Here is a 57,671-nt window from a genome sequence, read left to right on the forward strand (position 1 = left end):
TTCCAAGCGGTGATCCATACTTACAATGCCATGGTTGCATTCCATAAAAGGCACAAAAGAGTAGGGTCCCATAATGCCCGGCGAATACCACCTGTTGGGCCAGGAAACTGTATTTTCAAATTGTAGTGTTCCGTAATAATCGTCGAGTGCAAGATTTATGCTATTGCCTGTAAATTTACTCCCGCCAACATTGACATTAAACGCTCCGGCGACAACTGAAAACGCTTCGGCCGGATATGTAATGTATTCCGCCGTTTGCGCCTTACCATCGAGCACCTGAATAAAAGCGTGCTGTTTGCCCTGCTCATCCATGGCAATTCCGGGGATAAAGGCAAAAGCCTCTTGCTCGCCTGCCGAAACAACCTTATAGTACCATCCTTCAAAATAGCGTTTGCTACGCCCCCAACCCTGGTAGCGCTCGGGGTGAAACAATGCCTGTATTTGTTTGATCATGCGCATGGTGTTTAAAGGTAGTAAGAAAATCCTGTCGTCCTGTTTTCTGTTGAAAATTGAATTCCGGGGAGGTCACGCTTCGATGAATTTGCTCTGGGGTAAGCGCACCAAATAACAATCCCGCCTTTTGCAATTAAACGAGCTATTGAACGATTTGGGATTATGTCTGAATTGTTTTTATCGATGATGCTTTATTACCTTTTCTTTCTTCTAAAACCCGGGTTTTGATTTCCCCGCTTTTTGTTACGGTTTTCAAAAAATTTCTGGCGTTCACGACGTTTTTCTGCATCCACCTCTTTCTTCTCCTTTTGGCTCATCGGCTTGTCGGTCTGCGGAAAAGGATTATTGTCGGAAACGTTAATTTTTAGTTTTATCAATTTTTCAATGTCTTTCACATAAGCGTTTTCTTCCGGTTCACAAATAGATATTGCTACACCTTCTTCACCCGCCCGGCCACATCGGCCAATACGGTGTACATAAGTTTCGGACTCGTTGGGTATGTCGTAGTTGATGACATAGCGGAGTTTGTCAATATCAATTCCCCTTGCTGCAATATCGGTTGCTACCAATACACGTATTTGTCCCTTTTTAAATTGTTCTAAGGCCTTTTGTCGTTGATTCTGACTTTTTTCACCATGAATAGCTGCACTTTCAATTTTATTGTGCCGCAGGTTGCGTACAATACGATCGGCACCGTGCTTGGTTCTCGAAAACAGAAGTACCTGTTCTATATCTTTATTCTTAAGTATGTGTAACAGTAAGTTCTTTTTACTGCTTTTATTGGTGAAATATATTTGTTGCTGTATGGTTTCGGCAGTAGAGGAAACCGGATTAACCGCCACTTTTTTGGGGTTGATTAATATTTCTTGCGAAAGCTTCACAATTTTGGTTGGCATAGTGGCCGAAAAAAACAGCGACTGCCGTTCTTTGGGTAATATCCGTAGCAGTTTTTTTATGTCGTGTATAAAACCCATGTCGAGCATTCGGTCTGCCTCGTCTAGCACAAAATACTTCACATCACGCAGCGAAATATGATTCTGATTGATTAAATCGAGTAATCGCCCGGGTGTGGCAATCAGTATATCTATGCCTTTTTGCAGTTGTCGAACTTGCGGATTTTGTGGTACACCGCCAAAAATAACAGTGTTTTGCAAGTTGCTGTATTTGCCATAAGCATTAAAACTTTCGCCTATTTGTATGGCTAACTCGCGGGTAGGAGTAACTATCAGCGATTTAATCTGTCGTCTACCCTTTTCGTGCTGATTATTATTTATTAAATGTTGAATTATTGGAATGGCAAAAGCTGCGGTTTTCCCGGTGCCGGTTTGTGCACTGCCCAACACATCTTTTTTTTCTAATACCAGAGGAATAGCCTGTGCCTGAATGGAAGTCGGTTCCGTATAGTTTTCGTCTTTTAATGCTTTTAGTATTGCGGGATGTATCTTTAAATCTTCAAATTTCATTATTAATTTTCTATGGTTAACAAGGGCTCACAAGATAATAGTGGTGAATAAAGAGCACATTGCTACCAAAGCGCTCCCCCTCTCTTTTATTTATAAATCGCGACAAAGATACTACAATTAATTACGCATTTTGTTAAAGAAATACTGTTTAGAAAAGCCTTAACACTTTTTGCCGAAGGTGGACCTGAGGGGAATTCTTGTGCTGACGCGCCACCACAAATTTTTTGGATCTTCAGTTGGGCTAATCGCTTCAACCATTTTCACCTGCTTAACTGCCCAATAAAAACGCCCTTTTACTTATGAGCAGATTAACAAGCAAATTGGCATTAAAAACTTGTGATTTATTCCTCCAAAAACTGAATTGTATCGATTTCGATGCTAAAGGCCTCTTCCTTTTTGTTGCCAATCAGTAGGGCAAATTCTTCTATTTCTCCTTCAGCAAAATTGGGCAGATCGAGCTTACGACCCCGAAATGAAGGGTACATCTCTTTTAACGGAACTTTGATATCCTGCCATTCTCCCGTGGTGGTAAAATAGGCAATGTAAGAATAGTTGTCGCCCGCCCGGTCTTTAATGCGTACCTGGTAACGTTTCCCATCTCCTTTAACACGTAATGCCAGAAATTGATAGCCCGTGATTTCAACGGAAGGAAACCGGTAATGTACCGATGAAAATCCTCCGTTGTTTTCCAACGAAACCTGCCCGGTAAAAAGGGCGTTGCCTTGTTGGTTGAGCTCAAAAGAACAGGTAGAACGACCCCCCATTACATCGTCGTTAACGGTATACCAGCCATCGAGTGTGGCGGTTTTTGTAAAATCATATAATACCATGGTGTTCATTTGTAAAAAAGCGATTAATACTAAAAGTAACATTTTGCCGGAATTTCGTTTTTATGGAGCATCGGCCTGGTGTATGTGCCAATCAGCCATTTGTTTTCCTTACTAAGGTAGTGAAGAAAATGGGAAGATGAAAGGTTAGGAACGGGATAGCTATATTAAAAACATGCGGCCCAAAGAGCGATGCCAGCGGCATCAAATGTGTATAGAAATGTCGTGTTTAAGATCCTATTCGACTCCGGACGGAGTCGCACCATCTATTCTCAAATCGTGATTTTTAAACACATTCAAATCCTCCGGATTTTTGTTGAGAATTGCGTATATTTAATTAGCAACTAAAACATACAATTATGGCCGATACCTATTCTCAAATCTATATCCAGGTGGTATTTGCAGTACAAAATAGAAAAGCTCTTATTCAACCTCATTGGGAAGAAGAATTAAACAAATATATAACGGGAATTGTGCATAACAAGGGGCAAAAAATGTTAGCTATCAACGGCACCTCCAATCATATTCATTTTTTAATTGGACTGAAACCTTCCTGTTATCTTTCTGACTTGGTTAGGGAAATAAAATAATCATCCGATTAATATATTAAAGAGAAACAATTTTCGAAATTTCAATTTCGCTGACAACAAGGATTTGGAGCATTCTCATTCGGCCAATCTCAATTGAACGATTTCATTCGATACATAGAAAATCAGAAAGAACACCATCGAAAGAGATCTTTTCAAGAAGAATATCGAGCCTTTTTGAAAGCCTTCGACATTGAATTTAAAAATGAATATTTATTCGAATGGCTGGATGATTGATGTCGGCGACATCAAACGTATAAAGAAAATACCCCGGTGAAGAAATACGACTCCGGCTGGAGTCGTACCTTCATTCCATCCTTATTTTCTATAAACGTATAAATCCTCTGGATTTTATTTTGCGGTTATGAACCTATATTTCCTTCAACTGTACACAAACCAGCTTTTCGTTGTCGCGGGCCAGAAGCTTGCCATTGGCATAGGCCATTGGTGACCAGGCCTGTGCGTTTTTCATCGTAAAAAACGATGCTTTGCCCACTTCGTTATAACTGTCGGGGTTGGAATTAATCAGGTGTAAATCGCCGTTTTTACCATTTTGGTTAATAATCATTCCGTCGATCATAATAATGGAACCCAGTTCGAAACCCGGTGCTGATTTTTCGGGCCAGCAGCGTTCGCCCTGCCAGTTTAAACACACCATTTCGTTTACCCGGCGGTTGTTGTTTAGGTAAATATGCTGGTTGAGCACTACCGGAGGATGCATTTTACACCCCGCTTCTTCGTTTCTGAAAAGCTCGTTAAAATCGAATGTTTCACCATCGGTATTCACTTCCAGAAGAATGGTAACCGGCTCGTACTTGTCTTTATAAGCGCATGAGGTTAACAGCAAATGCGTATCATCAACCGCCACGGGAGGCGCAATACAGGCAAAAGAATCAAAGCCCTCGTACCGCCATAGCTCTTTTCCGGTTTTTACTTCAAAAGCTACAACTTCGTCGGTAGTAAATCCATCGCCTTTTACACACGAGCTGGTCATTATCACCTGCTCAATACCGCCGTAATTGCCCAAAACCGGCGACACATGAAAACGATAACCTGTTAAACGGCGGCTTTCCCACACGACTTCGCCACTGAGTTTGTTGTAAGCTACCACTCCGGCTTTTTCGCCCTGAGGAGCTACAATTACCAAATCGCCGGTAACGATTGGCGACACCGAAAATCCCCAGGTATCCAGTTCGCCGCCATAATCGGTTAGCAGGTTATGCGACCAAACAGCTTGTTGCGTTTTTTTATCGATACAATGAAAATGACCGTGCGGCCCCACACACCAAACGTAGTTTTCGTCAACCACCGGCACGGCTCTCGATCCAGGATACGGCAATTCTCCTTCAGCCTTGTAGCTGTAGTTCCATTTTTCGGCTCCTGTTTCCAGATCGATGCAGCGTAACACATCGCTTTCTCCCTGAATACGGTCGAGGACAAACACCTCTCCGTTGTACACTGCTGCTCCGCCAAAGCCACGTCCCAGCGGGAACTCCCAGGCTTTTTCGGGGCCGGTTTCAGGCCACTCACGCAGTATTCCGGCATCACTTATTGAGGCATTTCTGTCGGGACCAAGGTATTGCGGCCAATTGGTACTTTTTTGCTGCGAACAGCTCACTAAAATGAATGTAAATACGGCTAGAATAAGTCGATTTTTCATGTTGAGATCTTAATATGGTTTTTTTCAAAAATAGCAAAAAAGTGATTGGTGAAAATGGGTATGAGGTTAATGGGTTGTTAAGTATTCACTGCTCAAGGGTTGTAAAGAGAGAAGATGATAAAGATTGCTTCGGTCGTTTCACTCCATCGCAATGTCTGGGTTTATGGTTGAAGAAAGCAGCAGACAAGTAACTTGTACATCCCCGCACAGCTCTCTCCTGTCCGCTGCCCCTCTTCTGAGGGAAAATTTTCGCGCTAATTAGTTGTAAGCACTACCTCACTAAAAAACGCCACAATATCGTCCTTAACTTCTTCCGGGTGTTTATGCCCAACGCCTTCGTATTGCCGGATGTCAGCATTTACTTTTAAATCTTCATACAGTTGTTTGCAATTGTTCCACCGATCGGGCTGCATTTGTTCTCCCAGAAGCTTAAAAATCTGCTCTCTTTCTGCTTGCGAAAAAGCGTCGTCGTAGGGAACGGCATCGTTCTCATCGAGCTGTCCCATAAAATAAAACTGAGGTGTTTTTAAAAATCTGTCTTTTTGAAAAGCCATGCCGGTTAACTCTTCCATATCTTTTATTCCAATCGGATAATTTAGTATTTCCCGACTCAACGAATCTTCAGGAAGCATTAATAAGCCATTGAGTCCTCCGGCTGCAACAGCACGAACACGGTCGGGGTGAAGCAAAGTAAAACGGTTGGCAAAAGTTCCTGAGGCAGAAAAACCGGTTAGCAGAAACTGATTGTGCGACGGAATATCTTTATCGTTGAGTACGGTTTGTGCGTGCTTAAACATTTCGATAAGCTGTAAATCGATTCGTTTTAAAGGTTGTTCGCCTTGCAACATCACATCGCGGTCGAGGGCATGTGTATACATCTTCCAGTTTGTTTTCGAGCGTGGAAACACCGGAACCAAGAGCGGGCAATTAAGTTTTCTGGCCACATAATTACCCAAATAGTAATCGATTGTAGCGGTTCGTTCAGCTTTTTCAATATGTTTTTGCAAATCGTCGTCGGCAAACCCGGAGTTGTTGGGTTCGATAAGTACAAACGTTTTCCCATTGGTGGGCACATCATCCGGGATAAATAAAAAATAGGGGAATTGGAAGGCATCTGTTTCTTTGGGTTCGATAAATATCAATTCCCCGCCGGGATTAGAACATCCGGCAATAAGAGCAAACAGAACAAAATAGATAAAGTGTTTCATCATGGTCTATATTTTAGGTCGTAGCAGTCTCTCAAAATTTTGTACAAACATTACACAACTTATTCGTTTTACGAAAAGATTTCGATAACAACAGTTATTAAAACGATAAACGCCTAAATACAAGGGGTTGCGGATTAAGGGTAAAGGATAAATGCATTTACGGCAGAAATTTTACAGGAGAAAGTATACCGCTAACGCCATTTAATAACCAATTGCAGCCGATTTCGTAAAGAAAAGAGTAAATCAAAAAATTAACCAAATGAAAACAACAGGAATTATTATTTGTCTATTCCTTTTTATGGGAATTGTTTCGCTTCAAACGCAAGCACAGGAAGCTCCTGCTATGCCACAAACTTTTTTTGTAATGGAAGAATTTGTTGAGCCAGTCAATCTTCAGGAGTTTAACAAAGTACAACAAGAGGCGGTTGACCTCTGGAAAGAACTGGAATTTGATGTACCTATTTACACTTACCGTACCGATATGAGTTCTTTTTACTGGGTAGTACCGATTGAAAACTTTGGCGGTATGGACAAGATGTTCGGAAAAGTGAACGAACTAAGTGCCCAAATGAAAGAAAAGGGTTATGATGCTAACAAAAAATTTCGGGATCTTTCAACCACCCGTGAAACAGTTATCCACTGGGAGATAGACCTCTCGTATCACCCAAATGAAGAGATGGGACAATCTGTTGACAAACCCTATTGCGAATGGACCTTTTTCTATTTAAAATCCGGCCATGAAAAAGAGCTGGCAGAGGCTGTAAAAAAATACATTGAATTCAGCAAGAGCATTGAAGAAGACTGGAGTTGGGATTTATATAGCGTATATATGGGTTACGACTCGCCCTGCTGGATCGTCATGGACCGGGCAGAAAATCCGCTGTCGATGCGTAAATTAGAAGCGTCCCTTCAGGAAAAACATTCGGAGAAATTGGGCGAGTTATGGAAAAACATGCAACCCCACCTACGAAAAATGGAAACCACAACAGGTTGGTTTTTGCCTAAGTGGTCGTTGAATTACGAGCAATAGACCAGCCGTCAGTCCTTTCTGGAAAAGGAAATTACTCGCTTCTTTTCGAAGAGTCACAAAGTTGGAGGGATGGTTGATTTAAAACAATATCAATGAAACCAACCACCCCACCAACCGTACTATAATTAACATCAATCACACACATTTTAATACTGGCTTTCGAATAAAACAGGTTGGTAATCAACTATTTTGACTTTCCACTTGTTCTATAAACAAGGCAGGTAAAAAGGCTTGGAATTATGTTGTTAATAATGCACCAAGCCAAATAACAAATAGTTAGCATTTAAAAATAAAACAGATGAAGAAAAATATGGGAATAGTTGACAGGGTTTTAAGAACAATTGTGGCTGCCGTACTTATTTTTCTATATGTTACGGGCACTGTAACCGGAACACTAGGGATTGTTGCGCTTTTGGTAGCTTTCATTTTTTTACTGACCAGTATCTTTAGTACCTGTCCGGCTTATTTTCCACTAGGATTAAAAACCAATAAGGATAAATAACAGCGTATTTGACTATTTTTTATTCACATAAAAGATATATTCATCTTCTTGTCTATTATAAATTAAAATAGAAGCCTATGAAAACAAATTTTACTCTACACGGAAAACTTCGCGGTTTATTATTAGCTCTCTTGCTGATTTATGCCGCAGGAACAAATGCACAAACAACACATGAGGTGCAAGTAACAAACAATGTTTTTACTCCCAGTGAGCTGACGATAGCTGTTGGCGATATAGTTGAATGGAAAAATATTGAAGGCACGCACAACGTAAATGGTAACACATCTACTTATCCTGACAATCCTGAATCGTTTGGAAACGAAGTAGGAAGCGGGTGGACCTATTCGTTTACTTTTAATACCGCAGGAACGTACAATTACCAGTGCGATCCGCATGTAGGATCGGGAATGATAGGTAAAGTTGAGGTAGTGTCCGATAACGACGACAATAAAAATATGCTAACTATTCAGTTTACCGGCATGAATCCTCATGTAGGGCAAATGCTTTACTTATCGGTAGTTGACAAAAGTTCGGGGATGGAAGTTGCACGAACCATGGTGAGCGTAAATGCTGAATTTCAGGTACAGGTTTCAGGTTTAGAGACTGACCATTCATACTATGTAAATTTCTTTGCCGACCACAACGGAAACGGAATGTACGATGCTCCGCCAACCGACCACGCCTGGCAAATGGAAGTGGACAATGTCTCCGATGACGTCAATCTGAACTTTGCTCACAATATCAATTTTATCGACATTATGTGGCAAAACAAACTAACGGTTCAGTTCTCCGGCATGAATCCGCACGACGGACAAATGCTTAGTCTGGCTGTCGTTGATAAAAGCTCAGGAATGGAGATTGCACGAACCATGGTAGAAGCAAGTCCCGAATTTGAAGTACAAGTTTTGGGGATAGAGATTGACCATTCGTACTACGTAAATTTCTTTGCCGACCATAACGGAAACGGAATGTACGATGCTCCGCCAACAGATCACGCCTGGCAAATGGAACTAGATAACGTAATGGGCGACACCACGCTAATGTTTGCGCACAATACGGATTTTACCGATATTATGTGGCAAAATAAGCTTACGGTTCAGTTCTCGGGTATGAATCCGCATGTTGGTCAGAGCTTTTATCTTTGGGTGATTGATCAGAGTGACGGAACCGAAGTTTACACAACGGAACTTACGGTTGCAACGGAATTTGAGGTGGTCGCTTATGGTATTGAAACAGGCAAGTCGTATGCTATTGATTTTTATTCCGATCATAACGGTAGTGGTAGCTACGATGCTCCACCAACTGATCACGCGTGGCGAATGGAACTTAACAATGTAGTCGGCGACACTGTGCTGAATTTTAGCCACAACATCAATTTCACCGATATTTTCAATATTACCAGTGTTTCCACAACTGAGCTTATGCCATTTACGATGTATCCGAACCCGGCAACCAACAAGGTTACGCTGGAATATGATGGTTTTAACAAAAACGCTTCGATTCGTATATTAGACCTTGCCGGAAAAGCACATGCCGTTCGTTCAACAAATTCGGGCAATAAGATTGAGCTTGATCTTTCGAATATTCCGCAAGGACTGTACTTAATCCAACTACAGGATGGTGATTTGTTACAAACTCAAAAATTACTTAAACGATAGACGAGCAGTATGAAAAAGGTAATGTGTTTTTTACTGTTCCAGATGTTTCTGATTAATACACTCCTGGGACAGGATGAGGATAATATAGTTGAAAATGCTTTTCAGGGAACCCGCGTTGTTAACGGTCAATCGGCCAACCTGGCCGACGATGGTGATTTACTGCTGCTTATACAACATCGTTTTGGAGATATAAGTGGCGGGCTTTATGAGCTTTTTGGGCTTGATGTGGCTTCCATGCGACTTGGATTTGAATATGGTTTGGGTAATAACCTTAACCTGGGAGTGGGCCGCAGCACCTGGTTAAAAACCTACGATGCTTTTGCCAAATATCGCCTTGTTCAGCAAAAAAGCGATTTTCCCCTTTCTGCCGTTTTAAGCGTTGGGGGTTCAGTACCAACCATACGAGACTATTTCCCCGAAGCTTCCGACAATTTCTCGGATAAGCTGTCGTGGAATGCGCAACTTCACCTGTCGAAAACCATGGGTAATTTTGCACTGCATCTTTCGCCCGGCTTTTTAGAAACCGGGTACATCTATGGTTTGGGTGAAAACCTCTCGGTATTTACCCTCGGAACTGCTGCTGCTGTACGTATCTCTAAAAAAGTTTCGGCAAACCTGGAATATTTGGTTCCGTTTAGCTCAGAAATTTCAGGAGATAACGCCCTTTCTTTAGGCGTAGACATCGATACTGGTGGCCATCTTTTCCAATTGGTTTTATCGAATAACAACCGAATGTATCACCAGGCTGTGTATACAAACAGTACGGGTAGCTGGGCCGACGGGAACCTGTATTTTGGTTTTAACCTGATTCGGGAATTCAATCTAAAATACGATCCATTGTGGACAGAATAAGTTCTAAAAAAATGACGCCTGAAGAGATCTTTTCTTCAGGCGTCATTTTTTATACTCAAGCATTATCCTTTAATCATCATGGTGATCGTCGTCGTGGTGTTTATGTTTGTAATGCGTGCGTTGGTCGTGCTCCAGATTATTTACAATAATTTGGTGGATCTCGGTGTTCTTATCCGCAGAAATAAGTAGTACACCATCGCTGAGTTCCGCTGCATCAAGGTCGGCTATATCAACATCGGCCATCAGCTCATCCAAATACAGTTGAATAACCAACATAAAATCGATTTCCTCTTCCGTAACCTCCACATTTTCTTTTTCGGTTTTAAAATATACATCGTCATTTACCATTACCACAATTGGTGTGCTTCCATTGTTGTTTGTATAAATTCCTTCCAGATAGAACACCGGATCGTTGCCCGCGTCTTCCTGCTCTCCGCTTACCTTTAGCTCAATCTCGTCGTAATAACCCGGTTGAAGAATAAAGTTTCCCATAGTCAGTTCGTTATTCAAAAGATCGACCATTTCGGGGCCAAACCATTTATACTCCATCTCAATCGAGTCCTCTCCCGTAACCAGGCTTTTTAGTTCCGCCTCAAACTTAATCTCAGAGACGACCAGGTGAGCCGAGTCCCATACAATGGATTCGGAATCTACCGCAACTGACTTTATTCCAGCCTGAACCGGTAAATTAAAATCGGTATTTAATGCCTCAATACGCACGCCTAAAACCGATTCACCGCTGGTGTTTAAATCCTCATCATCGTTGCAGGCAACAAAAATTCCTGCCATAAAGGCTAATGCAAAAAATAATTTTCTTCCTGTTTTCATTATTTCTAATTTTAGTTTGACTGTTGTGTAAAGACAAAACGAAAACGATCTTATTATATTTTAAGATCTCTAAGTTTTTTATTCCGAATGTCAGTAATTTTTTCAAGACAACTTCCTTTAATCGCTTAAAGTAAAACGTAATCCAGCCAGGAAATACTCAGCATCATAGAAGACTCCAGGTTTTCATCCACTACAAATGCGAAGAGATTAAAACCCATTTATTTTGCTGTGTACTGAAATAAAATTCAGCCAGCTATTCAGGATAAAATATCTTGGCATCAGCAATACTTTTTCTGATGAATAATTTAAGGAATTATTAAGGGTGTGAAAAACGGAGAGCATCGTTCCGGGTTGAAGTCATTTTTAGAATAGCAACAAACGAACGTTACTTCCTTTGTCGCCAGATAGTTTGAGCTGATTCACGGAAAAATTTCCTCTAGCACCTGTTTTCGGTACTCAAAAATTTCTTCCAGCTTCTTACGGATAACAAGCGTATTTGCCAACTGCCCCAGTGGCCCCATTGGCGGACTATAACTTACAATATCTTTCATCAACACCCCGTTTTCCACTGCTTCAATGCGGTGTTCATGATGCCAGAGCTTATAAGGTCCTACCCGCTGCTCATCAACAAAATATTTTTGTGGTACTACATGTGTAATTTCGGTTACCCAGGTTGTGGGGATAGCTAAAAGCGGACGTACGGTATAGGCAATAATCATCCCTTCATAAACACTATCCGGTAAATCGGGCGTGCGGATATCAAAACCCATGTAAGACGGGGTAATCCGTTTTAGGTTTTGTGGTGTGGAGATAAAAGCCCAAACTTCACTTATGCTACTTTTAATGTATTGCTCGCGCCGAAATTGATAAAATGCCATATTCGTTTTTTTATGCTTTATTTTCGCTTCTATTTAGTAAACGTCTGATATTGTTACGGTGTCTCAGCAAAATGAGGAAGAGACACAGCAGCAAAAAATAAAAGGTGTATGAAATTCCATTTTGAATATATTCCACTACAGGCATAATGGTGCCAAGCATCATCGATCCTAACGATACATATTTAAATACTTTTTTTATCACAAAGAACATCGCCACAGCACAAAACACCGCTACCGGCGCCAGTAAAACTGCTGCTCCAAGTGTTGTATTTACTCCTTTGCCTCCATTAAATTTCAGAAAGATGCTGAAATTATGTCCCAGAATAGCTGCCAAACCAAACAGGTACACGTACATACCTGTCCTGGGATGTTGCTGCCCGGAAAACACCAAAAAAAGGGCAACCGGAAGCAGTCCTTTCAGCATATCAAGCAACTGGGTGAACAACGACCATTTTTTCCCGACAATACGCCCCACATTGGTAGAACCGATATTTCCGCTACCGTGCTCCAGAATATTTTTTCCGGCAATCCTATAAACCACCAGATACCCCACCGGAATACTTCCCCAGAGGTAGGTAAAAAACAAAAGTACTATTAGCACGACATTGTTCATGGTATCGTTTTACTCCATCGGTATATAAAAGTTACTTCTTCGGAAACCACGGTATAAATGAACTTGTCTTCCGAATGTAATCGCGGTACTGAGGTTTGGTTTCAGTTAATGTTTTTTCGAGCAGCGCCACTCCCGATACTTTTAAAAGCAGCAGCGTCATTAGCACCGACCCGATGATTTGCCAATATCCGCCCGCAGCTATGCTAAACAAACCATAGGCCCACCAAACAGCAGCATCGCCAAAATAATTGGGATGACGGGTGTACTTCCAGAAACCGGTATTTAATACTTTTCCCTTGTTAGCCGGATTGCGTTTAAAGCGCAACAACTGATAGTCGCCACCAGCTTCAAAGAGAAAACCAATCAGCCAGAAAAAAATACCGAGGTAATCGGCCCAATTCAGATGCGGATTTTGGGTTTTGTAATGTGCTGCCAGCAAGGGTAGAGAAATCAGCAATACCAGCACTCCCTGTAACAAAAAGGTTTGAAAATAACTGATCCACCAGTAACGTTTTTCGCCATACTTTTTCCTGAATTCCCGGTAACGAAAGTCTTCTTCTTGTCCCCAGTTTCGCTGTGCAAGGTAGAATGTAAGCCGCAACCCCCAAGCTGTTACCAATACAAACAACAGCATATTGCGTGTGTGCCATTCTTCCAAACTAAAAAAATAAAAAGCATTTACCACCACATAGGCAAAACCCCAAAAAATATCGACAATACTTACGTTAGTGATAACCACACTGACTATCCACAACAAGGTAACTGCCATTAATATAATAAGCGAAGCCTGTAAAAATACGGTTAGCATGGTTTTGTATTATGCGTTATAAAGTATTGAAATTGCCACTGATCCAATTCCGGCATTCATACCAATAACCGGAGATATATTCACTGTTGAAACCGGATCTTTTCCGGTAATATCGCGCATTTCGTTTTCCACTTTTGCAGCCAGTTCTGGGTTGTGTGCATGCAAAATAATGTAATTCCACACCTTTTTGTTAGCGCTTATTTTTTTGATGTGCTTAAAAATTTTATTTAAGCTGGCCCGCTGACTAAATGTTTTTCCGAACAAAAGCGATTTCCCGTTTTCATCCATCGAGATAACCGGATTTAAGCCCAATGCCTTGGCCATAAAACCTTTTGGTTTCGATACGCGTCCTCCTCTAATCATATATTTCAGATTTTTAACGCTGACAAAAATCTTCGCCCGGTCAATTTCGTTCTGAATAATTTGAACTATGTCGGAGGCCTCTTTTTCTTCTTCGATAAGCCCGGCAGCTCTTAGCACCAGTAAACCTAATGCTCCCGAAAGGTTTTTGGAATCGATTACATAAACCGGTTTCCCAAATTCGTTGCTGATACGCTGGCCCGCTTTTTTGCTGCTTTCGAAAGTACCGCTAAACTGACTGGTAAGATGAATGGCAATAATAGCATCGTAATGCGAAGCCAAATGCGAATAGAGATTGGTAAATGTTTGTTCGTTTACCTGTGCTGTTTTCGGAAAATGCTCGCTGGTCTCCAGCAAATCGTAAAACTGTTTGGGTTGAATGGTTACCTTATCGAGGTAGTGGTTCTCGCCAAAATTAAGGTTCAACGGCACCAAATTCACCTGGTAGCTATCAATCAACTCTTGCGAAAGGTCGCAGGTAGAATCGCTAACCAGCGCAATATTCCATTTTCGTTTGGTAATTGTTTCCTGTTGGCGTACCATATCATCCACTTTCTGATAACTAATTGTGCCATATTCTTTTAACTGATAAAACAATTCGGCTGGATTTTCGGTGTGAACATGTATTCGGCACATCTTTTCCGAACCGGCTACAACCACCGAATCGCCATTGGATGAAAGCACTTTTTGTAAGTTGTTTTTTGAGGTATTCAGGTTTTTAATAATCGCTTCGGTACAATAGCGAAAAGTAATGTGCTCGTGGTCGAGCTCTTCAGAATGGATAAGCGAAACGGGTTCGTAATTTTCTACCAGCATACGAATGTTACGGTGTTGCAGAAAGTGAATTATTCCCTGCAGAAACAATACAAAACCTTTTGCTCCGGCATCAACAAATCCGGTTTTATTCAGCACTTTAAGCTTTTGGGTAGTTTCTGCCAGCGACCGCTCCAAAACCTCTTTTGATTCGACAAGTACTTTAGTAAATTTGTGAATGGCATGTTTGCGTTGGTACAAAAACTCCGACCACTCGCGAATCACAGTCAACATGGTACCTTCAACAGGATTGGCAATGGCTTCATAAATATAAGGAACAGATTTATTTACACTCTCGGCAAACTCGGTAAGCGTTAATTTCGGCTGATTTATTGTTTCAATGTTCAGTCCGTGCAGAAACTGCGCAAAAATAACTCCCGAATTACCACGGGCACCTCTTAATGCCTCTTCGGCAATACTATTTACTGTTGTTTTATAAGATTTGTGCGGCTTTATGTTGTCCATTACCCACCTAACCGTTGATGCCAGGTTGGTACCCGTATCTTTATCGTTTACCGGAAAAATATTGATCCTGTTAATTTCCGCCTGATGCTGTAATATACGGTTCCCGCCAGCCAAAAATGCGTAATAAAGCATCTTGCCGTTTACCACGGGCACTTCACTGTTTATTGTATTGCTGTTTTTTAACTGATCCATTTTGTAAGTTGAAATCCGGAATAAGCAACGGTTGCCGAAAGAATGGTTCCCCAGGCGATGTCGATTATTACAATTGGTAAAGGCCAGCCTTTTAATGTGGCCAGGTTGGTGAGGTCGTAGGTAGCATAAGTAAAAAAGCCAAACAAAGCACCCATTAACAAAGCATGCTGAACAGACTGTTTGTTAATAGCGGGGTACACGGCAAAAATTAATATACCTGCAACAAAAAGCAGGTAAAAAACAAATGCCGCTGTCCAGTTAATTTTATCACTTAAAAAACCGCCCAAATACCTGGAATATAAATTTTTGGCAACCACTCCTAACCAAAGCATATCAACTGCCAGAAACACGATAAAGGTTAAAAGATAACTAATTAGCACTGTTTTTATACTCATAATTTTATACTTTTTGCTTCACTTTTATCAATTCCGAAGTATCGTAACCACGATTGGCAATGCGTTGCAGCAAATCGTTGTATACATCGGGGTTCATTTGTGGTGTTCGGCTCAATATCCAAAGGTATTTGTCGGAGCTGCTGCCAATAACTGCCCACTGGTAATCCTCATCCAGTTCCATCACGTAATAATCGCCATAAAAAAACCAGAAAAAGGAGACCTTTAATTTTGCCGGTTCATTCACAGGATCTGGTATTTTGGCTTTTCCTACGGATTCAGTGTACTCGCCATCGAGTGTGTTTTTATAACCGCTGTTCACCACTTTAATTTTACCATCGGGGCGCATCGAATAGTTAGCAGTAACTCCCACGAGTCCTCGTTCAAAACGATGATCGTAACGGGCAATTTCGTACCAGGTTCCCAGGTATCTTTGAAGGTTTAGTTCTTCAACTACACTATTGTCAATTGTTTGTTTTTGTCCCGCACAACTGGAAAATAAACCGCTTGATATCAAACTGATCAAAACGATAACATGATGCCAGCTTCCCTGAAATATTGTCTTTTTTCTTATACCAATTTGTTTAATCATACAACTATAAACACTAAACAAAGTATTTGGTTCAGTTTAAAGTTAATAGATCTAAGAAGATGGTAAAGCTATTTTACGTAACCACTTTTTCTTCTCCTCATCCGGAAGAAAACTGGCTTTAAACGAATTGGAAACCAATGTTACAATATCTTCGTTCGTAAGCTTAAGCGCTTCGGCAACGGCGTGGAAATTAGCATTCATATACCCGCCAAAATAGGCCGGATCGTCGGAATTAACAGTAGCAAGAATATTGTGGTTAAGTAACTTTTTTAGCGGGTGATCGCGCATATCATCCACCACTTTCAGCTTAAGGTTCGACAACGGGCAAACGGTTAGTGGCATTTGCAAACGCGCCAGCTCCTTTAATAACTCAGGATCATCCATTGATCGTACACCGTGATCGATACGCGAAACCTTAAGCATCTCAATGGCGTCCCAAACATTTTGTGCGGGTCCTTCCTCGCCGGCGTGTGCTATTGTTAAAAACCCCTCGGCACGCACCATTTCAAACACGTTTTTAAACTTTAGCGGCGGATGTCCTTTTTCGCTGGAGTCGAGCCCATAAGCAGTAAACAATTCGGCAAATCGTAATGATTCCTGGAAAGATTTAATGGCATCCTCCTCGCTCAGGTGACGCAAAAAATTTGGAATTAAGCGGTAAGTTATGCCCCATTCGTTTTGGGCATCAATACAGGCCTGTAAAATTCCGTTAATCACATTCTCAAACGGAACGCCGCGCTGTGTGTGTGTTTGCGGATCGAAAAATATTTCGGTGTGCACCACCTTATCTTCCCGGCACTTTTTCAGGTAGGCCATTGTGAGGTCGTAGAAATCCTGCTCGTACAGCAAAACATAAGCTCCGGCGTAATACAGATCCAGAAACTCCTGCAGATTATTGAATTGATAGGCAGAATGCAAATCATCAACCGATTTATATTTTAATCGGATGTCGTTACGATCGGCAATGGCAAACATCAACTCGGGTTCAAAAGTTCCTTCTATATGAACATGTAATTCGGCCTTGGGAATAGCATTTATCAACTCTCTTTGTTTTCTTGATGTCATTCTCTTTTCTTTATTTCAAAGATAAGGATACACAATGCTATTTTACAAACGTAAAATGAATAGTTTGTCTAAAGAGACAATTGAACTCTGTGGTATAGAAATTGAATGTTGGGAAAGGCACTAAATTTGGATAAAAAAAAGCAGACCCGAAATGAGCCTGCTTTCTACAACTATTTGGTATTTGTCTTTCTAAACGTTTGGTAATTCCCATGGTGCGCGGTAGCTTGGCACCAAAAGTTCGTTAGCTGCATCGTTACCGATGAACTTACTGTTATCTGCATCCCAGTACAAACGCTGGCCGGTTTTTAAAGCCATATTACCCAGGTGAGCTACACGCGCTGTGTTGGCGGCAATACCGACATTACAGTTCGTATTCTGATCGTCTTTTTTAATACACTCAATAAAATTAGCCATATGGTTGTTCAAGCCCTGACCGTCGCCTTTTTTCAATTCAACGCGGTCCATTTTTGGGTTGTTTCCTCCTTCAGGAATTACTTCCCAGCCATTACGGTCAACCACCAAAGTTCCATTTTCACCAACAAAACCTACACCGTGGCTGCGGCCATAGTAACCACCGTCAATTCCCAGGCCATGGTCCCACAACAAAGTATAATCGTCGAATTCATATAAAGCCTGCATGGTGTCAGGCGTTTCACCGGCATCATTAGGATAGGCAAATTTACCGCCCATCGCCATAATCGATTTTGGAGCTTTGGCTTTCATACCGAATAAACCATAATCGATAATGTGTACTCCCCAATCGGTCATTAAACCACCGGCATAATCCCAAAACCAGCGGAAGTTAAAGTGAAAACGGTTCGGGTTAAACGGACGAGCCGTTGCAGGTCCTAACCACATGTCGTAATCCACACCTTCAGGAACAGGTCCGTCGGGCATAACAGGAATAGATTTCATCCAACCCTGGTACGACCAGCAACGTACGGTACGAATTTTACCGAGAGCTCCTGTGTATACAAAGTCTACAGCATCTTTCCAGTGCTCGTCGCTACGCTGCCACTGCCCTACCTGGGCAATTGTGCCATAACGATCCCAGGCACGCTCCATAATATTAATCTCTTCGATATAGTTACCCAGCGGTTTTTCACAATAAATATGTTTCCCTTCCTGTGCTGCATAAACAAAAGGCAAACAGTGCCAGTGGTCGGGCGTACCAATAATGATTACATCAATACCGGGTTCTTCCAGCAATTTTCTGAAATCTTTAAACCCTTTTGGTTTGGTTCCCTGAATTTTTTCAACGTCGGCAATCCGTTTGTTCAAAATGCCTTGGTCCACATCGCAGATAGCTGCACATTCCGTGTTCTTCTGCTTTAAAAAGGCCTGCAAGTCGCTAAAACCCATCCCTTTTGCCCCAATCAAACCACAAACTAATTTATCGTTTGCTCCCGAGCACGATTCCATCGCTAATGGCATACCTGAAGCCAGCCCCACACCAGCTGTTGCCATTGCCGATGTTTTAATAAAATTTCTCCTGTTAGTCATTTTTATTTAGTTGGTATTAGAAAATAAATCTTAATTCATTGTAGTAAGCTCAAGAAGATCTTCTTTTGAGAAACTGACATCAAATTTGTAGAATAATTTTGAGTTTTCCATTTTTAACGCCTACTTTTTACCCCTTGGTAATCACTTATTAACGCACTCTGATTACAATATGTAAAACAAAAATGCAACTATTTTCCAAACTCAAAATATTATTCAAAAGTAACTTTGTCTTTTTTCCGGTAAACAGTTCCTTTAAAATGAGCTATGTATTCGTTCTCCTCATTGGTAATCTCAACGAGGTAGGTTCCCAGTTTTTCGTTTAAAGAAATTTCTTTAGCTGTAGCAGTTAATGTTCCGTTTGTTAATGCTTTAAAAAACGAAATCTCGGCATCAATAGCCAGTGCCACTCTGCCATGCGAATTTGATGCCACTGCAAAAGTAAAATCGGCTAATGTAAATAATGCTCCGCCGTGCACAATTCCTACCGAATTGTAATGTGTCGGCTGAATTTCCATACTGGCTTTGGCATAACCTGGTGCAGCTTCCACAAGTTTTATCCCGTTATTGCTTGCAAACACATCTTTCTCAAATTCCTTATGATATTTTGCTGCTGTCATTTTTCTTTTCTGAGTTTAATTTTAGCGAAACTACGGAAAAAATAAAGCCGGAAACTTTTGCTTCCGGCTTGACAATTCTTCTTTTTATTCTTTTTGCATTGCATCGTCAAAAGCGACATCTGACGGTGCAAAGTCGACCTTTTTAACAAACTCACAGGCTTCTGTGGCACCTGCCTCGCGGTCCATTCCGCTGTCTTCCCATTCTACTGAAAGCGGCCCGTTATAAGCGATATCATTCAGTGCCCGAATAATATTTTCGAACTGAATTTTACCACGCCCCAAACTGCGGAAATTCCAATATCTGCGGTTATCGCCAAATTCCATGTGCCCGCCAAAAACACCTACTCCAGTTGGCACATCGCTCCAGTATACATCTTTCATGTGCACACGGAAAATACGATCGGCAAATTCATAAATAAAACGTACATAATCAACATGCTGGTAACCAAAATGACTGGGATCGTAGTTATAACCAAACGCCGGATGATAATCCAAAGCTTTTAGTGCCAAATGTGCAGTGTGAATATCAAAAGCAATTTCTGTTGGATGCGCCTCCAGCGCGAATTTTATGCCCAAACTTTGGTACTCATCCAAAATAGGTTTCCACCGACATGCAAATTCAGCATAACCTTCTTCAATCATTTCCGACGAAACTGGCGGAAAGGAATACAACATGTGCCAAACGGGGCTTCCGGTAAAGCCTGCTACCGTATCGATACCCAGACGTTTGGCCACTTCTGCTGTTTTTACCATTTCTTCTGCTGCCCGCTGACGCACACCCTCCGGGTCGCCATCGCCCCAAACATGCGGGCTTGCAATGTTTTTGTGCCGTGCATCAATTGGATCGCATACACACTGACCATCCAGGTGTGTAGAAATGGTAAACAGTTGTAAATCGTATTTATTCAATAATTCTCTTCTGTTATCGCAATAAGCCTGGTCGGCTTTTGCAATTTCCATGTGATCGCCCCAGGTACAGAGTTCCAGCCCGTCGTAGCCAAATTGTTTTGCTTTCTCACACATGGTTTCAAAGGGAAGATCGGCCCATTGTCCGCTGAAAAGTGTTACTGGTCTTGCCATTATTGTTGTTGTTTAAAGTTCAGTTTTTTTAATGAATTTAATCGATCGTTTCGCCAAATTTAACCCATTTCACATCGTCGTTGTATCCTGCGCTCACAACGGTATCAATGAATTGCATTCCGCGAATACCATCTTCTACTCCAGGGAAATCAAGCATTTCGGGTGTTGGCTGTTCGCCATTGGCTTTGGCGCGTACGGTAAGCGCAAAATTGCGGTAGATATTGGCAAAAGCTTCCAGATACCCTTCCGGATGGCCGCCCGGAGTTCGTGTATTGTGCAAGGCTCCCGGAGCATCGAGGTTCGTACCGGTTCTTAATAGCTGTGCCGGCTGATCGCTCCATTTTAAAAGCAAAGTATTGGGCTCGTGCTGGTTCCATTCCAGACCACCTTTTTCGCCGTAAACCCTTATTTTAATAGCATTTTCCTCGCCGGCAGCAATTTGTGTTGCCGTTAACACTCCTTTTGCTCCATTGTTAAAACGCAGAAATGCAGATCCATCGTCGTCGAGCAAACGATTGGGAACAAAAACATTTAGGTCGGCACAAATTTCAGTTACTCGCAATCCGGAGATGTATTCAGTAAGCTGATGTGCATGTGTTCCAATATCGCCCATACAACCTGCTTTTCCGGAGCGTTTTGGATCGGTACGCCAACTGGCCTGTGCATTTCCTGCATCTTCTACTTTTGATGAAAGCCAACCTTGCGGATACTCAACAAGTATTTTTCGGATTTGTCCTAATCGGCCTTCGCTAACCATATGTTTGGCTTGTTTTACAGCCGGATAACCCGAATAAGTGTGCGTTAGCGCAAAAGTTAAACCCGTTTCATCAAGTTTTTCTTTGAGCTTCAGCGCTTCATCAAGTGTAAAAGTTATGGGTTTATCGAGTACCACATGAAATCCGTTATCGAGTGCCATCATAGCCGGAGCAAAATGCACAAAATTAGGTGTTACAATCGACACAAAATCCATTCGTTCGCCTTCGGGAAGTTTCGCTTCTTTCTCAAACATTTCCTGGTAAGTGTCGTAAACCCGGTGTTCCGGAAGATAATAAAGTTGCCCCGATTCTTTTGAAATTTCAGGATTCACACTAAAGCAGCCGCACACCAGTTCAATTTGGTTATCCATAAAAGCAGCCAGACGGTGAATTGCCCCAATAAATGCATCGGTGCCCCCACCAACCATTCCCATGCGTAGTTTTCTATTCATCATGATTTATTTAGTTTATGTTGATTCAGTATTATTTCATAAAATTAAGAACTCTTTTTAAGGAAACAAAAGCAACCAGCACTTCTTTCTGTTCTATTCTGTTTTATACCGTTTTTTAACCGATTTCACTCCATGTAAGCAAAAGCTGCCCTGAGGGAATTTTTATTGTTACACTCTTCTTATTATAAGGATTAATAAAAACGGTTTTATACCTATCGGTGTTGATTTATTTTACCCCTAGCAAGCGGTTTTCTGATTTAAAATTCAATAATGATTCCGATGGTAGGCAAAACAGTTCCCGATTTGCTTTCGATTTCGTTTAAGACATAACGTGTACCGTTTTCTTGCAGGAGAAAATTCCCGTTGGCATCTTCGGCACGAACGATAATATCGTTTTGCTGTGCCTGAAAATTATAAAGGTTCTGAATATCGATGTAAAATTTAGCAGTAAGTTTATCGAAATAATAGGATTTATCTACACGAAGATCAAGCTGATGAAATGGATCGAAGCGTTTAGCATTTAGCTGGTTATAATCGTAGTACGGACCGCCTTGTAAATTCCAGGCTTCTACCAGCGACGATTTTTCTATATCCCAGGGGTATAAGGTAAACCGCCAACAAACCGCCAGCGTGCTCCAACGCGCCAATTACGTTTCAGATCTTTTGTAGTGGTGACTGTGATTAGGTGTTTCGAGTCCCAACTTGACGGGATATAGGCGCCTTCTCCATCTTTAAATTCGCTGCGTACCAAGGTGTACGACAGGTTAAAGTTAAATCCATCCGTTGAATTAATGCGCGCTTGAAACTCTGCTCCATAAGCTCTTCCCTCGGATGTTGAAAACACTTCTTCATCACCAACAACACCAAAATCGGCTCCAAGATTTGCCAGGCTAATCTGATCTTTCACCGAAAACGGATAGTCGGAGTAACCTTTCCAAAATGCCTCGGCCGATAACTGTACCGTTGATTTTGGACGAAATTCCAAACCTCCAATTAAATGATCTACCGCAATGTATTTCAGGTTGTTTGCTTTGTTCACCAAAACACCATTCTCCTTGTAACCCAAAGAAGTGTAGGTCGGCAACTGGTAGTAACGTCCGGTGTTAAAATTTAGGCTCCATTTATCGGTTAAACTGTACGATGCCGAAAAACGCGGCGAAAACTGATCCAGCAAATTCTTCATGCTCGACGAGTAATTATTAGCATCGGTTCGAACACCAAGCGACAAGGCCAAACGTTCATTAAAAACCGATTTGCTTAACTGTGCAAACAAACCATATTTTACAAGGTTTAAATCGGTGTTGTAACTAATATCAACCGGCTGACCATTATAAAAACGACGAAACTGCGAGTTGTTTTTGTAAGTCACAAAATCGAGGTTAGCGCCAAAATTTAGCTTAAAACCATTCATTCGCGAAGTGTTCTCAAAACGAAACTTGTTTTCCGCCTCCTGCGAATCGTAATCCAGAATTTTATTCTCTTCTGAACTTTCGTCATTATCCAGGTATTTATAAGCATTATTGTTTAAATGGCTGCGGCTTGCCACAAAAGTTTGATAGCTGTTTTCCCGGTAGTGTTTATAAACGGCACCTACCGTGTATGACCATTGTTTATTCACCGGAATTTCGCTGAGGATATACTTTTGTTCTTCGTCAGGATCTTCAATATCTTCATTCAACTCAAAAAGATCGTTGGCTCCCAGGCCAATAAGCGTTAACTCATTCTTTTTATCAAAACGGGTACGCATCTTAAACTGCATATCAGTAAATGTGGGTAAAAAAGGAAGTTCCAAAGCGCTAAACAAAAACTGTAAATACGACTGACGAACGGAAACAACAAAGTTTGTCTTTTCGCCTATCGGGCCATCCAGGGTAGCTGCTATTTCGGATGCACCCAGCGTTCCGTGAAAGTTCAGTTTTTCCTCGTTTCCATCAATCTGGTAAAATTCCAATACTCCGCTTAATGCATTTCCCCGGTTGGCCGGAAAAGCACCTGAGTAATAATTAACTTCACGAATAAAATCGGCGTTTAAAATACCAACCGGCCCACCGGAAGCACCCTGCGTTGCAAAGTGATTAATAAATGGCACTTCTACTCCATCGAGGTAAAAACGACTCTCTGACGGGCCACCACCACGAATAATAATATCGTTGCGATAAGCCGGTGTTGACTGCACACCGGGAAACGACTGAATAACTTTTGAAATATCGCGGTTGGCACCCGGGCTTTTCTCAATTTCGCCAATACCAATACTGCGAAGGGAAAGTGGGCTCTCTACCGTTTTTCGGAACGGAGAAGCCGTAACAGTAACTTCCTCCAATTCTGAAACCGATTTTTCGAGCAATATTTCAACAAAACGAGTACCGGAGTTATTCACCTCCACCTCCGACGAAATGGCTTTTTTATACCCCACAAAACTGGCTTCAATTCGAATAAAACCCGGAGTCAGGTTTCTAAACTCAAAATGTCCTTCTTCATCTGTTATTGTTCCATTTGAGGTGCCCGAAACCAGCACATTAACAAATGGAAGTGGCTCGTTGCTAACTGCATCAACAATTTTTCCGGTTAATGCAGCATTTTGTGCAAAAATAAAAATTGGCAATCCAAATAAAACCAAAAGTAATACGACTCTTCTCATTGACTTTGTTTAATATTTCTATTAAAAATCCCAAACAAAACTAAGTAGTAAAAGTTGAGAAAGGTATATTGTTTTTATAAATTAGTCCTCGAAAAATTAAAAAGAAAATGCGTGTTGTTATTCAAAAAGTAAAGGAAGCCTCGGTTACGGTTGAAGGCGAAAAAATATCAGCCATACAAAACGGACTGCTAATCTTGATCGGAATTGAAAACGAAGATTCGCAGGAAGACATTGATTACTTGGTAAAAAAGTCGACGCAACTTAGGATTTTCGATGATGAGAATGGCGTGATGAACCGCTCGGTAAAAGATGTTGACGGCGATATTATTGTGGTAAGCCAGTTTACCCTGCAAGCCAACACAAAGAAAGGCAACCGCCCGTCGTATATCCGCGCTGCCAAACCCGACATCTCTATTCTTATGTACGAAAAATTTGTAGCAGCAATGGAAGTAGCTCTGGGCAAAAAAGTAGGAACCGGAAAATTTGGTGCCATGATGGATGTTGCGCTGACAAACGATGGCCCGGTTACAATTGTTATCGACTCGAAACAGAAGGATTTTTGAGCGAAGAGACTTTGTGATGGTGAGACGATGAGAGATGAGAACTTGAAATTAGCTTCCCACAAAACTAAATACTTATAAATTTTAAGATGAAAAACGAACTTACAATAACCGATGCCCAAAAGCAGGTTGATGAATGGATTAAAACCATTGGCGTACGCTATTTCAGCGAACTCACAAACATGGCCATTCTTAGCGAAGAAGTGGGAGAACTGGCGCGTATTATGGCCCGAAAATATGGCGATCAATCCTTTAAAAAGTCGGATGAAAAATATAACCTTGCTGATGAAATGGCCGATGTACTTTGGGTGTTAATTTGTTTGGCCAACCAAACCGGTGTTGACTTGAACAAAGCCTTTCTGAAAAATATGGAGAAAAAAACCATCAGAGACGGCGACCGACATAAAAACAATGAAAAACTTTAATCCTAAGAATTTCGCACCTTCGTTTTTACAATCCGGCAAAAATTAAACACTCGTTCTGTTAATCCGTCAATTCTCCCAAATATTAAGCAGTTATAAAACATTTATCCCTAGCCTGTTTCATTGACTTATATCGTATTCCTAATAAAGAAAATTTCTTTATTTTGTGTTCGGAAAAGAAGACAGCAAGCTTTTCGAACTTAAATACTGAAACGAAAAATTTAGAAATGGAAAATCTCGATTGGAAAAACATTGGGTTTGGATACCGCGATACAGACTATAATATCCGTTGTTACTACCGCAACGGCAAGTGGGGAGAATTGGAGATCAGTTCATCGAACAGTATCAATATTCACATGTCGGCAACGGCATTGCACTATGGACAGGAAGCTTTTGAAGGACTAAAAGCCTTTAAAGGAAAAGATGGCAAGGTCAGGGTTTTTCGCATGGATGAAAACGCCAAACGTATGCAACATTCTGCCGATGGTATTCTGATGGAAAAACTCCCGGTTGAGAAATTCCAGGAAGCCGTTCGAATGGCTGTAAAAATGAATGAACGTTTTATTCCTCCTTACGAATCGGGCGCAGCACTTTATATTCGTCCGCTTTTAATTGGCACCGGCCCGCAAATTGGCGTTGCTCCTGCCGAAGAGTACCTGTTTATGGTTTTTGTAATGCCGGTTGGCCCCTATTTTCCGGAAGGATTCAAACCTACAAACCTGGTTATTTACCGCGAGTTCGACCGCGCTGCTCCACAAGGAACAGGAAAATATAAAGTTGGCGGTAACTACGCTGCCAGCATGCTCGAAGGCAAAAAAGCCAAAAAGAATGGTTTTTCGGCTGTACTTTACCTCGACAGTAAAGAAAAAAAATACATCGACGAATGTGGGCCTGCAAACTTCTTTGGCATAAAAAACAATACTTACATCACTCCGGAATCGGATTCAATACTTCCGTCAATCACCAATAAAAGCCTTATCGTTTTGGCCGAAGAGATGGGATTGAATGTTGAACGCCGCAAAGTTACGTACGAAGAACTGAGCGAGTTTGAAGAAGTTGGAGCTTGCGGAACTGCCGCTGTAATTTCGCCAATAAAAGGCATTTACGATAACGACAACGATAAGTGGTACAAATACGGTAACCAGGAAGAAGCCGGCCAGTGGTCGACAAAATTGTACGACAAAATTCGCGCAATACAATATGGAGACGAGCCCGATACGCATGGATGGGTGGAGATAATTGAGTAAAACAGAAATCAACAATATTGAAAAGCTTCGAAAAATTTCGAAGCTTTTTTTTTTCTACTGTAACTATCCTGTAACTTGTCCGTCGTATGTAACGAACACGGTTCAGAAACAAATGACAATTACCGAATATAACCTTGCAGTTGACAATTACTCAGATCGCCTGTATCGATTTGTGCTAAAGAGCATTAAGGATGTACATGCGGCGCAGGATATTGTGCAGGACAGCTACGAGAAATTGTGGAAGAACCACAATAACGTGGATGGCAAAAAAGTAAAATCATACCTTTTTACTACTGCTTACCATACTATGATCGACCGCATTCGCAAGGAAAAAAGGTCGTCGTTTGCAGAGGATTTGAGCTTGCCGGAAGAAGGCCATGAAAGCAATTATTCCGACTTAAGCGAAATACTGAATGAAGCGCTGAATAAACTACCAGAGATACAACGAATGGTAGTGTTGCTGCGCGATTACGAGGGTTACAACTACCAGGAAATTGGCGAGCTGACGAATTTAAGCGAATCGCAGGTGAAGGTTTACATTTACCGGGCAAGGTTGTTTCTGAAAAAATATATTGGCAGCATTGAGGCTGTGGCATAAATAGAGAGGGGAGAAACATGAAGGAGATTAACAAAACAAATTACGAGGCCTATTTTATCGATTACCTTGAGGGCAATCTCGATGAAGGATTGATCGATAGCTTTATTGCGTTTCTGAAAGAAAACCCCGAGCTGAAAAAGGAGATGGAACTTTATGAACCCATTTCTGTGAAACCGGAAAAGGTGGCGTTCAATAACAAAACAGAACTTTATAAAAGCCAATACGATACCGAAGAAACCTTCAATAATACAGCAATTGCGTTGCTGGAAGACGACCTGAGCGAGGAAGAAAAACAGGAATTTGAAAGCTATCTGGCCAGTCATCCGGAAAAGGGGAAACAGGCTGCAGCTTTCCGAAATACCAAATTAACCGCTGATGAAAGTATCATTTTTACAGCTAAGAAAAAGCTATACAAAAAAGCGGCTGGCAAAACCATTTTGCTCTGGACAAGCCGTGCGGCAGCGGTTTTAGTTCTTGGCCTTTTAATTTTTAATCTTACAAACCAGAATAACACGGTTGAAGAAAACGCATCGCAACAAATTGTTGAGATAGAAAAAAAGCCTCAGCAAACAATTGAAGAAGCACCGGTAACATTACCGGAAAATGATGCGGAAACAGTACTTGCCGAAAATATTGAAACCAAAACTCCGGATCCCATAAAAGAAATCGATTCTAAAAAGCCACGAATCGAAAACATAATTGAGGAAAACAATACCACTTCAGCACCCGACGAATTGTTGGCCATGCGCGAAACGCTTGTTGTCCCTGAAAAACTGAATTCCATCACTGCCTCTTTAAATACAGAAGAAGTTAGTACAACACTGGCTACCATGTACATTATTTATCCGGCCGAAACCTACGACGATGAAATGCTTTTGGCCGATCGCGTGAAAGAAAAAATAAATCTACGTAAGATTTCAAAAGCCGGTCTCGATCTTATCGCCAATATTTCTGACGATAGGTTTGAATACGAAACCAACAATAACGGCAAAGTAGTGAATTACACTTACGAATCACGTTTGCTGGCATTTTCTATTCCCGGAAAAAATGAGGCTAGTGAATAAATTTTATTTTCACTGTAACTTTTAAAACCACACGCCCGTCACAGCATCAGAAACATTTAAACAATATTCAGATGAAACAGTTTTTTATACTCATTTTATGCTGCGCACTAAGCACAAATCTATACGCACAAAATGATACCACAAAAGTTAAAGTATTAAAAAAGAACGTAGTTACCGTTGTAGAAGACCACGATAAAGTACAGGTGGTTGTTGGCGATGGCGTTGAAGTTATTACCGACGATTGGGGCGACACCACACACGTGCGCGTTGGACGACGCACATTTAAAGTTATTGAAGGCGACAACGGTACTTACGTTAGAGTTGAAAAAGATAATGATCGCCCAAAATGGTCGGGACGTTTTAACCCGCACTGGGCAGGTCTCGAGGTTGGAGTAAACATCATGACCGGAACCGATTATTCCATCTACGACAATAATCCTGAATTTAATAATTATGATGGTGATTTTCTCGACCTGAATCCTGGAAAATCATTAACCTGGAACCTCAACTTTGCAGAATTCGCTTTTAAAAACGAGCGCAAAACTTTTGGTGTGGTAACCGGTCTTGGAATAAGTTTTAACGACTATACCTTTAATGATCAGGTAACTATTGAAAAATATAATGAAGACGGAATAATTGTGCCTGTAAACTTACCCAACGATAACGACGGACATAGTATAAAGAAATCAAAATTACACGTGAACTACATTACTGCACCATTGATGCTTGAAGTTAAAACACCGCTTCGTATGGGCAGTTCGCGTTTATATTTGGCAGGTGGCGTAATTGGTAGTTTGTACCTGGGATCGCACACCAAATACAAGTATTACAAAGGGGGAAAAGAAAAATCGAAAAGTGGTTACAACATTAACCAGTGGAAATACGAACTTACCGGTCGAATTGGGTTTGGCGACTTCTGTGTATTTGCCAATTACAGCATGACATCGTTATTTAAAGATGGAAGAGGACCTGAAGCTTATCCTCTGATGATCGGTGTTTCGTTCCCTAATATTTAGTATCAGCAAGAAAACACGAAAAATATACAGCTCTTGTCCCCGGTAATTTTTGCCGGGGATTTTTTTGCTTTAACCGTTGCTTCGTGTACATTTATTCCATGGAAATCATTCGATTTATACCGCTGATCGGCTTTTTGCTTTTCTGTTTGCAAATTGGTATCCGGGCTTTCGTTTTGCATCAAAAAGGAACACCGTTATCCGTTCAAAAAAAGCAGAAGTCAAAAGGAATTAGCACGGTTTTACTCACCGCTTTCTTCGTGGTGTTTTTAAATGAACTGGTTTATAAAGCAGGATTCATTGGTTTTTCCGTTCTGCCTGACGAACTGCAACCGTTACTGACAGGACAGATTCTTTTAGCGATTAGTGGAACCAGCCTTATTTTGCTGGCCAACCTGTTAATGTTACTAACATTGCGCTCAATAAATCAATCACTGCGTTTTGGTCTGGATAAACGTAATCTTGGAAAACTGGTAACTTCAGGAATTTATGCCTGGTCGCGTAATCCTTTTTTTCTATCTATTAATTGTTTGTTTGTTGGAATATGCCTGGTGTTTCCAACTCCTTTTTTTATCGGAATTTGCACATTAACGCTGGTTTCCGTCCATCTTTTTATCTTAAAAGAAGAGCGTTTTATGCATGAAAATTACGGGGAGAATTATAAAAATTACAGCAAAAAAGTACGCCGATATTTTTAAAACACTTTTCCCCCGGCGCTCCAGGTACTTAGTATTTTAGTGTTTAATACCTCTTCTGGCGTAGCTTTCATCAAATCGGTATCAAGAATTACAAAATCGGCCCACATTCCCGGTTTTAATGCTCCTTTTTGGTCTTCTTCGAAAGAAGATTTTGCAGCCCAGCTTGTCATTGAACGTAAGGTTTGCTCTCGTGTCAGCCCCTCATATTTGTGCCAACCACCTTCTGGCCATCCACTGTGGTCGGTACGAAATACGGCCGAGTAAAAAGTATAAAGCGGATAAATATCTTCTACAGGGAAATCGGTTCCGGCGGGTAACCAGCCATTTTGGTTCAGCAAGGTTTGGTAAGCATAAGCACCTTTAATCCGCTCTGCTCCAACGCGGTCTTCGGCCCAAGGCATATCGCTGGTACAATGTGTTGGCTGGATAGAAGGAACAATAGAAAACGCGGCAAATTTTTCAAAATCATCCGGGTTTATGATCTGCGAATGTTCGATTCGCCAGCGTCGGTCATTCTTCTCTTTCAGAAGCTTCCCGTAAGTGTCGAGCATTAAACGATTGGCACCGTTGCCAATGGCATGTGTGGCAACCACAAAATTATTGTCATAAGCCAACCGGCAAATCATATCATAATAATCCTGCGTTTCAATTTGCAGCCCGCTGTTTCCTTTGTCATCCGAATAATCGCCCATCAGCAGCGCACCTCTCGATCCCAGCGCACCATCGGCATAAATTTTTATGGTATTCACCAACAAACGGTCGGTTTTCCAGGCTTCTCCTTTTTTTACAAAAAAATCGAAATTTTCCTGCGTAGGATTCAACATGGCATTCACCCGCATTTTTAAGTTGCCGTCCTTTTGCATTTCATCCATCAGTAAAATGGTTGCTTTATCCAGCCCACAATCGGTAACCGAAGTCAATCCGGCTGCAAAACAGTTTTTCTGTGCTTCCAGCAAACCTTTTTCTTGTTGCTCAGCTGTAATCTCCGGAATCAGTTTTCCTACAAATCCCATGGCATTATCGATCAGAATTCCGGTAGGTTCGCCATTTTTCAACAGCACTTCCCCACCCTGAACTTTGGTATCGGCCTTAATTCCTGCCAACTCCAAAGCTTTTGTGTTGCACCATCCGGCATGTCCGTCAACACGAACCAGGTAAACCGGAATATCAGGAAACAACTCATCCAATTTTGTTTTATCAGGAAAATCTTTCACTTCCCAATCATTCTGATCCCAGCTTCTTCCTAAAATCCAATCGCCACCAAATTTATCGTGATGAGCCATTAAAAGCGTATATATTTCATCCGGACTTTCGGTTCCGCGCAAATCGGCATATTGCATCAAATTAATGGCATATCCATTAAAATGACAGTGTGCATCGTTAAAGCCGGGATAAACAAACTGTCCATTAGCATCAACAATATTATCCGACTCGTATTTGTCCAGAATCTCTTGTGCAGTACCTACAGCCAGAATCTTTCCATCTTTAACTGCAAACGACTCAGCAGTTGTAAATTCCTCATCAACGGTATAAACCGAGCCTCTCGAAACAATCAGGTCAACCTTTTCTTTTTGTGTGCACGATGCCATTACGAATAATAAAATTAATGCCTTAAACAATCTCATACTTCAACTATTGGTTAGGCACAAATGTAGCTTTTTCGGGCATATTCTAAAACAGCTAAATAGAACAGCTTTTCCAACGTTATATTATTATATTTGCCCGACTTACAGGAAACAACAAAGCAAAAAATGTTTACAGTCGGAATATTCACAACGCATTTCCCCTATCTGGTTTTTATAGCTTGTTATGCCTGGTTTTTGATTTTTGGAATTGAAAAAGTTGAGGACGGTTCAATTAAAATTTCTGAAAATTCAGTTCAGATAGAATACCATGTCAACCATGCGAAAGCGTCCTCCGTTAGTGTATATCATTTTTTCCAGAAAGAAAAGTCAGAATCTACCAACTTAAAAAACTATAACAACCTGATAATTAAACAAAAATGGAGGACATATTACTCGCCATTTGCTAAGCAGGATTGTTATTTAGAAGGTTCTTTTTGTCGCCCTCCTCCCTCAGAAGCGTAACTGCAACCAAGCTTTTATTAATACCATTAACCTTTGCTTATTAATAGCAAATTCAACCTGTTATTAGAAAAAACATGAAATACATTTTTGCCTTTATGTTGATGGCATTACTGATTAATATCAGAGTAAATGCCCAGCAAAATGAAAAAAAAGACTCTATAAAACATTATCAATTAGAGGATATTGAAATAAAATCGCCAAAATACAACCGCAATATTTTTAAGATTCCGGCAGCAGCAACTATGATTCCTGCTCGTCTTATTGAAAACAATAAGGTAGAAGACCTGACAGCTATTTCGGCTATTGTTCCTAACTTTTTTATGCCCGATTACGGATCGAAACTTACGTCTCCGGTTTACATTCGTGGTGTTGGTAACCGAATTAATACACCATCGGTAGGTTTATATGTTGATGGTATCCCATACTTTGAAAAATCAGCTTTTAACTTTGATTTTTTTGATATTGAACAGATTGAAGTTTTACGTGGCCCACAAGGAACACTGTATGGAAGAAATGCAATGGGTGGATTGATTAACATTATTTCGCGCCAACCGAATGATGAGCGCCTGACCGAAATTTCAACCGATTATGGAAATTACAATCAAATAAATGCACAAATTTCACATAATCAACCTATTGGGAAAACATTTTCAGTGCTCGGAAATCTTGGTATTCGACATAACGATGGTTTTTTTACCAATCAATACAACAACAAAAAAGCCGATCAACTGGACTCCTATTCAGGAAGATTGAAATTCCTTTTTACACCTTCCGACCGATTTCGAGCATCAGGAAATGTACAGTACGAAGACAGCCAACAGAGTGGTTATCCTTACGCCATTTTTAACGACGAAACAAACAAAGTTACCGAAATTAACTACAACCGGGAGAGTGGTTACAACCGTAAACTTTTTTCTTCGGGTTTAAACCTGGCCTATTCTGCAGATAATTATCAAATCCACGCTGTAAGTAGTTTTCAATCGGTAAATGATGCACAAGCTGTCGATCAGGACTTTTCTGCTAACGATTTATATTTTGTAACGCAAGACCAGGATATTGACATGTTCTCGCAGGAAATAAATATCCAGTCGAATGAAAATGAAACTTACGAATGGCTGTTTGGTGCTTTTGCCTTTCATCAGGGTCTTGATAAAGAAGTACATTTGGATATGGGTATAGATCAATTGGCCAACATGCCATTTGATGAATACTCGTACACAAAATATTACGATAACAGCAATTCGGGCATTGCATTTTTCCATCAGTCAACATTAAAATTAGGAGAGTTATCGCTTACTGCCGGAATTCGTGCTGATTACGAAAAAGCAACCCTCAACTATGTTTACGATCGGTCGCTAAACGGAAACCTCCGTAATGAGGATGCTTTTGAAAGCGATATGGATTTCTTTGAAATTCTGCCGAAACTGGCTTTAAAGTATAGTATTTCGGAATATTTAGTTCCTTATGCAACCATTGCCAAAGGTTATAATTCCGGAGGTTTTAACTCTACTTTTGAACGCGAAGAAGACCGCTCGTTCGATCCGGAGCGATCGTGGAACTACGAAGCCGGTATAAAAACAAAGTGGCTAAAACAGCGCATATACGCCAACCTGGCTTTCTTTTACATCGACTGGGATAATCAGCAGATTTACCAAACGGTACCAAGCGGAACCGGATCGATGCTAACCAACGCCGGAAAATCGGAAAGTAAAGGTGTTGAGTTTGAAATTAAAACGCTGCCGGCAAAAAATCTGGAGACCTGGCTCGCCTTTGGGTACAACGATGCAAAATTTGTTGAATACGAAAAAAACGAAGACGAAATTTACAACGGAAACTACCTGCCGTACGTTCCCCGCTTTTCGTTTAACATGGGCGGAAACTATACAATTGCAGTTAATTCAAGCTGGCTTGAACAAATTCGCCTGCACCTGACTTATAATGGCTTTGGAAAACATTATTGGAAAGAAACGAATATTGCTTACCAGGATTATTACGGTCTGCTGAATTCCCGAATCAGTTTCGACACTAAAAATATTCAGCTATCTTTCTGGGGAAAAAATATCCTTGATGCAGATTACAATTCGTTCTATTTTCAGGCCATTGGAAACTCGTACGCTCAATCGGGAAGACCGGCTACTATGGGCTTAAATTTGAAGGTAAACTTCTAAAATGAAACAAAGCGAAATAAAAAAGTATTATACGCTGCTTAGCCTCTACCTGGCGCAGTCGATCCCCATGAGTTTTTTCTCTACGGTGATTCCCGTGATCATGCGGATGGAGAACTACTCGCTGGAATCCATCGGTTATATCCAGTTGATAAAACTACCGTGGATTCTTAAAATGCTGTGGGCGCCAATGGTCGATAAAACCAGCAAAAACAAACGGCACTACCGCCGCTGGATCATCATGTCGGAGGCTTTTTATGCAGTGGTAATCATGAGCATCGGTTACTTAAACCTGCAAACCGATTTTACTACCATTATTGTTTTGATGGTAATTGCTTTTACCGCTTCGGCAACGCAGGATATTGCCACCGATGCTTTTGCTATTCTTATTTTAAACAAAAAAGAACGCAGCCTGGGAAACAGCATGCAATCGGCCGGTAGTTTTATCGGAACCATGATGGGAAGCGGAGTACTACTCATTATTTACCATTATTGGGGGTGGTTATGGTTGTTGCGCTCGCTCGGCTTGTTTGTGTTGTTTGCGCTCATTCCGGTGTCGTTATACAATGCACGCAATGGAAAAGAACTCGATCGCTCAACAAAAAATGTCTCGCCACTGGAGTTTATCTACTTTTTCAGGCAGAAAAATATTGGTGGTCACTTATTGCTGTTGTTCCTTTTTTATTCAGGAATAATCGGCATATTGACCATGATAAAACCCTACTTTGTTGACTTGGGTTACGACATAAAAGAAATTGGAATTATCTCCGGGATATTTGGAACTGCCTGCGGTGTTTTAATGACCGTTCCTGCAGGATTCCTGCTCCGCAAAAAAGGAATTACAAAAGCGGTGTGGATATTTCCGGTAATTAATGTGTTGGTTGCCACGTACTTTTTCGGGTTAACATTTACCAATCATCCTTTATGGTTGGTGTATATTGGTGTTGCCCTGCTTTGGGGAGCTTATGCCATGTCGTCGGTATTTGTGTATACCATGAGCATGCACGTTGTTCGAAAAGGAAGGGAAGGAACCGATTTTACCATTCAGATAGTAGTTACACATTTAAGCAGCCTGGTTATTGCAATAATGAGCGGAAAAATTGCTGATGCACTCACTTACCGCGGGCTGTTTGCTATTGAAATTGGGCTGGGAATACTGATTCTTGCCCTGCTGCCATTTATCTTCAGAAAAAGTTTTTACCTGAAGTATGAACAAGAAACCGATTAAGACTATTTAAATTAGTACCAAGAAACTTTAATAGTATGAAAGTATCACAAAAACTTATAGAAAAATATAATACCCCGGTACCGCGATACACAAGTTATCCGCCGGCAAACTTTTTTTCTCCCGAATTTACTCCGGAAGAATACGTTAAGGTGTTGGAACAATCCAACGATGAAAACCCACAGAATATTTCCATTTACATCCATATTCCGTTCTGCCCCAAAATCTGCTATTTTTGCGGCTGTAACACCCATCTAACAAGAGATGAAAATAAAATGGAAGTTTATGTTGATGCGCTGAAAAAAGAGATTCGCATGGTGAAAAAGTTGCTGAGCGATGACCGAAAAGTGTCGCAGGTGCACTGGGGAGGCGGAACACCAAACTCCTTGCCCATTGCAATGGTTGAAGATATTATGAACCTGATTCATGAGCTTTTCGATTACATTCCAAATCCTGAGATTGCAATGGAATGCCACCCTGCCATGCTTGATAAAGATTATATCGACCGGTTGGCAGCGCTGAAATTTAACCGCTTTAGTTTAGGTATTCAGGATTTTGATACAAAAGTTTTGGAAAATGTAAACCGCGACCCATCTATACTTCCTGAGGAAGAATTGGTTGCCATGATCCGCAGTCACGAGGGTACCAGCGTGAATTTCGATTTTATTTACGGCCTTCCGTTTCAGGATGAAGCGTCGTTTGCCAAAACCATTGAACGCGCCATAAGTCTTTCGCCCGATCGTTTGGTAACCTTCTCGTACGCACACGTTCCATGGGTGAAAAAAGCACAAAAAATACTGGATGCACGTGGTTTACCAGCAGCTACACAAAAGCTGGCCATGTTTGAAGTTGGTTATCGTTTATTAACTGAAAATGGTTACGATGCCATTGGTCTCGACCATTTTGCCCGCCCCGATGACGAGCTGAGTATAGCCTTTAAAAACAAAACGCTGCACCGTAATTTCCAGGGGTATTGCACCCGCGAAACTACCGGTCAGGTTTATGCTTTTGGTTCTACCGGAATAAGTCAGCTGGAAAATGCTTACGCACAAAATGCCAAAGACACGAATACCTATGTTGACCAGATAAACAAAGGAAAATTTACCATTGAGAAAGGTTATCAGCTCAATCCAACAGAGAAGATCATTCGCCACGTCATTAACGAAGTAATGTGCAACTACTATATTTCGTGGGAGGAAGCAGCGCAAATCTTGCAAACTACTCCCGCCGTAATTAAGCAAAGCATTGTTTACGATGAGTCGTTCCTTGCCGGTTTTGTTGAAGAAGGACTTTTAACAATTTCGAAAGACGAACTGCATGTAAGCAAACAAGGACGGTTTTTCGTACGAAACATCGCAGCGAGTCTCGATCCGAACATGCGGAATGCAACCTTAAAATTCTCAAAAGCACTGTAAAAAACCATGCAAAAAAACCAACTAAACATTGCCGTAATCGGCGCAGGACTAACCGGACTTACAACTGCTTATTACCTTAAAAAATTTGGCTTTCGGGTACAGGTTTTTGAAAAGAATGACCGTGCCGGTGGCGTAATTCAAACCCATCGAAAAAATGGTTTTGTGTTTGAATCGGGGCCAAATACCGGTTCGATGAGCCAGGAAGAAGCTGCTGAGCTTTTTGAAGATCTGGCCGGTGATTGTACGCTGGAATACGCGAATAAAACTGCTGAAGCTCGATGGATTTGGATGGACGACAAGTGGCACGAAATGGAAATGAGCGGAATAAAAGCCATTACCACTCCCCTTTTTACCTGGTACGATAAATTTCGCATTTTGGGCGAACCCTTTCGAAAACCGGGAACTGATCCGAATGAAACAATAGCCCAAATGGTGCGCCGCCGAATGGGAAAAAGCTTTCTACGAAATGCTATTGATCCCTTTCTTTCGGGTGTTTATGCCGGCGATCCGGAAAAATTGGTAACACGTTTTGCTTTGCCAAAACTTTACTGGCTGGAGCAAAATTATGGCAGTTTTATTGGTGGAAGTATTAAGCAAAAAAAAGCACGTAAAAAGGAACCGCCAAGAAAAGCAAATCGCCAGGTATTTTCAGTTTTAAACGGACTGGACAACCTGACTAAAGCACTGGTAAAAAATATTGGCGAAGGAAATATTAAATTGGGTTGTAAAAACCTGGAAGTAAAAACATCCGGAGACAAGGATTTTACTGTTTCTGGAGAATCATTTACTCATGTTATTTCAACAGCCGGATCGCATGCACTGGAAAGTCTTTTCCCATTCTTTCCGAAAGAAAAAATGCAGGCGATTGATAAAATGAATTACGCCAAAGTTACGCAGGTGGTACTGGGTTTTAACAACTGGAAAGGTATTCCTATCAATGCATTTGGCGGACTGGTTCCATCGGCCGAAAAGCGCGATGTGCTGGGTATTCTTTTGCCGGGTTCATTTCTGAAAAACCGTGCACCGGAAAACGGTGCTTTGTTGTCGGTATTTATGGGAGGTATTAAAAAGCCGGAAATGTTCGGGTATTCTGATGACAAAATAAAAGAAATTGCGGAACGCGAAGTACGCGACATGATGGGGCTCGACAGTTTTGAACCCGATCTTTTAGAGATATTCCGTTATCCGCATGCCATTCCGCAATACAGTTTCGAAAGTGAAGAAAAATTACAGGCTATTACCGATCTGGAGACCGAGTTTAAAGGCCTCACCTTAGCCGGAAATATGCGCGACGGAATTGGAATGGCCGACCGGATAAAACAAGGAAGAACAATTGCTAACCAATTTGCTACTGATTATTTATGAAAACAAAAACAGCTGTTTTGTTGATGAACGTTGGTAGTCCCGACAAACCAACCGTTCCTGCAGTTCGGAAATACCTCACCGAGTTTTTAAACGACGAGCGTGTTATCGATCTTCCGTATCTGCTTCGTAAATTTTTGGTAAATGCGATTATCATTCCCTTCAGAGTGAAAAATTCAACCAAATTATACCGGCAGTTGTGGACTAAAAAAGGCTCGCCACTCATTTACATTTCGGAGGAGTTGAAGCAAAAATTGCAGGAAGAACTGGGTGAGGATTACGAAGTTTTTATGGGAATGCGCTACGGAAATCCGGGGTATAAAGCAGCATTGGCGGAAATTAAAAAGAAGGGCTTCGAGAAGCTGATTTTGTTGCCATTGTTTCCACATCATGCTATGTCAACCACCGAAACATCGCTGGTTGCCGCCCAAAAAGAAATAAAAAAGCTGGGAATAAAAGCGGAGGTAAGTGAGGTTGGGCAATTTTACCACGATCCGAAATTTATTGATGCTTTTGCCGAGCGCATTCAGCAATACAAGCTGCAAGATTACGACCATATTATTTTTTCGTATCACGGATTGCCAAACCGGCATTTGGAAAAGTGCCATCCGGGAATAAAAGTGGAACAATGCAGCTGCCAAAAAGCAATGCCTGAACACGGAGCTATGTGTTACCGCGCCACGGTTTACGAAACTTCGCGCTTGTTGGCAGCCCAATTAAACCTGCAGCCCAAGCAGTATTCAGTAGGTTTTCAGTCGCGTTTGTCGAAAAACTGGCTAACACCGTTTACCGATGAATTGCTGGCAGAAAAGCTGGCTGAAGGCAAAAAGAAAATACTGATAGCGGCACCGTCGTTTGTTACCGACTGCCTCGAAACAACACTGGAACTTGGCGTGGAATACGGCGAAGAATTTCTGGATAATGGCGGAGAAAAACTGCAGCTGGTTGATAGTTTAAACACCGAAAAAAGCTGGGTAGAAACGCTTGCATACCTTGTTCGCAAAAGCTATTCATAAAATCAGAAACAATGCATAATCACGAGTGGCATCTACTATACACCTGCCTGGCAACCTTTGTGATTTGTCTGCCGTTTGGTTACCTGCGCGGTGGTTTTCGAAAGCTATCGTTTTGGTGGTTTGTAGCCATTCATGCACCGGTTCCGTTGATTATTTTAATCCGTAAATTTTTCGATATACAATTAAGCTGGGGCCTAGCTCCTTTTCTCTTCGGAAGTTTTTTCCTTGGCCAGTTTGTTGGCCGCAAAATCTACGCATTAAAGCCCTGGCGTAAGAAGTAGACTGACCAGCTACTTTACAAAAACGGTTTTCACATTCACAAATTCCTTGATTCCGTGTACAGAAAGTTCACGACCAAATCCGCTGGTTTTTATTCCGCCAAATGGTAAACGCGGATCAGATTTTACAAAATCGTTAACAAAACAAGCGCCGGCTTCCAGTTCCATTTCGGCAATGTGTTCGCCTTTTTTCAGGTTGTTGGTAAACACGGCTGCTCCCAATCCAAAATCGGTGTCGTTGGCTACGTGTATCGCTTCTTGTTCATCTTTAACTTTTATTACCGATGCAACCGGACCAAAAAGCTCTTCTTCGTACACCGGCATTCCGGGTTTGATATTTTCCAGAATGGTTGGCGGATAAAAAGCACCTTTCCGATGCGGAATTTCGCCACCAAGAATAACTTCTGCTCCTTTATTCACCGAATCAACAACCTGCTGGTGTAACTCATCGCGCAGATCTTCGCGCGCCATTGGCCCCATTGTGCTCTCCTCTTCGAACGGATCGCCAAACTGTGCCTCAGCCATTTCATTGGTAAAAAGCTCCAAAAAATGCGCATATACCGATTCTTCAACGATAAAACGTTTCGCACCAATACAACTTTGCCCGGCATTTAACAGACGCCCGGCAGCACATGTTTTTGCGGCCATTTCCAGGTCGGCATCTTTTAATATCAGATAAGGATCGCTGCCACCCAATTCAAGTACACACTTTTTTAACTCGGCTCCGGCAAGTGCTGCAACACTTTTTCCGGCCGGTGTACTTCCGGTAAGGCTCACTGCTTTAATGGCTTTGTGTTTGATCACTTTTTCGACCATTGAGCTGCCAATTAAAAGGGAGCGGAATATATTCTCGGGGAATCCGGCTTCGCGGAAAATATCTTCGATGGCCACGGCACATCCGGGAACATTGCTGGCATGTTTTAACACCGCTGTGTTACCCGCCATTAAAGTTGGAGCCGCAAAACGAAACACTTGCCAAAACGGGAAATTCCAGGGCATAACAGCCAAAATAGTTCCCAGTGGCTGGAACGAAACATATGATTTACTGGCCTGCGTTTCTATAATCTCATTTTCAAGAAAACTTTCGGCATTAACAGCATAGTATTCGCATACCCAGGCACACTTTTCAATTTCGGCAATTCCTTCACTTCTAACTTTCCCCATTTCCTGTGCCATCAGCAAAGCCAGTTCCTCTTTTTTGCTGCGTAAAATACTAGCTGCATTTTGCATCAATTGTCCGCGGTGGTGAAACGATGTACTTCGCCAGTGATGCCAGGTTTTATCTACTGAATTTATGATTTTTTCAACACCATCTTCAGAGTGTGGTTTATAGGTTTTAACCACTTCGTTAGTAACCGGATTAATGGATTTTAGCATAGTGAGATTCTTTTTTCTAACTATTAAAAGTACAAAAAAAGCAACCTCGTTATAAGATTGCTTTCATATATTTTTAGGAAAACAGAAATTATTCCACAATCCTGATTTCTGTTTTCATTTCCACTGCCTCACGATAAACGGCACTAACACCACAATATTTTTCTTCCGAAAGTTTAACAGCCTTCTCCAGTTTTGCCATCGGAAGATCTTTTCCTTTAAACTGATAAACGATAGTCATTTTGTTGTAATGTATCGGATGTTCTTCGGTCAATTCTCCTTCAACAATTACGTTAAAAGCTTCCACTTCCACTTTCATTTTTTTTAAAATCATCACCACGTCAATACCTGTACAACCAGCCAGTGCAGTCAACATTAGTTTTTTTGGACGAGGTCCTAAATCACTACCACCAACCTCTTTTGTGGCGTCAACAACCAGCTTGTGTCCGTCCATATTTGTTTCAAAAGCTAATTTGTCGGTCCAGGCCATATCTATTACATGCTTCATAACATCCTTATTTTAAATTGCTTTACATTAAATTTGCACACAAATATACAACATCAAACTATCTATATAAATAGTTTTTCGAATAATGCAGATAATTGTATTTTTAAGGCAAAATTAAATTAAGGTTATTCAAGTATTAAACGTATAATCACATCATGAAATGAGAAGCGCAATAAAAAGGCCGTCGGACGAAGAGACTAATTTGAATGGTTTTCAACTGTTTAAGAAGTTAACTGAAGATGAATTTACCCGGCTGAATTATGAAAAAACGTGTTCGCTGTATAAAAAAGGCACCATCATTTATCGCGAGGGTAGTCGGCTAACCGGTTTTTTCTGTATTACAAGAGGAATAATAAAGGTTTTTAAAACAGGAATTGATGGCAAAGAACAAATTATTCGGTTTGCTAAAAAAGGCGAAATTATTGCTTACCGATCATTGTTGAGCCAGGAACTGGCTTGTACCACAGCGAAAGTTATCGATGAAGCCGCCTTGTGTCATATTCCATATCAAACATTGTTGTATCTCATTCAGAACAACTGGCAGTTTTCGCATCACATGCTGCAAATTGTTTGTCGCGAATTGCGCGAAGCCAACGATTACATTACCGATATTGCGCAAAAAACAGTTCGCGAACGACTTGCAGAAGTGCTTCTTTTATTAAAAGAAAATTTTGAACTCGATAACCAAAATACACTCCAGATATCGTTAACACGCGAAGAACTGGCCAATATGGTAGGTACCGCAACCGAATCGGTAATTCGTTTATTATCAGAATTTAAGAACGACAAACTAATTGAATTGCAGGGACGCAAAATTAAATTTTTAGATATTCCTGCGCTAAACAGAGTGGCTAATTTATAGGCTTACTACATATTTTTAGAAACCGGCTGATGGCCGGTTTTTTTGTATCACTAATTCCGTATTTTCAACTAAAATTAATACTTCAACATAATGAAACTATTTGGTATTCATCTTAACAGACGCACATTTATTCGGTGGAAAATTTATGTCGACCGTGCCCGCATGTACATTGGTTACATTAGTTTTATAATGATTGCTTTTATGTTTTTAAACGATTTTAAAGACGAAACTATCCGTACTTTTCTGGACGAAAACAAACTGATTACATATCCGGTTATGATGGTTTTGTTTATGGTATTTTCATTGATTCTCGGTAGGTTGGATACAAAACTGGGCCTGCGTAAAGAAGAAATGCGCAATGCGGCCAGCGAAAACCCGGTTACTATGGAAATCCTTCAAAATATTAAGGAGATAAAGAAAAAGATGAATGATGAATGATGAGTATAGAATTTCGATTAACGATTTTCGATGGAGGAGTTCGTGAGCGCTAAACAGTTTTGTTTGGACTTACTTCTTAAATCAAAATTCGTTAATCATCATTTTAAAATCAGTTTTTTAACGGCCAATCCAATCCTCGGGATCGAGTTTCGTGCTTTCTTTCCATATCTGAAATTTCAGAATCGACTTATTCCCGTCTTTTGTATCGGTATAAACCGTTCCGATGGCTTGTTTTGTCGATACTTTATCGCCTTTTTTCACCACCACTTCGCGGAGATTTGAATAGACACTCAGGTAAATCCCGTGACGGATAATAACGGCGGTATTACCACCCGAAATACCAAACACCCGGCTAACTTCGCCGTTAAAAACAGCACGTACTTCTGCGCCGGTATCGCTTGCAATGTTTATCCCGTTATTCTGCACCTGCACGTTGCTTAAAACCGGATGGCGGTGTACACCAAAATGCTCCACAATCACTCCTCTTTCGAGCGGCCAGGGCAAACGACTTTTGTTTTGTTCGAAATTATCACCAATAAGTTGCTGCTCGGGTGTTAAGGCAAAACCCGAACCACCGGCTGCCCGGTTTTTACGTGCTTCCTCTTCAATTATTGCCTGAATTTCGCGTTCCAGTTGCCGCTCAACTTTTCGTTGTTGTTGCAAGGTTTTTTGCAAAGTGTTTTTTTGATCTTGTAACTTTTGAAGCTCACCACTTTGTGTTTTTCTTTCCTGGTTTAACGCTAACATTTCTTTTTCGGTCTGGTTTATCAGCGTTTGTTTCTCGGCTTTTTGCTGTTCCAGTTTTTGTACACTCCCATCGAGTACTTCCTGCACAGCATCGATCATTTGAGCCTGATTTTCGCGATAACTTTTATACCTTCTGAAATACAGCATACGACGATACGCCTGGTTCACATTTTCGGCCGACAATAAAAACAACACTTCATCATACGAGTTTAGGTTTTTATAGGCCATCCGAATCATTTCCGCATATTCGTCCATTAATTGCTGAACATCGTTTTTAAGCAATTCTATAGCCAAATCGTTATTGGCAATACATTGCTCGTAAATTCCAATTTCGTGGTTTATATTCGAGATAAGCGTGTTTCTGGACTTAATTTTTGACGTTATTAGCCGCAATTTACTCAGCGATGACTTTTCATACCTCTGCGTTTCATTGAGCAAACTTGTGGTGTATTCGATTTCCTTTTCAGCCTTTGCCTTTTGCTTTTGCAACTCATCGATAGATTGTGCAAAAACAGAACAACTCAACAAGCCAATTGCCAGTGTGACGAATAGTAGTTTTATTCGTAAAATCATGCTTACGAATGTATTGATTTCGGATTTAACCTGGTTCAACTTTAAAATATTTTCACAGAAAGTTATAATTGCGTCAGATTTGTATTTTAAAGATGGTACGAGAAGGACTTTCCTTTAGGGCTTTGCTCTTTTTGCCATACGGCTATTAGTTTACACGAATCTCTTCGTATTTTTGCGGAATTTTAATGTTGAAAGAAGTGATTTTATCTGTTGAAAATCCATTCATTCTTATCTTCATTTCTATCTCTTCTTCAGGAGAATGAAAGTTCATTTCTATGCTTCCCGGATACGCTTTATTTTCTACTTCAGTAAAATCATCGAAAAGCAATTTCATATTCCGTTTGTTTGTTTTATCGCTGATAGACAATCGCTTGAGGGCAAAATTATCAGGATTAAAAAACATTTTTTGAACAATCAGCGCCTGATCGTCAAGTCGCCTTAATCTGCGTTCTGCCTTGTTTTCCTTCTCCTCCATTTTCTCGATTTTTCTCGATTTTTCAGATTGCAACACATACAAGTTGTCTTCAATAAACGAATCGAAAGTTCTGTAATCCTTGTTCTTCGGATCGTTTCGGTACGAGAAAGCATTGTTTGAAATAATGCTTTGTATGGTAGCAAAATCAAGGTCGATATGCAAAAAACTGCTGAGGTACGAATAATCGTCGACAAAATAATTGCGGTCGATGTAATTCACGTATTTCACGCTGTCGGGAGTTAGCAAAACACGACCAACGGGAATATTCAGTTTACTGATCGACACCAGAATGCGGTCGTCTTTTTTCGCTTTCAGATTGATTTTAAAAGTTGCTTTCGACTGGCTGCTGGAAAAATTGCAGTTAACACGTTTTATGGTAAGGTAATCGTAATCAAATGAATTTTGCTCAACCCGTTTCAACAATTTATTGGTGCTGATCGGCCGCGCTTCAACCAAGGCTAATTCAGATGGTGTTTTACATGAAGAAACAGCTATTAGCACGGCTGCAAAAAACAGCGAAACCCTGAAATACTTTAGAAACTCCATCCCCTACTCTTCAATATATTTTTGTTCCTCAATTTTACGGTCTAAGGTTACCGACTCGCTACCACTATCTTTCGCCTTTTTCCAGTACTTTAAAGCCTCTTCAACTTTGCCTGTTTTGTACAAAATATCGCCATAGTGTTCCAGCAAAGTATCGCTTTCTTCATCGCTGTTTTTCATGGCCGAATCCATATAAAACTTCGCCAGGGTGTATTCGCCTTTTTTAAACAACACCCAGGCATGTGTATCGAGGTAAGTTGCATTATCAGGAAACCGCTCGATCACTTTACCGCTCATACGTTCAGCTTTATCCAGCTCAACACCGTCAACCGATAAATAGTAGGCGTAATTGTTTAGCGTAAGGTAGTTTTCAGGATCAACCTGAACAGCTTTATCAAATATCTTGAATGCCTCGGTTTTGTTTCCATTTTTATAAACGGCCTCGCCTTTTAGCATTAAGAAATTAGCTTGCAATTGCGGATTGTCAATCACATAATCCATTCCCTCTTCGCTGAGTTCAATAGTTTCGTCAAATTTTTCTAACTGCACACAGGCAATTGCTTTGAAGAAATAACCCTGCGGCTGGTTCGGGAATAATTCGATGATCTTTCCTGTATGTTCGTACAGTTTATCCCATTGCTGTAAATCGTTGTCGATGTACATTATCCGTTCCCAAACCATATAATCGTTTGGTTCTATCTCAACGGCTTTCAACAAAGCTTCGCGTCCTTCGGCCAGTTTATTTTCTTTCAGAAGCGATTCGGCATGGATGGTGTGTACTAATGATTCATCGGGATGTTTTTCAAGCAAAATAGCGATCAATTCTCCACGCTGTTTTTCGTTAAGATGCGACTGTGCCGGATTTGCCGTTAACATCATGTACAGTTGCATTTTTGTTTGAATATCAACTGCATCGCTTGAAAAACCGGCTTTTGTTTCTTCGAACGACTTTTCCACCTCACCATTTTCAAGGTAATAATTGGCCATCGAAAAGTGAACAAAACCATTTTCCGGATCCATTTCCTGGATCTTTTTATAGTTTTTCAGCGCACTTGCTGAATCGCCCTGGCTCTGATACAAATCGGCCAGCAAACCGTAGTATTTTGCTTCGTTTGGATTGTTTTCAATCAGTTTATTGATTTCTTCAAACGCTTTGTCAATCTGTCCTTTTGAAACAAATATCTGCTGTTTAGCTACCGATATCTGCTCGTTAACGCCGGTTTCTTTTTCCATGCGGTTGTAGGCAGAAATGGCTTCTTCAAAACGTTGTGCATTGGCCAGCAGTGCAGCATTCATGTAAATGTATTCCAGATTTTCCGGCTCCTTTTCTACCAATTCGGCATAAATATCGGCTGCTTCGGAATACTTTCGGGTTTGCTGATAGATTTGTGCCAGCAATAGTTTGTACCATTTGTTATCAGGATTTAAACTGATTGCTTTTTCCAGCAACAATGAAGCACTGGTAAAATCGTTATTTGCGGCATGAATATTTGCCAGTTCGAACATAGCTGCCGACGAGTTTGGATCGATCTCCAAACAACTCGATAACAACTGAATAGCTTTTTGTGCATTGCCAAACATTTTTTGTTTTAGCGCCTCAACAAAAAGGTATTCGAATTCCTTCTGCTTTTGCTCAACTAATTCGGTAGTGGGCGTATTTATTGCAGCCTTTGCCACTTCCTGTTCGGTGACCTGTTTTGGTCCTGAACAAGACAGTAAAGTGATCGAAAAAGCTGCAATACCTATTCCTTTTATAAAAATTCTCTTCATGTTAATGTTTTCCGGTGTGGCCAAAACCACCTGCTCCTCTTTCTGTTTCTTCCAGCACTTCTACCAAATCCCAACCCACTGTTTCGTGTGCGGCAATAACCATTTGGCAAATGCGTTCTCCATTCTCTATAACAAAATCTTCTTGCGACAGGTTGATGAGAATAACGCCAATTTCTCCGCGATAATCGGCATCAATGGTTCCGGGAGTATTTAAAACCGTAATTCCTTTTTTCAAAGCCAAACCACTTCTCGGACGAACCTGAGCTTCGTAGCCCTGTGGCAATTCAATGAATAAACCGGTTGGTACCAATTTCCGCTCAAGCGGTTTTAACACCACGGGTTCATTAAGATTTGCGCGTAAGTCCATTCCGGCCGAAAATACTGTGCTGTAGGCCGGTAGTTCATTCTTTGATTTATTAACGATTTTAACCTGCATCAATCTGTTTTTTTTAAAGAACGGCTAAGATAGATAAATAATGCGTCCGTTCAGTAGGTTTAACAAGATTTATGATTGTGTTTGAATGAATCAACTAATTGTATAACAATTATATAATAATGAGGTCGGCCATAATCTCGTCGGAAACAAAAAGCCCTTTTCGGGTTAATGTAATGGTGTTGTTGTTGATAAGAAGAACACCTGTATCTTTATATTTCGCTAACTGACTGGAAAAGTAGCGCTCTTTTTCGTTGCCAAAACGTTGTTTTAAATCCTTTTGCGACACTCCCCATTTTGTTCGTATACGGGTTAAAATGTACTCGTTGTACCGATCATTTTCGCTTAGTTTTTCTTCCTCGAAATATGGCTGATTATTTGCCTGCGCTTTTATGTAGGCTTCAACACTTGAGTCGTTCCAGCGCCGCGAAACACCATCGAACGAATGCGCCGACGGTCCCAGTCCCAGGTATTTATCACCCATCCAGTAAGCTGTGTTGTGACGGGAATACAATTGGTCTTTTGCCAAATTTGAAATCTCGTAATGTTCGAAACCATTAGCCAGCGACAGATCTACCAGCGTGTTAAACTGATCAACACTTTCTGCTTCTTTCAACTCCTTTAATGTGCCTTTTTTTAGCCAGGTGTAAAAAGCGGTTCCTTCGTGATAAGTTAAATGATAAGCCGACAAGTGTTTTACCGGGAGATTGAAAAGCTGATTCAGACTTTCTTCCCACTCTTTTGGTGTTAAATCGGGGAGGCCGTAAATCAAATCGGCACTTAAATTCGAAAAGCCGGTTTTTGCTGCAATTTCAATGGCTTCAACAGCCTGAGTTGCATTGTGCCGGCGGTTCATTTTCTTTAAATGCCGGTTTTGAAAGGCCTGAATTCCTATACTCAAACGGTTTATTCCAACCTGTTTTATCGCTATAAGGTAATCATTACTCAGGTCATCAGGATTGGCTTCAAAGGTAATTTCAGCATCGGAATCAACGTTGAATTCAGCATTCAGCACAGCTAGTATTTCGTCAATTTCCTTTGCTGATAACACCGATGGGGTACCACCACCAAAATATATGGTTTCAATCGTTTCCTCGTTCAGGTAGTTTTTGCGTACTTTAGCCTCGATTTTCAGGGCACTGATAAAATCGGATTGCAATGAAGTATTTACCGTTTTGTAGAAATCGCAGTAATAACATTTCTGACGACAAAACGGAATATGAATGTAAATACCTGCCATGATGAAGCCTGAAATTTTTATACTGAATTAAACAATTTTTAGAATGAAAATAGCACCCTACTGGAGACTTGCAATTTGGTTACTAATAATGACTTACCTGCTTTTTATACCTGCCAGTCAATTACCGACAAAACCATTTATACAAATTCCGAATTTTGATAAACTGGTTCATTTCGGGATGTTTTTTATCCTTTGCATGCTAACCTTCAGGCCGGTAAAACAATTCACCCCTAACTTTTATTTTTGGACACCGTTACTGACATTTGCTGCAGCAATTTTGCTTGAATTCATTCAGCAAAAAATATCGCCAAGCCGCCACAGCGATGTGTACGACCTTTGGGCCAATGCTGCCGGTTTATCGTTTGCCACCTTTTTTTATGCACTTTTTGTCCATAAAAAATGGCTTGAACGCATTTTCTAATCTCCCGTAATCAGAAAGTTTACAATACTCAGAGTTTTACCAGATCCTCGTATTTATCGATGTCTTTTCCAACCGTTTCCAGCGAAGTGTTTTTGTAAAAATGTGAAATATCCTGGCGCAGCTTTTCGTATTGTGCGTGCACCGGACACAGCGGTTTCGACGGATCGTGCGTTTTACACGGCTCTAAACTAATAAGGCAGTTGGTGAAAAACTCTTCGCCGTCAACTTTAATAACAATGTCCCACAACGAAATTTCTGACGCATCGCGCGAAAGCGAAAAACCACCATTTGGTCCTTTGGTTGAAACCAGCAATTTTTGTTTTACCAGGTTTTGCAGGATTTTACCTAAAAAAGGAGATGATAAACCCAAATCTTCCGAAATCTTTTTGATTCCAATTCGTTTATCTTCTTTTGAAAATTTACCGAGATAAATCAACGCTCTGAGTGCATATTTGCATGTATTCGATAACATCTATTTTAAATTTAAAATTGTTTTGCTGTATGATTTTTCTGCAAAAGCAGGAAATTTCTTTTGTTTTCCCAACACATTTTTGTTGGCTTTTAGCAGCGTATTTTTCATTTTTCCATTCACCCGGTCCAGGTTTTTTCGTTTTTTGAATGCCCATTCATAGGCCTTCATTCCTTTGTTCCAGGCAAAATTCCCCTGGTTTTCGTCAACCGCAATTTTTCGGTTTAAAAGCAACAAGTCGTGCAGCGGTATTTTTACCGGGCAAACATCGGTGCAAGCCCCGCAAACCGTGGAGGCAAAACTTAAATGATTGTATTTATCAAAGCCTTTCATAAAAGGCGTTATTACCGAGCCGATTGGTCCACTGTAAGTGGTGTTGTAGGTGTATCCGCCCACATTTTTATAAATGGGGCAGGCATTTAAACAGGCGCCGCAACGTATGCATTTTAAAGCATCAACATGTTTTGGTTGCGCAGCAATTTTTGTCCGATTATTATCGAGTAATACCACCACCATTTTTTCCGGCCCATTGGCTTCATCCGTACGTTTTGGTCCGGTAATCAGCGAATTATAAACGGTAACCTGTTGTCCGGTTCCTAAAGCCGACAACAAAGGAAACATCAGCTGCAAATCGTCGATCGACGGGATAAGTTTTTCAATTCCGGAAATTGCAATATGCACTTTCGGAAAAGAAACCGACATAAAACCGTTTCCTTCATTTTCGGTAAGTGCTACTCCACCAACATCTGCTACCAAAAATTAGCTCCTGTAACACCCACTTCGGCAGAAGTAAATTTTTCGCGCAGTACTTCTCGCACAAAAAGGGTTAATTCGGTTGGTGTTGAATGCTCGGGTGTTTCAAATTTTTTGTGAAAAAGCTCGGCAACATCTTCTTTCGATTTGTGCATTGCCGGCGTTAAAATATGGTAAGGTTTTTCACCCGCCACCTGAACGATAAATTCTCCCAGATCAGTTTCAACCGGTTCAAAACCAGCTTTTTCAAGATTTTCGTTTAATTCAATTTCTTCCGAGATCATCGACTTACTTTTTACCAAAAGTTTCGCCTCATTCTCTTTCAAAATTTTTATGATTTCCGAAACAGCTTCTTCTCCATCACGAGCCCAAACCACATCAATTCCATTGGCTTTGGCATTTGTTTCAAACGTTTCAAGATAATGCGCAAGATTAGAAACCACCTTCTTTTTCAGATAAGAAGCACGGTGTTTGGCTAAATCCATATTTCGGTAACGAAGTTTACCTTTCGCAACAGCTTCGTCGTATTTCGAAATATTAAAATTTAACGTCTTCCGGTGTTTTTTATCAAAAGCAATTTTTGAATCCTTGAGAAATATTTTTTTATGAGCTGTCATTTAATTTTCAACAGGAATCATGTCTACTCGTCGGGCATGTCGTCCACCTTCAAATTCCGAACTTAAAAAAGCTTTTACAATCGCAACAGCTTCTTCATCAGAAACAAATCGACCGGGCACTGCACAAACATTTGCATTGTTATGCTGGCGAGCCAATTCAGCAATTTCAGTATTCCAACAAACTCCTGAACGCACACCCTGATGCTTGTTTGCAGCAATGCTTATTCCTTGCCCACTTCCACAAAAAGTAATGCCAATTTCAAATGCACCGCTTTCAATGGCTTCACCCATTTTGTGCGCATACACCGGATAGTCAACACTTTTATCAGAATTACATCCCAAATCTTCGAATGCAATATTATTGTCATTCAAAAATTTTTTAATCACCTGCTTTTTTGCAAATCCGGCATGATCGCTTGCCAAGGCTATTATTTTTCCCTCTAAATTCTTCATTTGTACAAAATTAATACTTTTTGATATTTATTTCATTTATTCTTAATATTTGTTGTATGAAGGGTAAACAAAAGTTAAATATGGCAGTCATAAACTAATATATATCAATAATTTACGACTTATTTATAAAGGGAATAAATCGCTTCAGTTCATTTATTTCCCATTTAAAAACAAGAAGGATAAAAGCCAATACTAAAACAATATTAATGGAGTATTTCACTATTACTGATAAATCGAGTGTAAATTGCGAAAGGCCCACAATAACCACAGCTGCCAAAAAATAACTACCTATTCTTTTCAGATCGTAAGGCACCGGAAAATGTTTTTGCCCCAAAAAATAGGAGATAAGCAGCATAACCAAAAAGCAGCTAAATACCGCAATTGCCGACCCCATATAACCCATTACCGGAACCAGCGTAAGGTTTAAAACCAAAGTAATAACAGCTCCAATTAAAGCCATATAAGCGCCATATCGGGTTTTATCGGTTAATTTATACCATAACGAAAGCGTAAAATACATGCCATAAAAAAGATTGGCCATTAACACGATGGGCACCACTTTTAATCCCTGATGGTATTCAGAGTCGACAATAATCTTTATAAGGTCAATAAACAGCACCATTCCAATGAAAATGATCAATCCGAAAATGACAAAATATTTCATAACAACAGCATATATTTTCGGGTCGTCTTTTGATCCTTCGCGGGCAAAGAAAAAGGGTTCAAACGCATACCGAAACGCTTGAATGAACATATTCATTAATACCGCCAGCTTGTAATTGGCACCATAAATTCCAAGCTGAAACATCGGATCCTGATCTTGCGGTACCAAAAATGGAATCAGCACTTTATCGATATTCTGATTGATCATTCCCGTTAATCCAACGATCAGAATAGGGAAACCATAACTCAGCATTTGTTTTAGCAGCTTCTTATCAAATTGAAATGAGATTCTAAAGATCTCGGGAAGCAGTAATACCAGGGTAATCAGCGAAGCCAGTAAATTGGAAATAAACACATAACCTACGCCGATATCAGCTGAATAAACGGTTGAAATAATTGAATCAGGATTATTGGATAAAATACTTGGGCACAGTGAAATAAAGAACAGGTTAAAGCCGATATTAAAACCAATATTCACCAGTTTTATAAAGGCAAATTTTATGGGCCGGTTCTTTAGCCGGAGCCGCGCAAAGGGAATTGCTGTAAACGCATCGACACCCAAAATTATGGCAAACCACAAAATATACTCCGGATGATCGGGATAATGAATCCAGGCAGCTATTTCGTTTCGGAAAGCTGCGGCCAGCAGTACAAACGAAAAAGTGGTAAAAAACAAGGAAACCATCGATGTGGAATACACTTTTTCAGGATCGTCGCTTTTTGAGGCAAAACGGAAATACGAGGTTTCCATTCCGTAGGTAAGCAGTACCAGCAAAAATGCCACATACGCGTACATGTTGGTTACCACACCGTAATCGCCGGGCAAAAACATAAACGAATAATAGGGGACAAGCCACCAGTTTAAAAAGCGGCCCACAATGCTGCTAACCCCGTAAATGGCTGTATCGCTTGCTAATTTTTTAAATGGATTCAATAGTTGAAATTTTAGGCAAAGATAAAATCATTTGCTTTCATGCATTTCAATAAAACAACGTTTTACAATATGTTTTATCTTTGAAGTCAAAAATAGCAGAATAATGAATCGAAACCTTTTCCCAATAGTACTTGTATTTTGTTTGCTCGTTAGCTTTTTTTCGTGCTCAAATAAATCGAATAAACGACCACGAAAACCGGTAAGTACAATAAGCATTAAACCGGCAAAACAACTATATACTTCTGGCGATAAAGTAACTTTAAATATAAAAACCCGTTTACGCGACGGCGAACTAAAATCGGTAAAAGTGTATTACGAGGGCAAATTACTTCAAGAGAGTGATGAGCTGAAATTTGAAATTCCAGATGTTGAACTGGATCGGGTAGGGAACACCAGTTTTAAAGTAAATGCCGAAAAAACCGATGGATTAAATAACAGCCGGGTAAAAACGATCAATGTACTTTCTGAAATAGCACCAAAACAATTGACTTACCAGGTGGAAGTTAAATATCCGCATTTAAAAACTTCGTACACACAGGGATTGGAATATTACAAGGGTTATTTGTACGAAGGAACCGGTGAAGAGGGGCATTCAAAACTGATGAAAGTTGACATTAAAACCGGCGAACCTGTTCAATCTATTGATTTGGAAGACAAATATTTTGGTGAAGGAATCACCATTTTAAACGATAAAATTTACCAGCTAACTTATCGTGCTAAAAAGGGTTTTGTTTACGACTTGGAGACCTTTGCTGTAATCGATAGTTTTACTTACAAATCACCACAGGGATGGGGACTAACAAACGACGGTACCAACCTGATAATGAGTGATGGAACCAATATTTTAACATGGTTGAATCCCGATGATTTTTCGATAGTTAAAACTGTGCAGGTAGCCAATAACCGTGGAAATATGAATGTTCTTAATGAAATGGAATACATCGACGGAATTATTTACGCCAACATTTATACCACGAACTACATTGTTAAAATTGATGCCAAAACCGGTAAAGTCCTGGAAGAAATAAACATGGAAGGTTTGATTGATATGTATCATCGCTCGAACGACCGGATAGATGTACTAAACGGAATTGCTTACGATGCCAAAAACGACCGCTTTTTTGTTACGGGAAAATTGTGGCCAATGTTATTCGAAGTTAAGTTTATAGAAAAGTAAAAGAATTACGAATGTAGATTTTAGAAGTATATTACAACTGAAATTATGTACTTCTGTTCCGATCATAAATCTTAAATCGTTAATCGAAATTCATCATTCTAATATTAAAAAAGGCCGGGAGAGTCGCCGTATTTTATCCGACCTAAGTGTTTATAAGCCAATTCGGTAACTTCCCTTCCGCGTGGTGTTCGTTTTATAAAACCTTCTTTTATCAAAAACGGTTCGTACACTTCTTCAATTGTGCCGGCTTCTTCGCCAACTGCTGTTGCAATGGTAGTAATTCCCACGGGTCCGCCTTTAAATTTATCGATAATAGAAACTAAAATACGGTTATCCATTTCATCTAAACCATATTTATCGATGTTTAAAGCTGCCAGTGCATGACGTGTAATATCCATATCAATGGTACCGTCGCCTTTTACCTGGGCAAAATCGCGAACCCGACGAAGCAAAGAATTTACTATTCTCGGAGTGCCACGGCTCCGGAAAGCTATCTCATGAGCCGCCTCGTCGCTTATCTGTACATCCAGTATACCTGCCGACCTTTTAACTATTCGCGTTAAAATATCGCCGTCATAATACTCCAGGTGCGAATTAATACCAAAACGTGCCCGCAGTGGCGCCGTTAATAATCCTGATCGGGTAGTGGCTCCGATAAGCGTAAACGAATTCAGTTCAATTTGAACAGATCGTGCACTCGGACCTTTGTCAATCATGATATCAATACGGAAATCTTCCATAGCCGAATACAGATATTCTTCAACGATAGGAGAGAGGCGATGGATTTCATCAATAAATAACACATCATTTTCTTCCAGATTAGTTAATAAACCTGCCAGATCACCCGGTTTATCCAAAACCGGTCCGGAAGTAATTTTTATGCCAACTCCCAATTCATTAGCGATAATATTCGACAAGGTTGTTTTTCCCAGTCCCGGAGGTCCGTGAAGTAAAACATGATCCAAAGCTTCGCCACGCATAAGCGCTGCCTTTACAAAAATTTCAAGGTTTTCAACAATTTGTTTTTGTCCGCTAAAATCATCGAATTCCAGTGGACGCAAACGTTTATCTAGTTCCTTTTCCGTATCAGCATATGAATTTCCTCTAATATCTAACTCATCTTCCATCAGCACAAATCTTATTCGGGAATAAAGATGCGTATTTTTTCGATAAGCTGTGCAGCCGTAAAAGGTTTTGATAGATACTCATTCATTCCTACGCTAAAACACTTATCACGGTCGTTATCGAGCGTATTTGCTGTTATGGCGATAATGGGAACAGGCTTTTTAACACCATTTTCTTTTTCGTATTCCCTGATCACTGCGGTTATTTCATAACCATCCATCTCGGGTAGCATAATGTCCATTAACACCAGATCGTAAGTGTGTTGCTTTACTTTTTCAATAGCTTCGGGTCCGTTGGTAACTGGAATAACGTTGTAGTTATATTTCTTCAAATTAAATATAACCACTTTCTGATTTAATAGGTTGTCTTCAACAAGTAGTATGTCCAAACTTCTCTTATTATTATTATTAATTATACAAATTTAAAAATTAATACTAGTAATTATATCCTGTTAGCAATTGTTAATTACTATTTATCACCTTTTGTGCAATTCCTGTAAACATGGTTATTCTCCATTTTTCAACAACTATTTTAAGGGTTAATGTGTTCTAAGGTAAGTATATAATTTTACTTTTCAACATCTGTTGATAGTAATTGTGAAAATATAACTTACGTTTTTAACAGGTGTATTTCGTGTGGATAAAGTACCATCAAAAAACAGATCAATTAACGCCTGTTTTTGAAATGCGTTTTTATATGATGAAAAAATTGAAGAATGCAAAAATTAGTATAAAAGATTACTTTTGTTTTGTTTACATGGTTATACACAATTACTAACAATTTGTATAAAAATTAAAGCGTTGATAAATAAGAAGTTTAAATAGAATGACAGAAAATTTCAACATACTTGTTAATAAACTAAATGCGTTTAGGTTTAAATACGGGTTGTATAAACTGGTAAGAGGGGCAGCGTTGGTTTTTATATTGTTAATTACCTTATACACAGTGTTTTCTGTGGTTGAGTACTATGTTTACCTTTCATCTTTAACGCGTAAAGTTATCTTTTACGGCTTTATCATTTTCGCCGGTTTAATAAGTACACAGTTTATTTTTATTCCTTTATTTCGATTGCTGCATATTTTAAAACCTATTGATTTAAAATCATCTACAAATCTTATACAAAAGCATTTTGGTGAGATTAAAGATAAATTATTGAATATAATTGAGTTATCAGACTTACACGAAAAACAGTATTCAAACGAGCTTTTAATTGCCAGTATCGATCAGAAAATTGATGAGCTAAAAGTATTCAATTTTAATGAAGCAATTGAGTATAAGAATATTAAAATAGTTTCTATCTATTTATTAATTAGTATTTTAATAGCTTCAGGGATATTGTTATCCAATAAAAATATTTTTACTGAATCGACAAACCGGCTGGTACACTTTAATCAGGAGTTTGTAAAACCGGCCCCTTTTTCATTTCATATTAAAAACGAAACGTTAAAAGCGAAAAAAGGAGATTCGTATACGGTAATAGTTGAAGCCGAAGGGGATGAAATTCCTCAAATCGTATATATTAATATAGAGGGAAATAATTACCTGATGAAAACAAAAGAAACAGGTAATTATGAATTCGAAATGGCATCGGTTATTAATCCCGTTTCGTTCTATTTTACCGATTTAAATTATAAATCAGATAGTTATACCTTACAGTTATTACCAAAACCGGGTATTAATTCTTTTACTGTTAATGTAGATCCACCTCGATACACATTAACAGAATCACAACGGCTTGAGAACATCGGAGATTTGCAGGTTCCATGTGGAACAATTTTAAAATGGCAGTTCACAGGCATCGATGTAGATTCGTTGGCATTGGTGTTTAACGACTCGGTTCGGGTAAATGCAACTCAAAATGAAGCCACATTTAAAGTCGAAAAAAAGGTTTATGAATCAACTGATTACAATGTTTATATCCGAAACAAAGTTACTGAAGAAGAATTGGCATTGTCGTATAATATTGATGTTATACCGGATATTTATCCTGACATAGAAGTTATGCGTATTGAAGATTCAACTCGTTTAACACGTTTCTTTTTCAAAGGAGTAATTGGCGATGATTATGGTTTTTCTGCCCTTCAATTTCATTACAATATTGCAAATGAAGATACGGCGATAGCATTACCGTTTTCAAAAAATGTAGCCGATCAGGAATTTTATTTTAGTTACGATTTTAACGATATTGAATCAGACGGAGCTGTTTCTTATTATTTTTCAGTGTCGGATAACGATGTGATAAACGGATATAAAACCACAACATCCGACAGTTATACTTTTGTGTTTCCTGACAAAGAAGAATTGGAAGCTAATGAAAAAGAACAGTTTGAAAATCTTGAAAAGATGATTGCTGAGAGCCAGGAATTATCAAAGGAAATTCAAAATAATTTGCAAAATCTGCAGATTAAAAATATGGATACAAACACATCCGATTGGGAAAAATCGCAGATGGTAAATGATATTGTTCAGAAACAAAATCAACTCGAAAAACTCTACGACAAAATAAAGGAGGACAATAAGAAATTGAATAATTATTTAAATTCATTTAGCGATAATTCTCAGGAAATCATCGAAAAACAAAAGCAAATAGAAGAATTGCTAAAGGAAGTTTTTACGGATGAGTTGCAAGAGTTAATGGATGAATTTAATAAGCTT

The 57,671-nt window shown here is 40.2% G+C and carries 56 protein-coding genes and 1 pseudogene (2 of these 57 cut by a window edge); 23 read left to right on the top strand and 34 right to left on the bottom strand.

Features of this window, described 5'->3' with window-relative positions; genetic code table 11:
• The 3 genes from G0Q07_RS01490 to G0Q07_RS01500 all read right to left on the bottom strand — a co-directional run.
• Positions 1-453, bottom strand: the 5' end (the start) of a protein-coding gene (locus G0Q07_RS01490; RefSeq protein WP_163344415.1) for a tocopherol cyclase family protein. 522 nt of this gene lie to the left of the window's left edge; the window shows 453 of its 975 coding nt (coding positions 1-453); the start codon lies at positions 451-453; its stop codon lies off the left edge, out of view.
• Positions 454-647: 194 nt separating this feature from the next.
• Positions 648-1,916, bottom strand: coding sequence for a DEAD/DEAH box helicase (locus G0Q07_RS01495; RefSeq protein ID WP_163344416.1), 1,269 nt, complete (start codon positions 1,914-1,916; stop codon positions 648-650).
• A gap of 341 nt (positions 1,917-2,257) precedes the next feature.
• Positions 2,258-2,788, bottom strand: coding sequence for a CIA30 family protein (locus tag G0Q07_RS01500; RefSeq protein ID WP_203532647.1), 531 nt, complete (start codon positions 2,786-2,788; stop codon positions 2,258-2,260).
• 314 nt (positions 2,789-3,102) lie between these two features.
• On the opposite strand from G0Q07_RS01500, the gene G0Q07_RS20160 reads away from it, so the two are divergent.
• Positions 3,103-3,333, top strand: coding sequence for a transposase (locus G0Q07_RS20160; RefSeq protein ID WP_203532648.1), 231 nt, complete (start codon positions 3,103-3,105; stop codon positions 3,331-3,333).
• Positions 3,334-3,700: 367 nt separating this feature from the next.
• Here G0Q07_RS20160 and G0Q07_RS01510 read toward each other — a convergent pair whose 3' ends face one another.
• Together G0Q07_RS01510 and G0Q07_RS01515 are read right to left on the bottom strand one after the other, a co-directional pair.
• Positions 3,701-4,990 carry an outer membrane protein assembly factor BamB family protein gene (locus G0Q07_RS01510; RefSeq protein ID WP_163344417.1) on the bottom strand — a complete coding sequence of 430 codons (1,290 nt, stop codon included), beginning with the start codon at positions 4,988-4,990 and terminating at the stop codon, positions 3,701-3,703.
• Positions 4,991-5,244: 254 nt separating this feature from the next.
• Positions 5,245-6,201 carry an alpha/beta hydrolase gene (locus G0Q07_RS01515; protein ID WP_203532649.1) on the bottom strand — a complete coding sequence of 319 codons (957 nt, stop codon included), beginning with the start codon at positions 6,199-6,201 and terminating at the stop codon, positions 5,245-5,247.
• A 256-nt stretch (positions 6,202-6,457) separates the two neighbouring features.
• On the opposite strand from G0Q07_RS01515, the gene G0Q07_RS01520 reads away from it, so the two are divergent.
• The 4 genes from G0Q07_RS01520 to G0Q07_RS01535 all read left to right on the top strand — a co-directional run bounded on the left by G0Q07_RS01520 (position 6,458) and on the right by G0Q07_RS01535 (position 10,240).
• The gene (locus tag G0Q07_RS01520) at positions 6,458-7,228 is read left to right on the top strand and encodes a hypothetical protein (protein ID WP_163344418.1); all 771 of its coding nucleotides are present in this window, start codon (positions 6,458-6,460) and stop codon (positions 7,226-7,228) included.
• Between the two features lie 298 nt (positions 7,229-7,526).
• Positions 7,527-7,730: a YgaP family membrane protein gene (locus G0Q07_RS01525; protein WP_163344419.1), complete on the top strand. Its 204-nt coding sequence runs from the start codon at positions 7,527-7,529 to the stop codon at positions 7,728-7,730.
• A gap of 77 nt (positions 7,731-7,807) precedes the next feature.
• Positions 7,808-9,388 carry a plastocyanin/azurin family copper-binding protein gene (locus G0Q07_RS01530; protein WP_163344420.1) on the top strand — a complete coding sequence of 527 codons (1,581 nt, stop codon included), beginning with the start codon at positions 7,808-7,810 and terminating at the stop codon, positions 9,386-9,388.
• 9 nt (positions 9,389-9,397) lie between these two features.
• Positions 9,398-10,240, top strand: coding sequence for a DUF5777 family beta-barrel protein (locus G0Q07_RS01535; RefSeq protein WP_163344421.1), 843 nt, complete (start codon positions 9,398-9,400; stop codon positions 10,238-10,240).
• 69 nt (positions 10,241-10,309) lie between these two features.
• Here G0Q07_RS01535 and G0Q07_RS01540 read toward each other — a convergent pair whose 3' ends face one another.
• The 14 genes from G0Q07_RS01540 to G0Q07_RS01600 all read right to left on the bottom strand — a co-directional run bounded on the left by G0Q07_RS01540 (position 10,310) and on the right by G0Q07_RS01600 (position 24,291).
• A complete protein-coding gene (locus G0Q07_RS01540; protein WP_163344422.1) occupies positions 10,310-11,068 on the bottom strand; it encodes a hypothetical protein in 759 nt (252 codons plus the stop codon).
• A 419-nt stretch (positions 11,069-11,487) separates the two neighbouring features.
• Positions 11,488-11,946, bottom strand: coding sequence for an SRPBCC family protein (locus G0Q07_RS01545; RefSeq protein ID WP_163344423.1), 459 nt, complete (start codon positions 11,944-11,946; stop codon positions 11,488-11,490).
• A gap of 10 nt (positions 11,947-11,956) precedes the next feature.
• On the bottom strand, positions 11,957-12,559 hold the full coding sequence (plsY, locus tag G0Q07_RS01550; RefSeq protein WP_163344424.1) for a glycerol-3-phosphate 1-O-acyltransferase PlsY: 603 nt from the start codon (positions 12,557-12,559) through the stop codon (positions 11,957-11,959).
• Positions 12,560-12,590: 31 nt separating this feature from the next.
• Positions 12,591-13,367 carry a DUF1295 domain-containing protein gene (locus tag G0Q07_RS01555; protein WP_163344425.1) on the bottom strand — a complete coding sequence of 259 codons (777 nt, stop codon included), beginning with the start codon at positions 13,365-13,367 and terminating at the stop codon, positions 12,591-12,593.
• Between the two features lie 9 nt (positions 13,368-13,376).
• Positions 13,377-15,197 (bottom strand): DAK2 domain-containing protein, encoded by a 1,821-nt coding sequence (locus G0Q07_RS01560; protein ID WP_163344426.1) that lies wholly within the window; start codon positions 15,195-15,197, stop codon positions 13,377-13,379.
• Complete coding sequence (locus tag G0Q07_RS01565) at positions 15,185-15,592, bottom strand: DUF2177 family protein (protein ID WP_163344427.1); 408 nt, start codon at positions 15,590-15,592, stop codon at positions 15,185-15,187. The genes G0Q07_RS01560 and G0Q07_RS01565 overlap by 13 nt, the downstream gene beginning before the upstream one ends.
• Positions 15,593-15,596: 4 nt before the next feature.
• Positions 15,597-16,181: a lipocalin family protein gene (locus tag G0Q07_RS01570; protein WP_163344428.1), complete on the bottom strand. Its 585-nt coding sequence runs from the start codon at positions 16,179-16,181 to the stop codon at positions 15,597-15,599.
• A 51-nt stretch (positions 16,182-16,232) separates the two neighbouring features.
• A complete protein-coding gene (locus G0Q07_RS01575; RefSeq protein WP_163344429.1) occupies positions 16,233-17,246 on the bottom strand; it encodes an adenosine deaminase in 1,014 nt (337 codons plus the stop codon).
• A 189-nt stretch (positions 17,247-17,435) separates the two neighbouring features.
• A complete protein-coding gene (locus tag G0Q07_RS01580; RefSeq protein WP_163344430.1) occupies positions 17,436-18,749 on the bottom strand; it encodes a Gfo/Idh/MocA family oxidoreductase in 1,314 nt (437 codons plus the stop codon).
• A 209-nt stretch (positions 18,750-18,958) separates the two neighbouring features.
• Entirely contained in the window at positions 18,959-19,366 is a 408-nt protein-coding gene (locus G0Q07_RS01585) for a PaaI family thioesterase (RefSeq protein WP_163344431.1), read from the bottom strand.
• 84 nt (positions 19,367-19,450) lie between these two features.
• Complete coding sequence (locus tag G0Q07_RS01590) at positions 19,451-20,446, bottom strand: sugar phosphate isomerase/epimerase family protein (RefSeq protein WP_163344432.1); 996 nt, start codon at positions 20,444-20,446, stop codon at positions 19,451-19,453.
• Between the two features lie 37 nt (positions 20,447-20,483).
• On the bottom strand, positions 20,484-21,656 hold the full coding sequence (locus G0Q07_RS01595) for a Gfo/Idh/MocA family protein (protein WP_163344433.1): 1,173 nt from the start codon (positions 21,654-21,656) through the stop codon (positions 20,484-20,486).
• 254 nt (positions 21,657-21,910) lie between these two features.
• Entirely contained in the window at positions 21,911-22,300 is a 390-nt protein-coding gene (locus tag G0Q07_RS20570; RefSeq protein WP_246222961.1) for a hypothetical protein, read from the bottom strand.
• Positions 22,240-24,291, bottom strand: a complete 2,052-nt coding sequence (locus G0Q07_RS01600; RefSeq protein ID WP_246222962.1) for a TonB-dependent receptor — start codon at positions 24,289-24,291, stop codon at positions 22,240-22,242. The genes G0Q07_RS20570 and G0Q07_RS01600 overlap by 61 nt, the downstream gene beginning before the upstream one ends.
• A 107-nt stretch (positions 24,292-24,398) precedes the next feature.
• Between G0Q07_RS01600 and dtd the strand changes: the two genes are divergently transcribed.
• The 7 genes from dtd (at position 24,399) to G0Q07_RS01635 (ending at position 29,893) form a co-directional block, all read left to right on the top strand.
• Positions 24,399-24,854 carry a D-aminoacyl-tRNA deacylase gene (gene dtd / locus G0Q07_RS01605; protein ID WP_163344434.1) on the top strand — a complete coding sequence of 152 codons (456 nt, stop codon included), beginning with the start codon at positions 24,399-24,401 and terminating at the stop codon, positions 24,852-24,854.
• 86 nt (positions 24,855-24,940) lie between these two features.
• The gene (locus G0Q07_RS01610) at positions 24,941-25,276 is read left to right on the top strand and encodes a nucleotide pyrophosphohydrolase (protein WP_163344435.1); all 336 of its coding nucleotides are present in this window, start codon (positions 24,941-24,943) and stop codon (positions 25,274-25,276) included.
• Between the two features lie 161 nt (positions 25,277-25,437).
• Positions 25,438-26,520, top strand: coding sequence for a branched-chain amino acid aminotransferase (locus tag G0Q07_RS01615; RefSeq protein ID WP_262887983.1), 1,083 nt, complete (start codon positions 25,438-25,440; stop codon positions 26,518-26,520).
• A 112-nt stretch (positions 26,521-26,632) separates the two neighbouring features.
• A complete protein-coding gene (locus tag G0Q07_RS01620; protein ID WP_163344437.1) occupies positions 26,633-27,118 on the top strand; it encodes an RNA polymerase sigma factor in 486 nt (161 codons plus the stop codon).
• Between the two features lie 17 nt (positions 27,119-27,135).
• A complete protein-coding gene (locus G0Q07_RS01625) occupies positions 27,136-28,182 on the top strand; it encodes an anti-sigma factor (protein ID WP_163344438.1) in 1,047 nt (348 codons plus the stop codon).
• Between the two features lie 71 nt (positions 28,183-28,253).
• Positions 28,254-29,198: an outer membrane beta-barrel protein gene (locus tag G0Q07_RS01630; protein WP_163344439.1), complete on the top strand. Its 945-nt coding sequence runs from the start codon at positions 28,254-28,256 to the stop codon at positions 29,196-29,198.
• A 98-nt stretch (positions 29,199-29,296) separates the two neighbouring features.
• On the top strand, positions 29,297-29,893 hold the full coding sequence (locus G0Q07_RS01635) for a methyltransferase family protein (RefSeq protein ID WP_163344440.1): 597 nt from the start codon (positions 29,297-29,299) through the stop codon (positions 29,891-29,893).
• Here G0Q07_RS01635 and G0Q07_RS01640 read toward each other — a convergent pair.
• Positions 29,890-31,518, bottom strand: a complete 1,629-nt coding sequence (locus G0Q07_RS01640) for an amidohydrolase (RefSeq protein ID WP_163344441.1) — start codon at positions 31,516-31,518, stop codon at positions 29,890-29,892. The genes G0Q07_RS01635 and G0Q07_RS01640 overlap by 4 nt on opposite strands.
• 536 nt (positions 31,519-32,054) lie before the next feature.
• Here G0Q07_RS01640 and G0Q07_RS01645 point away from each other — a divergent pair.
• The 6 genes from G0Q07_RS01645 to G0Q07_RS01670 are packed head-to-tail and all read left to right on the top strand — an operon-like array spanning position 32,055 to position 39,444.
• Positions 32,055-34,148, top strand: a complete 2,094-nt coding sequence (locus G0Q07_RS01645; protein WP_163344442.1) for a TonB-dependent receptor — start codon at positions 32,055-32,057, stop codon at positions 34,146-34,148.
• A gap of 1 nt (position 34,149) precedes the next feature.
• A complete protein-coding gene (locus tag G0Q07_RS01650; RefSeq protein WP_163344443.1) occupies positions 34,150-35,373 on the top strand; it encodes an MFS transporter in 1,224 nt (407 codons plus the stop codon).
• A 35-nt stretch (positions 35,374-35,408) separates the two neighbouring features.
• Positions 35,409-36,785, top strand: a complete 1,377-nt coding sequence (gene hemN / locus G0Q07_RS01655) for an oxygen-independent coproporphyrinogen III oxidase (RefSeq protein ID WP_163344444.1) — start codon at positions 35,409-35,411, stop codon at positions 36,783-36,785.
• Positions 36,786-36,791: 6 nt separating this feature from the next.
• Positions 36,792-38,150: a protoporphyrinogen oxidase gene (hemG, locus tag G0Q07_RS01660; protein ID WP_163344445.1), complete on the top strand. Its 1,359-nt coding sequence runs from the start codon at positions 36,792-36,794 to the stop codon at positions 38,148-38,150.
• Positions 38,147-39,163 (top strand): ferrochelatase, encoded by a 1,017-nt coding sequence (gene hemH / locus G0Q07_RS01665; RefSeq protein WP_163344446.1) that lies wholly within the window; start codon positions 38,147-38,149, stop codon positions 39,161-39,163. Before hemG ends, hemH begins: the two co-directional genes overlap by 4 nt.
• 11 nt (positions 39,164-39,174) lie before the next feature.
• Positions 39,175-39,444 (top strand): hypothetical protein, encoded by a 270-nt coding sequence (locus G0Q07_RS01670; RefSeq protein WP_163344447.1) that lies wholly within the window; start codon positions 39,175-39,177, stop codon positions 39,442-39,444.
• Between the two features lie 9 nt (positions 39,445-39,453).
• Here G0Q07_RS01670 and G0Q07_RS01675 read toward each other — a convergent pair whose 3' ends face one another.
• Positions 39,454-40,818: an NAD-dependent succinate-semialdehyde dehydrogenase gene (locus tag G0Q07_RS01675; RefSeq protein ID WP_163344448.1), complete on the bottom strand. Its 1,365-nt coding sequence runs from the start codon at positions 40,816-40,818 to the stop codon at positions 39,454-39,456.
• Between the two features lie 88 nt (positions 40,819-40,906).
• Positions 40,907-41,323 (bottom strand): OsmC family protein, encoded by a 417-nt coding sequence (locus G0Q07_RS01680; RefSeq protein WP_163344449.1) that lies wholly within the window; start codon positions 41,321-41,323, stop codon positions 40,907-40,909.
• A 160-nt stretch (positions 41,324-41,483) separates the two neighbouring features.
• Here G0Q07_RS01680 and G0Q07_RS01685 point away from each other — a divergent pair, with 160 nt between their 5' ends.
• Positions 41,484-42,185, top strand: a complete 702-nt coding sequence (locus G0Q07_RS01685) for a Crp/Fnr family transcriptional regulator (RefSeq protein ID WP_163344450.1) — start codon at positions 41,484-41,486, stop codon at positions 42,183-42,185.
• 90 nt (positions 42,186-42,275) lie between these two features.
• A complete protein-coding gene (locus G0Q07_RS01690) occupies positions 42,276-42,623 on the top strand; it encodes a hypothetical protein (RefSeq protein WP_163344451.1) in 348 nt (115 codons plus the stop codon).
• 117 nt (positions 42,624-42,740) lie between these two features.
• Here the strand turns inward: G0Q07_RS01690 and G0Q07_RS01695 are convergent, their stop codons facing one another.
• From G0Q07_RS01695 to hemW, 5 genes are all read right to left on the bottom strand, one after another.
• Positions 42,741-43,943, bottom strand: coding sequence for a murein hydrolase activator EnvC family protein (locus G0Q07_RS01695; RefSeq protein ID WP_163344452.1), 1,203 nt, complete (start codon positions 43,941-43,943; stop codon positions 42,741-42,743).
• Positions 43,944-44,088: 145 nt separating this feature from the next.
• Positions 44,089-44,964, bottom strand: coding sequence for a DUF4292 domain-containing protein (locus G0Q07_RS01700; protein WP_163344453.1), 876 nt, complete (start codon positions 44,962-44,964; stop codon positions 44,089-44,091).
• A gap of 3 nt (positions 44,965-44,967) precedes the next feature.
• Complete coding sequence (locus tag G0Q07_RS01705) at positions 44,968-46,731, bottom strand: tetratricopeptide repeat protein (protein WP_163344454.1); 1,764 nt, start codon at positions 46,729-46,731, stop codon at positions 44,968-44,970.
• A 1-nt stretch (position 46,732) separates the two neighbouring features.
• Positions 46,733-47,167, bottom strand: coding sequence for a dUTP diphosphatase (gene dut, locus G0Q07_RS01710; RefSeq protein WP_163344455.1), 435 nt, complete (start codon positions 47,165-47,167; stop codon positions 46,733-46,735).
• Positions 47,168-47,276: 109 nt separating this feature from the next.
• Positions 47,277-48,404: a radical SAM family heme chaperone HemW gene (hemW, locus tag G0Q07_RS01715; RefSeq protein ID WP_163344456.1), complete on the bottom strand. Its 1,128-nt coding sequence runs from the start codon at positions 48,402-48,404 to the stop codon at positions 47,277-47,279.
• A gap of 43 nt (positions 48,405-48,447) precedes the next feature.
• Between hemW and G0Q07_RS01720 the strand changes: the two genes are divergently transcribed.
• Positions 48,448-48,825: a VanZ family protein gene (locus G0Q07_RS01720; protein WP_163344457.1), complete on the top strand. Its 378-nt coding sequence runs from the start codon at positions 48,448-48,450 to the stop codon at positions 48,823-48,825.
• A 28-nt stretch (positions 48,826-48,853) separates the two neighbouring features.
• Here the strand turns inward: G0Q07_RS01720 and G0Q07_RS01725 are convergent, their stop codons facing one another.
• From G0Q07_RS01725 to G0Q07_RS01740, 5 genes and pseudogenes are all read right to left on the bottom strand, one after another.
• On the bottom strand, positions 48,854-49,297 hold the full coding sequence (locus tag G0Q07_RS01725) for an RrF2 family transcriptional regulator (protein WP_163344458.1): 444 nt from the start codon (positions 49,295-49,297) through the stop codon (positions 48,854-48,856).
• Positions 49,298-49,810, bottom strand: coding sequence for a 4Fe-4S dicluster domain-containing protein (locus G0Q07_RS20575; RefSeq protein WP_246223016.1), 513 nt, complete (start codon positions 49,808-49,810; stop codon positions 49,298-49,300).
• Positions 49,811-49,852: 42 nt separating this feature from the next.
• Positions 49,853-50,664 (bottom strand): annotated as a pseudogene (locus G0Q07_RS20580) (LUD domain-containing protein); the annotation flags it as partial.
• A complete protein-coding gene (gene rpiB, locus G0Q07_RS01735; RefSeq protein WP_163344459.1) occupies positions 50,665-51,117 on the bottom strand; it encodes a ribose 5-phosphate isomerase B in 453 nt (150 codons plus the stop codon).
• Positions 51,118-51,229: 112 nt separating this feature from the next.
• Complete coding sequence (locus G0Q07_RS01740) at positions 51,230-52,714, bottom strand: lipopolysaccharide biosynthesis protein (RefSeq protein ID WP_163344460.1); 1,485 nt, start codon at positions 52,712-52,714, stop codon at positions 51,230-51,232.
• Between the two features lie 103 nt (positions 52,715-52,817).
• On the opposite strand from G0Q07_RS01740, the gene G0Q07_RS01745 reads away from it, so the two are divergent.
• Positions 52,818-53,891 carry a glutaminyl-peptide cyclotransferase gene (locus G0Q07_RS01745; protein ID WP_163344461.1) on the top strand — a complete coding sequence of 358 codons (1,074 nt, stop codon included), beginning with the start codon at positions 52,818-52,820 and terminating at the stop codon, positions 53,889-53,891.
• A 104-nt stretch (positions 53,892-53,995) separates the two neighbouring features.
• On the opposite strand, the gene ruvB is transcribed toward G0Q07_RS01745, so the two are convergent.
• Both ruvB and G0Q07_RS01755 read right to left on the bottom strand, forming a co-directional pair.
• A complete protein-coding gene (gene ruvB, locus G0Q07_RS01750; RefSeq protein ID WP_163344462.1) occupies positions 53,996-55,018 on the bottom strand; it encodes a Holliday junction branch migration DNA helicase RuvB in 1,023 nt (340 codons plus the stop codon).
• Positions 55,019-55,029: 11 nt separating this feature from the next.
• A complete protein-coding gene (locus G0Q07_RS01755) occupies positions 55,030-55,404 on the bottom strand; it encodes a response regulator (RefSeq protein WP_163344463.1) in 375 nt (124 codons plus the stop codon).
• A gap of 437 nt (positions 55,405-55,841) precedes the next feature.
• Between G0Q07_RS01755 and G0Q07_RS01760 the strand changes: the two genes are divergently transcribed.
• Positions 55,842-57,671 carry the 5' portion of a DUF4175 family protein gene (locus G0Q07_RS01760; RefSeq protein WP_163344464.1) on the top strand. It continues 1,458 nt past the right edge of the window, so the window shows 1,830 of its 3,288 coding nt (coding positions 1-1,830); it begins with the start codon at positions 55,842-55,844; the stop codon falls past the right edge of the window.

It is taken from the genome of Draconibacterium halophilum, from assembly GCF_010448835.1.
Taxonomy (GTDB): domain Bacteria; phylum Bacteroidota; class Bacteroidia; order Bacteroidales; family Prolixibacteraceae; genus Draconibacterium; species Draconibacterium halophilum.

What these genes read in the sequence shown, in the direction of transcription:
- G0Q07_RS01495 (WP_163344416.1), bottom strand. Translation starts at nt 1,916, where the DNA reads ATGAAATTTGAAGATTTAAAGATACATCCCGCAATACTAAAAGCATTA.
- G0Q07_RS01500 (WP_203532647.1), bottom strand. Translation starts at nt 2,788, where the DNA reads ATGTTACTTTTAGTATTAATCGCTTTTTTACAAATGAACACCATGGTA.
- G0Q07_RS20160 (WP_203532648.1), top strand. Translation starts at nt 3,103, where the DNA reads ATGGCCGATACCTATTCTCAAATCTATATCCAGGTGGTATTTGCAGTA.
- G0Q07_RS01510 (WP_163344417.1), bottom strand. Translation starts at nt 4,990, where the DNA reads ATGAAAAATCGACTTATTCTAGCCGTATTTACATTCATTTTAGTGAGC.
- G0Q07_RS01515 (WP_203532649.1), bottom strand. Translation starts at nt 6,201, where the DNA reads ATGATGAAACACTTTATCTATTTTGTTCTGTTTGCTCTTATTGCCGGA.
- G0Q07_RS01520 (WP_163344418.1), top strand. Translation starts at nt 6,458, where the DNA reads ATGAAAACAACAGGAATTATTATTTGTCTATTCCTTTTTATGGGAATT.
- G0Q07_RS01525 (WP_163344419.1), top strand. Translation starts at nt 7,527, where the DNA reads ATGAAGAAAAATATGGGAATAGTTGACAGGGTTTTAAGAACAATTGTG.
- G0Q07_RS01530 (WP_163344420.1), top strand. Translation starts at nt 7,808, where the DNA reads ATGAAAACAAATTTTACTCTACACGGAAAACTTCGCGGTTTATTATTA.
- G0Q07_RS01535 (WP_163344421.1), top strand. Translation starts at nt 9,398, where the DNA reads ATGAAAAAGGTAATGTGTTTTTTACTGTTCCAGATGTTTCTGATTAAT.
- G0Q07_RS01540 (WP_163344422.1), bottom strand. Translation starts at nt 11,068, where the DNA reads ATGAAAACAGGAAGAAAATTATTTTTTGCATTAGCCTTTATGGCAGGA.
- G0Q07_RS01545 (WP_163344423.1), bottom strand. Translation starts at nt 11,946, where the DNA reads ATGGCATTTTATCAATTTCGGCGCGAGCAATACATTAAAAGTAGCATA.
- plsY (WP_163344424.1), bottom strand. Translation starts at nt 12,559, where the DNA reads ATGAACAATGTCGTGCTAATAGTACTTTTGTTTTTTACCTACCTCTGG.
- G0Q07_RS01555 (WP_163344425.1), bottom strand. Translation starts at nt 13,367, where the DNA reads ATGCTAACCGTATTTTTACAGGCTTCGCTTATTATATTAATGGCAGTT.
- G0Q07_RS01560 (WP_163344426.1), bottom strand. Translation starts at nt 15,197, where the DNA reads ATGGATCAGTTAAAAAACAGCAATACAATAAACAGTGAAGTGCCCGTG.
- G0Q07_RS01565 (WP_163344427.1), bottom strand. Translation starts at nt 15,592, where the DNA reads ATGAGTATAAAAACAGTGCTAATTAGTTATCTTTTAACCTTTATCGTG.
- G0Q07_RS01570 (WP_163344428.1), bottom strand. Translation starts at nt 16,181, where the DNA reads ATGATTAAACAAATTGGTATAAGAAAAAAGACAATATTTCAGGGAAGC.
- G0Q07_RS01575 (WP_163344429.1), bottom strand. Translation starts at nt 17,246, where the DNA reads ATGACATCAAGAAAACAAAGAGAGTTGATAAATGCTATTCCCAAGGCC.
- G0Q07_RS01580 (WP_163344430.1), bottom strand. Translation starts at nt 18,749, where the DNA reads ATGACTAACAGGAGAAATTTTATTAAAACATCGGCAATGGCAACAGCT.
- G0Q07_RS01585 (WP_163344431.1), bottom strand. Translation starts at nt 19,366, where the DNA reads ATGACAGCAGCAAAATATCATAAGGAATTTGAGAAAGATGTGTTTGCA.
- G0Q07_RS01590 (WP_163344432.1), bottom strand. Translation starts at nt 20,446, where the DNA reads ATGGCAAGACCAGTAACACTTTTCAGCGGACAATGGGCCGATCTTCCC.
- G0Q07_RS01595 (WP_163344433.1), bottom strand. Translation starts at nt 21,656, where the DNA reads ATGATGAATAGAAAACTACGCATGGGAATGGTTGGTGGGGGCACCGAT.
- G0Q07_RS01600 (WP_246222962.1), bottom strand. Translation starts at nt 24,291, where the DNA reads ATGAGAAGAGTCGTATTACTTTTGGTTTTATTTGGATTGCCAATTTTT.
- dtd (WP_163344434.1), top strand. Translation starts at nt 24,399, where the DNA reads ATGCGTGTTGTTATTCAAAAAGTAAAGGAAGCCTCGGTTACGGTTGAA.
- G0Q07_RS01610 (WP_163344435.1), top strand. Translation starts at nt 24,941, where the DNA reads ATGAAAAACGAACTTACAATAACCGATGCCCAAAAGCAGGTTGATGAA.
- G0Q07_RS01620 (WP_163344437.1), top strand. Translation starts at nt 26,633, where the DNA reads ATGACAATTACCGAATATAACCTTGCAGTTGACAATTACTCAGATCGC.
- G0Q07_RS01625 (WP_163344438.1), top strand. Translation starts at nt 27,136, where the DNA reads ATGAAGGAGATTAACAAAACAAATTACGAGGCCTATTTTATCGATTAC.
- G0Q07_RS01630 (WP_163344439.1), top strand. Translation starts at nt 28,254, where the DNA reads ATGAAACAGTTTTTTATACTCATTTTATGCTGCGCACTAAGCACAAAT.
- G0Q07_RS01635 (WP_163344440.1), top strand. Translation starts at nt 29,297, where the DNA reads ATGGAAATCATTCGATTTATACCGCTGATCGGCTTTTTGCTTTTCTGT.
- G0Q07_RS01640 (WP_163344441.1), bottom strand. Translation starts at nt 31,518, where the DNA reads ATGAGATTGTTTAAGGCATTAATTTTATTATTCGTAATGGCATCGTGC.
- G0Q07_RS01645 (WP_163344442.1), top strand. Translation starts at nt 32,055, where the DNA reads ATGAAATACATTTTTGCCTTTATGTTGATGGCATTACTGATTAATATC.
- G0Q07_RS01650 (WP_163344443.1), top strand. Translation starts at nt 34,150, where the DNA reads ATGAAACAAAGCGAAATAAAAAAGTATTATACGCTGCTTAGCCTCTAC.
- hemN (WP_163344444.1), top strand. Translation starts at nt 35,409, where the DNA reads ATGAAAGTATCACAAAAACTTATAGAAAAATATAATACCCCGGTACCG.
- hemG (WP_163344445.1), top strand. Translation starts at nt 36,792, where the DNA reads ATGCAAAAAAACCAACTAAACATTGCCGTAATCGGCGCAGGACTAACC.
- hemH (WP_163344446.1), top strand. Translation starts at nt 38,147, where the DNA reads ATGAAAACAAAAACAGCTGTTTTGTTGATGAACGTTGGTAGTCCCGAC.
- G0Q07_RS01670 (WP_163344447.1), top strand. Translation starts at nt 39,175, where the DNA reads ATGCATAATCACGAGTGGCATCTACTATACACCTGCCTGGCAACCTTT.
- G0Q07_RS01675 (WP_163344448.1), bottom strand. Translation starts at nt 40,818, where the DNA reads ATGCTAAAATCCATTAATCCGGTTACTAACGAAGTGGTTAAAACCTAT.
- G0Q07_RS01680 (WP_163344449.1), bottom strand. Translation starts at nt 41,323, where the DNA reads ATGAAGCATGTAATAGATATGGCCTGGACCGACAAATTAGCTTTTGAA.
- G0Q07_RS01685 (WP_163344450.1), top strand. Translation starts at nt 41,484, where the DNA reads ATGAGAAGCGCAATAAAAAGGCCGTCGGACGAAGAGACTAATTTGAAT.
- G0Q07_RS01690 (WP_163344451.1), top strand. Translation starts at nt 42,276, where the DNA reads ATGAAACTATTTGGTATTCATCTTAACAGACGCACATTTATTCGGTGG.
- G0Q07_RS01695 (WP_163344452.1), bottom strand. Translation starts at nt 43,943, where the DNA reads ATGATTTTACGAATAAAACTACTATTCGTCACACTGGCAATTGGCTTG.
- G0Q07_RS01700 (WP_163344453.1), bottom strand. Translation starts at nt 44,964, where the DNA reads ATGGAGTTTCTAAAGTATTTCAGGGTTTCGCTGTTTTTTGCAGCCGTG.
- G0Q07_RS01705 (WP_163344454.1), bottom strand. Translation starts at nt 46,731, where the DNA reads ATGAAGAGAATTTTTATAAAAGGAATAGGTATTGCAGCTTTTTCGATC.
- dut (WP_163344455.1), bottom strand. Translation starts at nt 47,167, where the DNA reads ATGCAGGTTAAAATCGTTAATAAATCAAAGAATGAACTACCGGCCTAC.
- hemW (WP_163344456.1), bottom strand. Translation starts at nt 48,404, where the DNA reads ATGGCAGGTATTTACATTCATATTCCGTTTTGTCGTCAGAAATGTTAT.
- G0Q07_RS01720 (WP_163344457.1), top strand. Translation starts at nt 48,448, where the DNA reads ATGAAAATAGCACCCTACTGGAGACTTGCAATTTGGTTACTAATAATG.
- G0Q07_RS01725 (WP_163344458.1), bottom strand. Translation starts at nt 49,297, where the DNA reads ATGTTATCGAATACATGCAAATATGCACTCAGAGCGTTGATTTATCTC.
- G0Q07_RS20575 (WP_246223016.1), bottom strand. Translation starts at nt 49,810, where the DNA reads ATGGTGGTGGTATTACTCGATAATAATCGGACAAAAATTGCTGCGCAA.
- rpiB (WP_163344459.1), bottom strand. Translation starts at nt 51,117, where the DNA reads ATGAAGAATTTAGAGGGAAAAATAATAGCCTTGGCAAGCGATCATGCC.
- G0Q07_RS01745 (WP_163344461.1), top strand. Translation starts at nt 52,818, where the DNA reads ATGAATCGAAACCTTTTCCCAATAGTACTTGTATTTTGTTTGCTCGTT.
- ruvB (WP_163344462.1), bottom strand. Translation starts at nt 55,018, where the DNA reads ATGGAAGATGAGTTAGATATTAGAGGAAATTCATATGCTGATACGGAA.